General features: G+C 47.5%; 47 protein-coding genes and 3 pseudogenes (1 of these 50 running past the window's edge). 30 read left to right on the top strand and 20 right to left on the bottom strand.

Annotated elements, in window-relative coordinates; all coding sequences use genetic code 11:
* Window positions 1-179: 179 nt before the first annotated feature.
* Window positions 180-737, bottom strand: a complete 558-nt coding sequence (locus ACIDITHRIX25_RS92530; RefSeq protein ID WP_213333418.1) for a MarR family winged helix-turn-helix transcriptional regulator — start codon at window positions 735-737, stop codon at window positions 180-182.
* 182 nt (window positions 738-919) lie between these two features.
* On the opposite strand from ACIDITHRIX25_RS92530, the gene ACIDITHRIX25_RS92525 reads away from it, so the two are divergent.
* The 3 genes from ACIDITHRIX25_RS92525 (at window position 920) to ACIDITHRIX25_RS92515 (ending at window position 5,638) form a co-directional block, all read left to right on the top strand.
* On the top strand, window positions 920-2,302 hold the full coding sequence (locus tag ACIDITHRIX25_RS92525; RefSeq protein ID WP_201732859.1) for a glutamine synthetase family protein: 1,383 nt from the start codon (window positions 920-922) through the stop codon (window positions 2,300-2,302).
* 406 nt (window positions 2,303-2,708) lie between these two features.
* Complete coding sequence (locus ACIDITHRIX25_RS92520) at window positions 2,709-4,424, top strand: MFS transporter (RefSeq protein WP_201732858.1); 1,716 nt, start codon at window positions 2,709-2,711, stop codon at window positions 4,422-4,424.
* Between the two features lie 530 nt (window positions 4,425-4,954).
* The gene (locus ACIDITHRIX25_RS92515) at window positions 4,955-5,638 is read left to right on the top strand and encodes a methyl-accepting chemotaxis protein (RefSeq protein ID WP_249685656.1); all 684 of its coding nucleotides are present in this window, start codon (window positions 4,955-4,957) and stop codon (window positions 5,636-5,638) included.
* A gap of 327 nt (window positions 5,639-5,965) precedes the next feature.
* Here the strand turns inward: ACIDITHRIX25_RS92515 and ACIDITHRIX25_RS92510 are convergent, their stop codons facing one another.
* The 5 genes from ACIDITHRIX25_RS92510 to ACIDITHRIX25_RS92490 all read right to left on the bottom strand — a co-directional run bounded on the left by ACIDITHRIX25_RS92510 (window position 5,966) and on the right by ACIDITHRIX25_RS92490 (window position 10,318).
* Complete coding sequence (locus tag ACIDITHRIX25_RS92510; RefSeq protein WP_052606493.1) at window positions 5,966-6,640, bottom strand: LUD domain-containing protein; 675 nt, start codon at window positions 6,638-6,640, stop codon at window positions 5,966-5,968.
* Window positions 6,640-8,061 (bottom strand): lactate utilization protein B, encoded by a 1,422-nt coding sequence (locus tag ACIDITHRIX25_RS92505; protein WP_201732856.1) that lies wholly within the window; start codon window positions 8,059-8,061, stop codon window positions 6,640-6,642. The genes ACIDITHRIX25_RS92510 and ACIDITHRIX25_RS92505 overlap by 1 nt, the downstream gene beginning before the upstream one ends.
* A gap of 14 nt (window positions 8,062-8,075) precedes the next feature.
* Window positions 8,076-8,828 carry a (Fe-S)-binding protein gene (locus ACIDITHRIX25_RS92500; RefSeq protein ID WP_052606491.1) on the bottom strand — a complete coding sequence of 251 codons (753 nt, stop codon included), beginning with the start codon at window positions 8,826-8,828 and terminating at the stop codon, window positions 8,076-8,078.
* 105 nt (window positions 8,829-8,933) lie between these two features.
* Window positions 8,934-9,752 carry a cytochrome c biogenesis CcdA family protein gene (locus ACIDITHRIX25_RS92495; protein ID WP_052606490.1) on the bottom strand — a complete coding sequence of 273 codons (819 nt, stop codon included), beginning with the start codon at window positions 9,750-9,752 and terminating at the stop codon, window positions 8,934-8,936.
* A 98-nt stretch (window positions 9,753-9,850) separates the two neighbouring features.
* On the bottom strand, window positions 9,851-10,318 hold the full coding sequence (locus ACIDITHRIX25_RS92490; RefSeq protein ID WP_052606489.1) for a hypothetical protein: 468 nt from the start codon (window positions 10,316-10,318) through the stop codon (window positions 9,851-9,853).
* A gap of 321 nt (window positions 10,319-10,639) precedes the next feature.
* On the opposite strand from ACIDITHRIX25_RS92490, the gene ACIDITHRIX25_RS92485 reads away from it, so the two are divergent.
* The 11 genes from ACIDITHRIX25_RS92485 to gcvPB all read left to right on the top strand — a co-directional run bounded on the left by ACIDITHRIX25_RS92485 (window position 10,640) and on the right by gcvPB (window position 24,776).
* On the top strand, window positions 10,640-11,383 hold the full coding sequence (locus tag ACIDITHRIX25_RS92485) for an MBL fold metallo-hydrolase (protein WP_052606488.1): 744 nt from the start codon (window positions 10,640-10,642) through the stop codon (window positions 11,381-11,383).
* A 1,132-nt stretch (window positions 11,384-12,515) separates the two neighbouring features.
* A complete protein-coding gene (locus ACIDITHRIX25_RS92480) occupies window positions 12,516-13,157 on the top strand; it encodes a CDP-alcohol phosphatidyltransferase family protein (protein WP_201732855.1) in 642 nt (213 codons plus the stop codon).
* Window positions 13,158-13,286: 129 nt separating this feature from the next.
* Window positions 13,287-15,803 (top strand): sugar phosphate nucleotidyltransferase, encoded by a 2,517-nt coding sequence (locus tag ACIDITHRIX25_RS92475; RefSeq protein ID WP_201732854.1) that lies wholly within the window; start codon window positions 13,287-13,289, stop codon window positions 15,801-15,803.
* A gap of 628 nt (window positions 15,804-16,431) precedes the next feature.
* Window positions 16,432-16,809 (top strand): glycine cleavage system protein GcvH, encoded by a 378-nt coding sequence (gcvH, locus tag ACIDITHRIX25_RS92470; protein ID WP_052606497.1) that lies wholly within the window; start codon window positions 16,432-16,434, stop codon window positions 16,807-16,809.
* A 153-nt stretch (window positions 16,810-16,962) separates the two neighbouring features.
* Entirely contained in the window at window positions 16,963-17,364 is a 402-nt protein-coding gene (locus ACIDITHRIX25_RS92465; protein WP_052606484.1) for an FHA domain-containing protein, read from the top strand.
* Between the two features lies 1 nt (window position 17,365).
* Window positions 17,366-19,060, top strand: a complete 1,695-nt coding sequence (locus tag ACIDITHRIX25_RS92460; RefSeq protein ID WP_052606483.1) for a MerR family transcriptional regulator — start codon at window positions 17,366-17,368, stop codon at window positions 19,058-19,060.
* A gap of 84 nt (window positions 19,061-19,144) precedes the next feature.
* Complete coding sequence (locus tag ACIDITHRIX25_RS92455; RefSeq protein ID WP_201732853.1) at window positions 19,145-19,654, top strand: bifunctional nuclease family protein; 510 nt, start codon at window positions 19,145-19,147, stop codon at window positions 19,652-19,654.
* A 320-nt stretch (window positions 19,655-19,974) separates the two neighbouring features.
* Window positions 19,975-20,490, top strand: coding sequence for a MerR family transcriptional regulator (locus tag ACIDITHRIX25_RS92450; RefSeq protein ID WP_082058757.1), 516 nt, complete (start codon window positions 19,975-19,977; stop codon window positions 20,488-20,490).
* A 301-nt stretch (window positions 20,491-20,791) separates the two neighbouring features.
* Window positions 20,792-21,844, top strand: a complete 1,053-nt coding sequence (gene gcvT / locus ACIDITHRIX25_RS92445; protein ID WP_201732852.1) for a glycine cleavage system aminomethyltransferase GcvT — start codon at window positions 20,792-20,794, stop codon at window positions 21,842-21,844.
* Between the two features lie 62 nt (window positions 21,845-21,906).
* Window positions 21,907-23,253: an aminomethyl-transferring glycine dehydrogenase subunit GcvPA gene (gene gcvPA / locus ACIDITHRIX25_RS92440; RefSeq protein WP_201732851.1), complete on the top strand. Its 1,347-nt coding sequence runs from the start codon at window positions 21,907-21,909 to the stop codon at window positions 23,251-23,253.
* A 53-nt stretch (window positions 23,254-23,306) separates the two neighbouring features.
* Window positions 23,307-24,776, top strand: a complete 1,470-nt coding sequence (gene gcvPB / locus ACIDITHRIX25_RS92435) for an aminomethyl-transferring glycine dehydrogenase subunit GcvPB (RefSeq protein WP_502756214.1) — start codon at window positions 23,307-23,309, stop codon at window positions 24,774-24,776.
* 605 nt (window positions 24,777-25,381) lie between these two features.
* On the opposite strand, the gene ACIDITHRIX25_RS92430 is transcribed toward gcvPB, so the two are convergent.
* The 4 genes from ACIDITHRIX25_RS92430 to ACIDITHRIX25_RS92415 form a co-directional block, all read right to left on the bottom strand.
* Window positions 25,382-26,143 carry a class II aldolase/adducin family protein gene (locus ACIDITHRIX25_RS92430; protein ID WP_052606479.1) on the bottom strand — a complete coding sequence of 254 codons (762 nt, stop codon included), beginning with the start codon at window positions 26,141-26,143 and terminating at the stop codon, window positions 25,382-25,384.
* 169 nt (window positions 26,144-26,312) lie between these two features.
* Complete coding sequence (locus ACIDITHRIX25_RS92425; RefSeq protein ID WP_201732849.1) at window positions 26,313-26,810, bottom strand: phosphate-starvation-inducible PsiE family protein; 498 nt, start codon at window positions 26,808-26,810, stop codon at window positions 26,313-26,315.
* A 384-nt stretch (window positions 26,811-27,194) separates the two neighbouring features.
* Window positions 27,195-27,830, bottom strand: coding sequence for an RDD family protein (locus ACIDITHRIX25_RS92420; protein WP_201732848.1), 636 nt, complete (start codon window positions 27,828-27,830; stop codon window positions 27,195-27,197).
* 354 nt (window positions 27,831-28,184) lie between these two features.
* A complete protein-coding gene (locus ACIDITHRIX25_RS92415) occupies window positions 28,185-30,566 on the bottom strand; it encodes an ATP-binding cassette domain-containing protein (RefSeq protein WP_201732847.1) in 2,382 nt (793 codons plus the stop codon).
* Window positions 30,567-31,479: 913 nt separating this feature from the next.
* Between ACIDITHRIX25_RS92415 and ACIDITHRIX25_RS92410 the strand changes: the two genes are divergently transcribed.
* From ACIDITHRIX25_RS92410 to ACIDITHRIX25_RS92395, 4 genes are all read left to right on the top strand, one after another.
* Window positions 31,480-32,142 (top strand): hypothetical protein, encoded by a 663-nt coding sequence (locus ACIDITHRIX25_RS92410; RefSeq protein WP_201732846.1) that lies wholly within the window; start codon window positions 31,480-31,482, stop codon window positions 32,140-32,142.
* A gap of 295 nt (window positions 32,143-32,437) precedes the next feature.
* Complete coding sequence (gene zwf, locus ACIDITHRIX25_RS92405; protein WP_052606474.1) at window positions 32,438-33,835, top strand: glucose-6-phosphate dehydrogenase; 1,398 nt, start codon at window positions 32,438-32,440, stop codon at window positions 33,833-33,835.
* A 195-nt stretch (window positions 33,836-34,030) separates the two neighbouring features.
* Window positions 34,031-35,818: an SCO family protein gene (locus ACIDITHRIX25_RS92400; protein WP_201732845.1), complete on the top strand. Its 1,788-nt coding sequence runs from the start codon at window positions 34,031-34,033 to the stop codon at window positions 35,816-35,818.
* A 120-nt stretch (window positions 35,819-35,938) separates the two neighbouring features.
* Window positions 35,939-37,075 carry a hypothetical protein gene (locus tag ACIDITHRIX25_RS92395; protein ID WP_052606472.1) on the top strand — a complete coding sequence of 379 codons (1,137 nt, stop codon included), beginning with the start codon at window positions 35,939-35,941 and terminating at the stop codon, window positions 37,073-37,075.
* A gap of 714 nt (window positions 37,076-37,789) precedes the next feature.
* On the opposite strand, the pseudogene ACIDITHRIX25_RS92390 reads toward ACIDITHRIX25_RS92395, so the two are convergent.
* From ACIDITHRIX25_RS92390 to ACIDITHRIX25_RS92375, 4 genes and pseudogenes are all read right to left on the bottom strand, one after another.
* Window positions 37,790-38,703 (bottom strand): annotated as a pseudogene (locus tag ACIDITHRIX25_RS92390) (IS1595 family transposase).
* Window positions 38,704-38,789: 86 nt separating this feature from the next.
* The gene (locus ACIDITHRIX25_RS92385; RefSeq protein WP_283770404.1) at window positions 38,790-39,272 is read right to left on the bottom strand and encodes a transposase; all 483 of its coding nucleotides are present in this window, start codon (window positions 39,270-39,272) and stop codon (window positions 38,790-38,792) included.
* Between the two features lie 127 nt (window positions 39,273-39,399).
* Window positions 39,400-39,648, bottom strand: a complete 249-nt coding sequence (locus ACIDITHRIX25_RS92380) for a hypothetical protein (protein ID WP_201732843.1) — start codon at window positions 39,646-39,648, stop codon at window positions 39,400-39,402.
* 405 nt (window positions 39,649-40,053) lie between these two features.
* On the bottom strand, window positions 40,054-40,191 hold the full coding sequence (locus ACIDITHRIX25_RS92375) for a hypothetical protein (RefSeq protein ID WP_201732842.1): 138 nt from the start codon (window positions 40,189-40,191) through the stop codon (window positions 40,054-40,056).
* Window positions 40,192-40,206: 15 nt separating this feature from the next.
* Here ACIDITHRIX25_RS92375 and ACIDITHRIX25_RS92370 point away from each other — a divergent pair, with 15 nt between their 5' ends.
* A complete protein-coding gene (locus ACIDITHRIX25_RS92370; RefSeq protein ID WP_152626207.1) occupies window positions 40,207-40,548 on the top strand; it encodes a hypothetical protein in 342 nt (113 codons plus the stop codon).
* Window positions 40,549-40,931: 383 nt separating this feature from the next.
* Here the strand turns inward: ACIDITHRIX25_RS92370 and ACIDITHRIX25_RS92365 are convergent, their stop codons facing one another.
* On the bottom strand, window positions 40,932-41,444 hold the full coding sequence (locus ACIDITHRIX25_RS92365; protein ID WP_152626206.1) for a hypothetical protein: 513 nt from the start codon (window positions 41,442-41,444) through the stop codon (window positions 40,932-40,934).
* Window positions 41,445-42,106: 662 nt separating this feature from the next.
* Here ACIDITHRIX25_RS92365 and ACIDITHRIX25_RS92360 point away from each other — a divergent pair.
* On the top strand, window positions 42,107-43,414 hold the full coding sequence (locus ACIDITHRIX25_RS92360) for a phospholipase D family protein (RefSeq protein WP_201732841.1): 1,308 nt from the start codon (window positions 42,107-42,109) through the stop codon (window positions 43,412-43,414).
* A 54-nt stretch (window positions 43,415-43,468) separates the two neighbouring features.
* Here the strand turns inward: ACIDITHRIX25_RS92360 and ACIDITHRIX25_RS92355 are convergent, their stop codons facing one another.
* The gene (locus ACIDITHRIX25_RS92355; protein ID WP_268749171.1) at window positions 43,469-43,600 is read right to left on the bottom strand and encodes a hypothetical protein; all 132 of its coding nucleotides are present in this window, start codon (window positions 43,598-43,600) and stop codon (window positions 43,469-43,471) included.
* Window positions 43,601-43,700: 100 nt separating this feature from the next.
* Here ACIDITHRIX25_RS92355 and ACIDITHRIX25_RS92350 point away from each other — a divergent pair.
* The 4 genes and pseudogenes from ACIDITHRIX25_RS92350 to ACIDITHRIX25_RS92335 all read left to right on the top strand — a co-directional run bounded on the left by ACIDITHRIX25_RS92350 (window position 43,701) and on the right by ACIDITHRIX25_RS92335 (window position 45,173).
* A pseudogene (locus ACIDITHRIX25_RS92350) lies at window positions 43,701-44,266 on the top strand (IS607 family transposase).
* Window positions 44,263-44,433, top strand: coding sequence for a hypothetical protein (locus ACIDITHRIX25_RS92345; RefSeq protein WP_201732840.1), 171 nt, complete (start codon window positions 44,263-44,265; stop codon window positions 44,431-44,433). Before ACIDITHRIX25_RS92350 ends, ACIDITHRIX25_RS92345 begins: the two are co-directional and overlap by 4 nt.
* Before the next feature lie 30 nt (window positions 44,434-44,463).
* Window positions 44,464-44,934, top strand: a complete 471-nt coding sequence (locus ACIDITHRIX25_RS92340) for a hypothetical protein (protein ID WP_052607164.1) — start codon at window positions 44,464-44,466, stop codon at window positions 44,932-44,934.
* Complete coding sequence (locus ACIDITHRIX25_RS92335) at window positions 44,934-45,173, top strand: hypothetical protein (protein WP_052607163.1); 240 nt, start codon at window positions 44,934-44,936, stop codon at window positions 45,171-45,173. The genes ACIDITHRIX25_RS92340 and ACIDITHRIX25_RS92335 overlap by 1 nt, the downstream gene beginning before the upstream one ends.
* Window positions 45,174-45,189: 16 nt before the next feature.
* On the opposite strand, the gene ACIDITHRIX25_RS92330 is transcribed toward ACIDITHRIX25_RS92335, so the two are convergent.
* From ACIDITHRIX25_RS92330 to ACIDITHRIX25_RS92320, 3 genes and pseudogenes are all read right to left on the bottom strand, one after another.
* A complete protein-coding gene (locus tag ACIDITHRIX25_RS92330) occupies window positions 45,190-45,501 on the bottom strand; it encodes an ATP-binding protein (RefSeq protein ID WP_052607162.1) in 312 nt (103 codons plus the stop codon).
* Window positions 45,502-45,719: 218 nt separating this feature from the next.
* Complete coding sequence (locus ACIDITHRIX25_RS92325) at window positions 45,720-46,025, bottom strand: helix-turn-helix domain-containing protein (RefSeq protein WP_052607169.1); 306 nt, start codon at window positions 46,023-46,025, stop codon at window positions 45,720-45,722.
* Between the two features lie 48 nt (window positions 46,026-46,073).
* A pseudogene (locus ACIDITHRIX25_RS92320) lies at window positions 46,074-46,397 on the bottom strand (type II toxin-antitoxin system RelE/ParE family toxin); the annotation flags it as partial.
* 346 nt (window positions 46,398-46,743) lie between these two features.
* Between ACIDITHRIX25_RS92320 and ACIDITHRIX25_RS92315 the strand changes: the two are divergent.
* The 6 genes from ACIDITHRIX25_RS92315 to ACIDITHRIX25_RS92290 all read left to right on the top strand — a co-directional run bounded on the left by ACIDITHRIX25_RS92315 (window position 46,744) and on the right by ACIDITHRIX25_RS92290 (window position 57,205).
* Window positions 46,744-47,067, top strand: a complete 324-nt coding sequence (locus ACIDITHRIX25_RS92315) for a type II toxin-antitoxin system Phd/YefM family antitoxin (RefSeq protein WP_052607168.1) — start codon at window positions 46,744-46,746, stop codon at window positions 47,065-47,067.
* Window positions 47,064-47,678: a type II toxin-antitoxin system RelE/ParE family toxin gene (locus tag ACIDITHRIX25_RS92310; protein ID WP_052607161.1), complete on the top strand. Its 615-nt coding sequence runs from the start codon at window positions 47,064-47,066 to the stop codon at window positions 47,676-47,678. The genes ACIDITHRIX25_RS92315 and ACIDITHRIX25_RS92310 overlap by 4 nt, the downstream gene beginning before the upstream one ends.
* Before the next feature lie 2,028 nt (window positions 47,679-49,706).
* Window positions 49,707-50,348 carry a PadR family transcriptional regulator gene (locus ACIDITHRIX25_RS92305; protein WP_082058588.1) on the top strand — a complete coding sequence of 214 codons (642 nt, stop codon included), beginning with the start codon at window positions 49,707-49,709 and terminating at the stop codon, window positions 50,346-50,348.
* 418 nt (window positions 50,349-50,766) lie between these two features.
* A complete protein-coding gene (locus ACIDITHRIX25_RS92300) occupies window positions 50,767-53,640 on the top strand; it encodes an FAD-binding and (Fe-S)-binding domain-containing protein (protein ID WP_082058590.1) in 2,874 nt (957 codons plus the stop codon).
* Between the two features lie 578 nt (window positions 53,641-54,218).
* Entirely contained in the window at window positions 54,219-55,481 is a 1,263-nt protein-coding gene (ilvA, locus tag ACIDITHRIX25_RS92295) for a threonine ammonia-lyase IlvA (RefSeq protein WP_407071676.1), read from the top strand.
* Between the two features lie 743 nt (window positions 55,482-56,224).
* Window positions 56,225-57,205: an alpha/beta fold hydrolase gene (locus ACIDITHRIX25_RS92290; RefSeq protein WP_052605422.1), complete on the top strand. Its 981-nt coding sequence runs from the start codon at window positions 56,225-56,227 to the stop codon at window positions 57,203-57,205.
* A gap of 90 nt (window positions 57,206-57,295) precedes the next feature.
* Here ACIDITHRIX25_RS92290 and cysE read toward each other — a convergent pair whose 3' ends face one another.
* Window positions 57,296-57,671: the 3' portion of a serine O-acetyltransferase gene (cysE, locus tag ACIDITHRIX25_RS92285; protein ID WP_052605421.1), read on the bottom strand. Its footprint extends 320 nt past the window's final position; only the last 376 of its 696 coding nucleotides appear in the window; its start codon lies beyond the right edge, outside the window; the stop codon is at window positions 57,296-57,298.

Raw genomic sequence — 57,671 nt, 5'->3', positions numbered from 1 at the left:
ATGGAGCATCCTATCACACATTGTTTGGTAGTCAAATTGGAAAGTATGGGAGATGATAGGGTTGGCGAACTAGTATTGAAGGTTTTTGAGGTTTAAGGGGCCAGTTTAATTTCAAGCTTTTATGGCTAATTGCTATGGGTAGTTATCTAAAATAAATGGCTTGGTTTCTAGTTGTTAGCCTAAAGTTCTTCGCTGTGGTTGTAGACGTCGACGTCGACCATCTGTGCTTCTAGGTGCGAGATGATCTGCCTGAGATTTATTGCAAAGCTTTCAATACTTGAGCGTGAGAGACACGAGACTGCGAAGGTCTCTTGCTGGTTAAATTTGGGAAAGAGATCAGTCATCATCTCGGTGCCTGATTCGGTGACCTTGAGGTGAACGAGTCTACGGTCTGTCTGATCGGTAATTCGCTCAATGAACCCGCGTGCTTCCATCGTCTTTATAACGCCAGAAAGAGTAGATTTTGAAATGCCAGCTTCCTCGGCGGCATGGCGAACTTCGATGCCGTCCCAGATCCAAACTACCCAGAGTACGACGAAACCTGTCCACGAAAGTCCAATTGGTCGCAGAACCGTGTTTGTGAAATATTTCCGAGTTGAGTTAGCGGCACGATAGAGGTTTGCAATGGCACTTTGCGCTACAAAGTCAATCGGCAGGCCGCTCAATCGGGCTTCCATGGTCTTTTCTGTCTCTGCGAGCGTGTAATGGCCTGTCACACTTATATGGTAGTCGCACATAGTTAACTTCTCAGTTGGTATCACCCTCATTATTAACTTGATTTGGATCGATAAAGTCGGCCAATTGTTTCACAAGGCGCCCTGTATAGTTGGTGTTGTCGTTGGAGTAAGTCTTTACGTCCAACAAGGTATTACTCCTATGGTTTGTGTGTCTCTTTGATCTTTGTCTGGGCAAGAAAAATTTGGGGGTTTTCCCCGCCAAGGGCGACGTTGGAAGTGGAGGATATGTGGGTCAGATCGATCTTAGTGCACTCAGCGAGCTTGTGGTTCGCCTAAAAGATATTCGGATCGACGTGCTTAGATTGGCCTTTTGTGACTTGATGGGAGTTGAGAGAAGTCGGGACATACTTGTATCGTCCATGGTGAGCGTACTTTCAAATGGCGTACCATTTTCGTCTGAGATCTATCGAAGGACCGATGGGGCCGCAACGGGCCAAAGCCGGATCGAAGCTGTGAAAACGGCAGGCGACATCCTGGGCTATTTGGATATAGGTACATTGAAGGCTGTCCCCTGGGAGGCAGGTGTTGCCCATGGAATATTAGACCTACAGAATCTCGATGGGACAGCAGTTGCAGAAGATCCACGAGAGGTTTTGCGAAGGGTCCAAGGAAAATTAACTGCGATGGGGTTAGTGCCTCTTGTTGGCCCAGAGCTCGAATTTTATCTTCTAGAGCCCGATGGCAATTCTGGGTGGCAAAGATATGGGTTGGGCGGTGGGAATATTTATTCTTCGGGCCTAAAGGGAGATCCGGAGAATTTTCTATTGAATAGCCTTAGGATGCTAGAGGGGTTCGAGATAGGTGCTTTTGGTGCCAATCACGAGTTTTCATCGGGACAATTTGAGATAAATCTTTGGCATTGCATAGCTACCGAAGCGGCTGATCGTGCTTTTAGATTCAAATCTGCCATAAAGGAGATGGGCCGTCAAACTAACAAGCTGGCGACATTTATGGCTAAGCCATTCAACGGCGAGAGTGGATCTGGTTTTCATCTGCATTTTTCCATTTTGGATGACCTCGGACGTCCCCTTTTCGAGGATAAAGGGGGTCCCGATGGACTCTCGGATCTCGCAAGGAGTGCAATCGCTGGAGTTTTACGTCATGCCCGAGCCGTCACCGCCCTGTGCAGCCCGACTATTAATTCATATAAACGCTTTGCTCCAGGAACATTTGCTCCATGGTTGGTGGATTGGGGGTTGAACGACCGGGGTGCTATGATTCGAATTCCGTCACAGCGAGGGCTTTCGACAAGGATGGAGCTTCGCCTTGGCGATGCATCTGCAAATCCTTATTTGGCGATCGCAGGACTCCTTGCTGGGGCATATCTGGGAATCAAAGAGGAGCTAACGCTCCCAGAAGTAAGAACAGGAGATCCGAGGGACCTTATTGCTTTGCCTAGAACCTTAAGAGATGCAATTGAGGCACTTCGCGATGACGAAGAACTAGTCGAACTTCTAGGCGATGGGTTTGTTGATGCCTTTATCTGCCTAAAGCGCGATGAAATTGAGCGATTTAGTCGCTACGTAACCGACTGGGAATTCATTGAATACGCATATCACCTTTGAACCAAGGACTTTCGTAGATTTGCCCTAAATTCGCAGGCTTTTCTCTGTTGGCTTTCGGCCGTTGGAATCGCTGCGTTTCCCAGCAGGATTTCGGGTCAGTAGTTGCGCCTTTGCTCATGTGTCGTTGTAGCTTTTTGCAATGGCGTTATTTCGACCTATTCCGCCCTTGGTTTTGGTTGGTCGTCCTCTTTGATGTTTTCATTTGCTCTTAGCTATCTGTCATATTCTTCGGTTGCATCTTTTTAAAGGTGGATCTCTTGGGCTATGAAAGATTCGACTTGACTCAGGGGCTTTACTTTTTGCGAATTCGCAAGGGTCCAACTCATTGCTACGTCACAGATTAATTCGTTTAATGAATATTGCGACTAAATCAAAGATGCTAGTTTTGTCAATGGTAGTCAAGGTGATGACTGGAGTTGAGTTGGGAGTTGAAGTAGAAAAGGGGCCATTAGGGCGTACTTCTCTAGCAATTTTGCCGATTATTTTGGCGGCAACTTTTATGCAACTTTTGGATGTGAGCATCGTAAATGTTGCCATTCCTTCGATACAAAGTCACTTGCATGCTTCGTTTGGATCGGTTGAGGCGGTTGTAGCAGGATACCAACTTAGCTTTGCAGCGACTTTGATGACGGCTAGTCGTCTCGGGGATGTTTTTGGGAGGCGACGTCTCTTTTTGATTGGCATGGCTGGCTTTGCAATAGCCTCTGGCCTTTGTGGGGCAGCGCCATACGTTAGCGTTTTGGTCTTTGGTCGCGTGGTGCAAGGATTCTTTTCTGGATTGATGTTTCCCCAAGTATTATCGATTATCCAGGTGACTTTTCCGTCAAGTCAAAGAAGTAAGGTCTTTGGAATATACGGAGCCACGATAGGGCTTGCAACTATCGCAGGTCCTTTAATCGGTGGACTACTTATAAAGGCGAATATCGCCAATCTTGATTGGCGCCTAATCTTCTATGTGAACGTTCCAATTGGCGTGGCTGCGTTCGTCGGGGCTCTATTTTTGCTTGGTGAATCAAAATCCTCGACCTCCTCGAGCGTGGATTCCATGGGAGCATTTTTGATTACCACTGGCTTGGTGATGGCGCTTTATCCACTTATTGAGGGCAGGGCTTCTTCTTGGCCGAATTCGATGGTTGCGATGTTGATTGGATCGGTCTTTGTTATTGGGGGCTTTGGAGTCCATCAATATTTGCGATATCGCCATGGAAACGTTACGCTTGTGTCAATTGAGGCAATTCGTACCCGTTCCCTTGGGGTGGGGTTGATTTTATTCCTGATATTTTTCCTTGGTATTGCGCCTTTCTTTTTCGCATTTTCTATCTTTCTTCAAGAGGGGAATGGGTTCTCGCCTCTAGCAGCAGGGCTAACGACCGCTCCTTTTGCGATTGGGTCTGTTCTTTCTTCGTTCTTGACAACTCGGACTAGGTCGAAAGATGCGAGAATTTTGATGCTCGCGGGATCGCTGATTTTGGCTATTTCAATGTGGCTATTGATTCGTCTGTTGTATCATGTCGGTGCTCAACTTAGCGGATTTAAGTTGATCGTTCCTCTCTTTATAGCTGGAATTGGGGTGGGACTCTTCGTAGGGCCAGCCTCCTCTTTGGTGCTCGCTCGAGTCCCAGAGGAGGCAATTGGTAGTGCGTCTGGGAGTCTCTCTACGGTACAGCAGATCGGTGGGGCACTCGGGGTTGCGCTTATTGCAATTATATTTTTTGGATTTCTAGGTGCGAACGCCAATCAAGCTGCTCGAGCGCAATTACCGCCAATCACGGCAGAACTGACATCACTTGGACTTCCAGCTCCACTGGTAAAGGTCGGTACCAACCTCTTTGTGACATGCATTCACGACCGCGCAACGGAGAAGAATCCGAGTGCACTTCCACACAGTTGCATAGAAGTTGGCGGTGCAATCCAAATAGCACCGATTGCTCCTAAAGTGAAGAAACAGTTAGTTTCAATGTTTTTCAATGCGGCTCAAAATGCAGCACAAGGGGACTTTTTAGTTAGCTTGAGAGATACTTTGAGCTTTGAAATCGCTGTATTTGTACTTACGTTTTTATTGACCCTAGCACTGCCAGGTTGGCCCAAGGACAATTTGGACGAACGCGCGATTGTGATCTGAAATGGTCAGATGGCGATGAAAAGGTCTATGGCTCATTGGATTTTAGAAGAGCTCTTGGCAAATGATCTTTATCTATGTGATTGTAAAATCGTATGGTTTGCCAATTAGCTGCTCCATCTAGTTTCTACTTTTAGATCTGTTAGTTTTGTTATCTCTTTGGCGAAATAACTAATAACCGCTGGCTCTTGATCTCTTACCCACAAACTGACGTGGCCTTTATCTCCTTAGGGTTCGCCCTTATGTTGTCGATCGAGCCCAGGTCTTCTCGACTGCGTGAGCTTTTTGCCTTTGGATAGTCGCTCGCTAGAGGTGAGCATGATGAGTCAAGAACGGTTGTATCGGTTGAGATCTCGCGGAAGATGGAACCGATTTCTTAGCTCGAGAAAGGCAATATTTCGTTATTTGATAATTTTTGTACCAACGGTGGCCCGTCTAGGACTTTATTCAAGGCGACCACCGATTAGGTCGAAAATTAACCGACGGAAATATGTTTGATTGTTATGTTCGGGAATTCCCGACTGGAGGGGTTCATGGTTGTCCTAGATTCGCCAAGTTATCAGCTAGATGCACGGAATGAAGTCTCTGAGATAATAAATGCTACTGATCAGATGAGCATCGCAATTGATGAAGTGGCCAGAGGTGCCCAGGAGGCCGCAATGGGTGCGAAGGGGGCGGAGGACGCAGCTAAAGTAGGACTTGCCTCTGCAGAACGAGCTTCAACGGCCATGGGTGAAGTTTCGGAGATTATGGCGGATACGGAAGCTAGGATTATCGAACTGGCTAGTCGCGTGGAGAAAATCGATACCATCGTGGCAGCGATTAAGTCAATAGCAGGTCAAACCAATTTGCTTGCTCTAAATGCAGCTATTGAGGCAGCTAGAGCCGGAGATGCGGGTCTTGGATTTGCGGTTGTCGCAGATGAAGTTCGAAGTCTGGCAGAGCGATCTCGAACGGCAGCGACTGAAATTGCCGGGACGATTTCTGAGATTAGAAATGAAGCAGCTAATTTGGTGACGTTGGTCTCCCAAAGCCTCGAGCGAACCGGTGAGGGCGATGCTCTAATACAAAACACCTCTGCTGTGCTATTTGATATCGTGGGTAAGATCAGTGGAAACGCAGAGCGTATTGAACAAATCGCCGCTGCGACTGAACAACAGTCAGTTATGGCTAAAACGATTGCTCAAAATGTATCAATGCTTTCCAGCGGTTTTTGATAATTTATTGACTTTGTCCCAGTTGGTCTTTTGAAGTGCAACGAGGTATCTCGGGCTAAGTTCTACGAGGAGCCACTGAAGAGTTAAAAACTACTTCCCATGATAGAGTTCGAAATTGATATTCCATAGAAAAGGGCAATTTCTATGGAATAAGTTCATAATTTTAACTCGAAGTGATGGATCGAGATTAAAGTTTTTAGTTGTTCGACCGCGTGGAATGTGTAATCACACAATTCGTGCTGAGTTCGATTCGTTAAAGCTATTTAGTTTACTTCCCACGACTTTTCAAGAAGAACCTGGAGTGTAAATCTAATGCCTCAGCGTGATTTAGCGATCCTCCAAGACCAATATGCGTAATTTCCGAGGACCGTGGACGCCTTCAACCCTTGATAGTTCAATGTCTGAGGTTGCGGAGGGCCCAGAGACTACTGTAATTGGATATTTTAGATTTACCATTGCCATAGCTTCGGTAAAGCTTGACTTTATATAGCTGGCGCGCAAGAGGCAGTAGTGGTAGTCGACAACCAAGGAGATGATCCGTCGACCGTCGGTAACTGGGTTATTTAGAATTATCGACCCGGTTGTGGCGGCAGCAGCGGACGCTCCAGTGAGCGAGGCGTTGATTTGTGAGATTTGCGAGGCATTTAGTTTTGGATCATCCATAGTTAGATCGAAGTGCGTCCGCAAATCGTCCAAGATGTTTAGCTGTAGATCTTGAAGTAACGACTCGGGCATTATTAAAGATTTTTGGGAGTCTTTTTCGGTTAATTCATAAAGTAGTTTCGAGACGTTTTTGCTCGATACGACTTCTACTATGGCCTTGTAGTCGCGCGCCAACTCGACAAATGTTCCCAGTAAGTTATGTTCGACCTGATGGGTAGGGTTCGGAGTGCGACGATATTGCGATGGTACTTGCGCGAGCTTAGGGTTGCGGCGAATCGCCACCGAGATAGCGGATACGCCTTCTTCTAATGGATCTGGATTGTCGTGTGGTCCGCTCATTATTTTTCCTTCCCGGAGATTTTATTAATCCGTCGCGAACTAGGTATTCCTCGAGATTTGGTCCATTTATTCATCAATGGAATAGCGTCTATTAGCTTCTTTGGAATTTTGGCGGCAAGATCGTTGCCAAAACCTACCCCAGCATACGCCGTTCGAAGGAGTTTTGGATTCGACATCACGACTGAGGCGACGGCAAAGGCGCGACGCTGAGATTTAGAGGTATTGGCTTCGTTGGCTCGGCTCCTTAGGTAGGTCAGTATCCTTGGAATGTTAATCTTTACTGGGCAGACTTCATAGCAGGCGCCGCATAGTGTCGAAGCAAATGCTAGTGAGCCGGCTTGTTCGGGTCCAAGCAACTGTGGTACAAGGATTGCGCCAATTGGACCTTGATATACGGATCCATATGAAAATCCGCTAGCCCTTTCATAGACGGGACAGACATTCAGACAAGCCGAACAGCGGATGCATCGTAGCGTCTCAAACGAGACCGGATCTGAGAGGATCGAGGATCGATTATTGTCCAGTAGCACCAAATGGAATTCCTGGGGGCCATCGCCTGGTGTTACGCCATGGAAGATAGTTGTATAGGGGTTCATCCGTTCGCCAGTGGATGACCTAGCTAGGAGTTCCATAAAGAGCGGTACATCTTGAAATGATTTGATGACCTTTTCGATACCCATGACTGTAACTAGGACATCTGGAAGGGTGAGGCACATTCTACCGTTTCCTTCGGATTCAACTATTGCAATTGAACCTGAATCGGCCACAGCAAAGTTTGCCCCAGAGATTCCGAACGGTACACTTAGGAACTTCTCTCTTAGATAAACGCGAGCTGCCTCTGCGAGGATTGCGGGAGAGTTCTCAAGTTTTGTCTTAGAGATTGTGGACGAAAATAGTTCGGCTATCTCATCTCTGTTCTTATGAATAGCTGGCACCAGAATATGGCTAGGCATTTCCCCGGCAAGTTGCACTATCAGTTCGGCTAAATCCGTCTCTTGTGCTTTGATGCCCGCCTTTGCAAGAGCGTCGTTTACCCCAATTTCATCGGTAGTTATCGATTTGACCTTGATGGCCTCAGTGAAGTTATGGCTTTTGGCTATTCCAACGATAATCTCGTTAGCACTGCGAGCGTCATGAGCAAAGTGAACTTGACCACCACGCTCTTGGACTGATTGAATTAGAGTCTTTATCAGGTCGTCCAAATTAGCGAGTGAGTCATCTTTTATCATTGCGGCTCTGGTGCGCATTGTCTGCCAATTGCTGACCTCAGAAACTACCGAAGCCCTTTTGTTTCTAATCGTTCCGGTGGCGTTGGTTAGGTTGGCTCTTAGGGCTGGAATCTTTGTAAATTCGTGGGCTAATTTCGAGAATTTAATCTCGCCTGATTGCCCAAGTGCTGCTTTTCTTGGATATTGAGACATTATTTCCCGTTCACTTAAACTAGAGCTGACTCTTTAGTGCTAGCGAGTATTTCAGCTATGTGTAGCGTCTTTATCTGCGATCCCTTTTCTTTGAGCCCTCCGCCTATATGCATCAGGCAAGAGTTGTCGAGTGCGACTAAATATTGCGCATCTAGGGAAATTATGGAGTTGACTTTATCTTCTAGCATCGCTTCAGAGACGTCATTGTTTTTTACTGAAAACGTACCGCCAAAGCCACAACAGGTCGTTTGAGTGGGGTTTGTGATCAATTCAATCCCGTCTACCGAGCCTAGAATTCTAAGTGATGGCTCTAATAGACCCAACGATCGCACTGAGTGACATGTGGGATGTAATACTACTTTATGGGGGAAGTATGAGCTAGATACATCTTCTCGATGGTAGGTATCTATAAATTCAACGAGCTCGAATGAACGATTTAGAATCGATGCAAGTTTGTGAACATTGGTTGGGCTCATAAATCCTCCCGCAAGTTCGAGATAGTTTTCGCGCACCATTGCAGCACAGGAAGCTGATGGAAAGACGACGTAGTCATAGTCGATATTGGTTTTAACGAACGAACGAATCATCTCCGAGATCAGATCCGGATAGCCGGTATTGAAGTGCATTTGACCACAGCACACCTGTGTTTTTGGGAGATGCACCTGGTATCCGTACCTGGTTAAAACGTTGAAAGTGGCCTGGGTGGTTCGGCTAAATAGTGCGCCGTTTAGACAGGTTTCAAAGATTGCAATCTTTTGGGAATTCATAACGATAGATACCTTGCAGTAAATGTTTTTGAAATTCTACATAGATACATGATCAATTACAAACTGAGAAGCACTTCAAATTTAAATTTGCCTTTGAAGTGGAATTTAACCTAAATATACGAGTTTGGAGAGGCCAATTTTCGTGAAGAAGCCATTTAGGGCGATCGTAACAAGTGAAAATCTGTTCATCGCTAATAGCAATCCAAAGAATATTAAGGCGAATCCAGAGATGAGAGAGAGTTTGGAACTTTGACGTTTTAGCCAATCGAATGACGTCTTGATTCTGGTATAGGCGAGGCCCGTAATCATGAAAGGAACCCCTAGACCTAAACTGTAAAAGACGAGCAGGATTGCTCCTTGCGTCACACTTTTTTGGCTTGCTGCAACTCCCAGAATAGATGAGAGTATTGGCCCGATACACGGTGTCCATCCAAAGCCAAAGGCGACCCCGGCGATTGCTGGCCCAAATCGGCCAAGGCGTGCAATGTTAGGATGAAACCGCCTTTCCGACGCGAAGATGTTGAACCTTCCTAGACCACCGATTACTATAAAAACGCCCATCACCAGGACTAAGAGACCCGTAATTCGTCCTATCAAGATGTGGCTATGAAAGATCGAGCGTCCCAAGGCAGTCGCCGTCATGCCTAAGAGTACAAATACCGTTCCAAAACCTAAAATAAAATAGAGTGTCGCTTTGGCGACTTGGAACTGAGTAGAACTAATTGATTCGACTGTTTTGGATTGGGTTTTGACCTTAGTTGTGATTGTCGGTGAATCTTTTTTGTCTTCAATGCGCTTTTTATCTCGAATGTCTATGCCGGTAATAATTGAAAGATAGGCGGGCACAAGTGGCAATACGCATGGCGATGCGAATGAGATTATCCCACCGCCAAAGGCTACGATATAACCAAGACTTGTTGCCACGTGTCTCCTTTTTCCTGCTCGAGATTTAAATCTTGGACGCCAACACCCTAAAGCGGTTTCGTGCTAGTTAATCTAGTTTGGTTGAATTGCCTTGGGGCCTATGACGGAACGAGCTGGACTTTTACCTTCTCTTGTGATATTGGCTCAATGAAGGTCAGGTCAGAGCTCTGACTATCAACTTGGTATACGATTGATTTCGTATCGCTGCTCCAGGTTTGAAGGCGGCTTATATCGCTTTCTGCACAATTGTGCGTCCAAGCGACCCAAGTTCCCGTTACTGTTCCGTCCGCTCCGACAGTCTCACCTGGGGTCAATGAGCCATCCTTAGGAAAGTCCCTTTTGTAACCTATCAAAATGGTTGCATCGAAGTTGACGACTCCGGTGATCTCGGCGGATTGGGAAGTTGGAAAACTTTGAGCGATCAATCGCGCGCGCTCGCTCGAATGCAATCTTGCTCTTTTTAGGCGAGCCTCCTCAATCTTTCGTTTTTGTCGAGACCAGCCAACTGCCGGTGCAATTCCGAGAAACAAAATACCTATAATTGGTATCGAAAATGCAAAGAACACCTTAGACAACCTGCACCACCCGTAATAATTATCGCATCTCCGCACTCTTATCCGACAGTTATGATGAAGTATTTTTCGGAAATATTGCTCTCATTCAACCACGCGTCTTTTTCGATCAAGTTGAACCCACACTTTTGGTTGTCTATCTGTGATCATTTGGGTCCTCTAAAGCATCTTTGGCCCTTTTTTGTGAATACTTTTGTGAAGGTTAGGATGCTTATGAGCTGTAAACCCTATAGGGCTATGAAGCCATCTTCGTTGGTGGGCGGCCATGAGTGATATGCTCTAATAACGCACATTAGCTAAAGATACGGGAATCCAATGAAGCTTACTATTTGTGGTTCAGCAGGCTCCTATGGGGCACCCTTGAGGGCCTGTTCCAGTTATTTGGTGACATCGGAGAGGTCGAATCTACTGATGGATCTTGGCAATGGTTCATTTTCTAACTTTTTGGCCGTGAGCGAGACCTCACTGCTCTCCGGAGTATTTATTTCTCATCGTCACCACGATCATTTGGCCGATCTGGTCTCACTCTTTCATTTTATGAAGTTTGTGCCCGGTGCGAAGGTGGATAAATTACCATTACTTGCTACCGCGGTCACCTATGAGGCTCTGTGTAATCTTACGGGTCTAGCGTTGGCGGAAGTCTTTGACTTTCGAAAGATTGACGTTAATTCTAAGATTTTGTTGGGTGATCTTGAGCTAACCTTTTGCGAAACTGATCATGTCGATGGGACTTTGGGTATAAAAATTACAGAGTCGGACGGTCGCACGATCGTCTATAGCGCAGACAGTGCCTACTGCGATTCTCTGGTTGCCCTTGCTCAAAATGCTGACATCCTATTGGCGGAGTCAACCTGGATTGAGAGGCCTAGATGGTCTTCTCGCGGAATTCATATGGATGCTCTTGAAGTAGGTGAGCTTGGCGAAGCCGCAGGCGTTGCTCGTTTGGTAATTACTCACGTAGCCTATCCAAATGACCCGAATCAGGCTCGCCAAGTTGCATCGACGAAGTATTCAGGGGAGATTTTAATTGCTAACGATTTCGATGTAATTGAGGTCTGAACTAGAGGTCTGAACTAGAGGATTGAGCCTTGGTTTTGCTGGTTTTCGCTTATTGTGAAGATCGATTCCGTGATGTATTGATCGGTAGTTCTATTTACGGTAGTTCGGTTTTAGATACTTTTAGATTCCATCGTAAAGTCTTAGATCGAAGGACTCCTCGGGTTTCCTGGCTCTTCCTGGCTCACGAATCGTTTAGTAGATTTGAGGCTAAAACCACCAACTAGGCCCATGCTGTCTAATTGGCAATAAGCCCAGCGCTAGGGTGAGATAGTGCACTATACCCCATTTAGAGACCCTTGGCATTTTAGCGAGATGGCAACCGAATCACTATTAGTTGCCTTTCTAGAATCCCAGCTCAATCGACTTTTGAATTCTTTGAGTTGCTGGACGAGCAAATTAGCGGTTTTGGGACTCTTTTAGGCCCTATGTGCTCATTGGGGTAATTATTTTGGTCGGCCGGATAGGTAAATATAATGACCGCTGTTCCAGCTAAGTCATTTTTTCCGAAAGATTGTTGGCTACCAATGACTGTAGCTAGGTTGTTTAGTGCTGGTGCATCCATATGATTTGGCATCCATTAGCCACGTAATGGCCAAGAGTTCTTTGTCAAGAGGCATCCTGGCGTTAGTTTCATCTCTCTTTTGATGAAACTGGGCAAGTGATCGAGGTCCCTTTTTGCGGATTCCCTTTTGCGCGGTGGTCTCGTGTTTTTAGGACAAGTTTCTGGGACACATGTTGTAACGGGTTGAATTTGGCAATCATTATTTTCCCTTCATCAACCTAACTTCTTGTGCGGTCCAAAGGTTTCACAAATACTAAATGAAGGTCAAGTGGAGATCTTTTTATCAGGGCGGCCGACACACCCATGTGATGTGAACAAAACTAATTGCAATCGGATTCGTATAAATGGGTCAATGCCTCCAGCGACTCTCTCTAGGGTCGCTGTTGCTATCTCTATGACTTTTACCTTCGGGTTGGCGAGATCCTCTTTTAGATACCATCGGGTTAGAATTAGGATAGATAGTTGTATTTAGAAGCTAAGTTGAAAAACGTTCTTCGAGGTATCTAGCATAAGCACTAAGGTCGAGATCTATTTGGGTAGATGTGTAAGAGCGTGGAGAAAGGTCCATTATTGACGGAATCTACAGAACCAAATGGTGTATCACCAAAAGACATAGATCAGTATAGATTCGATTCAAATTCACGCGTGTTGACTGTACCTAACCTAATTACGGTGGCGCGACTATGTCTTTTGCCGGTTGCGATATACGAGGCAGTAGGACGTGGACAATTTGTTTTAGCTACGGCCATCTTAGTCTTTATTGGTCTTACAGATTTTTTAGATGGTTATGTTGCTCGGCACTTTAATCAAGTCTCTGAACTGGGAAAGATTATTGATCCATCGGCAGATCGAATAGTGATCATCGCTGTTGGGATAACTGCAATAATACAGGGATGGATTCCGCTTTGGCTTGGAATTGTGATCATGGTTCGAGAGGTCTTTATCTCACTTCTGTCGAGTTATCTCTATAAGACCAGGAGCTATCGCCTAGACGTAATATGGCTAGGTAAGGCAGGTACATTTGCACTTTTGTGTGCGTTGCCTACTTTGGTGGCGGGGGAGTCTAAGTCGCCGAATCTTTCATTTTTGCACCTTATTGGCCTCGGACTAGCAATAATCGGGATAGTAACCCTTTATTTGGCGGCCTTTAATTACGTGACTAAAGTCTTGATACCGGTTTTGAAAGGCAATGTTTTGCCGCCTTCGCGTTGAGCGAGGAACTATGAATTTTGTAGATAATTGCCTAGATGGCTGTAAATATTACCAAAATGTTGATAAATGGGTGGCTATCCTGCTAGTTTCACACCAAGAGACTAGTTCGTAGCGCTGGAAGGGGATTATGTGAAAGCTGTAATAATGGCTGGCGGTGAGGGGACCCGTTTGCGGCCGTTAACGGCAACCGCTCCAAAGCCGATGTTGCCAATCGGAAATGCCCCGATGTTGGAGCACATAATAACGCTTCTGAAAAAACATGGCTTTGATGAGGTGATTATCACAGTTGCCTTCATGGCAAACGCGATTCGAACCTACTTTGGGGATGGCTCGGAGTTTGGAATTCGGATTAGTTACTCTAATGAGGATTCACCCCTTGGTACTGCTGGGTCAGTTGGGAATTGTCGTGAACTTTTAGAGTCGACTTTTATGGTTATCTCTGGCGACGTTCTAACCGATATTGATTTGGGTGCATTGCTTGAGTTCCATCAGTCCAACAAAGCTACAGCTACCATCGGCCTCAAATCAATGGAGAATCCGCTGGAGTTCGGTATCGTTACGACAAATGACGATGGTACTGTAGGTCGCTTTCTCGAAAAGCCAACCTGGGGACAGGTCTTTTCCGACACTATCAACACAGGCATATATGTTCTGGAGCCGGAGATATTTTCCTATATGCCAGTTGGTAAAGCCCTAGACTTCTCTCAGGATGTTTTTCCGCGTCTACTGGAGGATTCGATTCCGATCCACGCCATGGTTTGCGAAGGTTATTGGGAAGACGTAGGGACCTTGGAAGCATACCTGAATGCGCATAAGGATATTTTGGATCATCGTGTAGATCTTGAAATTCTTGGTTTTATGGTAGACAAGGGTGTCTACTTTGGTGATGGGACCGAGGTACATCCCACTGCTTTGCTTGAAGGTCCAATTATTATTGGAGACAACTGTAGAATCGGTCCGGAAGCCAAGATAAGGCCCTATAGCGTAATCGGCTCTAATTCACGTATCTCTAAACACGCAGAGGTTGACCGCTCTGTTATTCATGAGAATGTCTACATCGGTGAAGGTAGCATTATCCGCGGTACTATCGTTGGAAAATCTTGTGACTTGCGGAGAAGCGTGCACACCGAAGACGGAGTTGTCCTGGGCTCGGACTGCTATGTAGGCGATGGTGCGCAGCTCTTTTCCAAGGTGAAGATCTATCCTTCAAAGACGGTTCAATCCGGTGCTACTGTTTTGACATCGATCGTTTGGGAGTCCAAAGGGACAAGAAGTGTCTTTTCATCCAATGGCGTATCGGGTATCGCTAATGTTGATATCGGCCCTGAGCTTGCTCTTAGACTCGCGATGGCATTTGGTTCAAATTTGAAGCCTGGTGCTAGAATATCGACCGCCAGAGACTCCTCTAGGGCGGCACGAATGTTAAAGCGTGCACTCATGGTGGGATTGAATGCAGTTGGAATTGACGTAGCGGACCTCGAGGTGGCACCGATTCCAGCTTTGCGCTTTCACGTGCGAAATACATCGAGCAAGGGGGGGCTAGCGGTCGTTCTGGATCCTGATGATCCGGAGTCGGTCGTCATTCGATTCATCGATGAGAATGGAATTGACCTCGACGAGGCCTCGCAGCGCAAAATTGAACGTGGCTTAGCTCGAGAAGATTTTCGAAATGTTTTGGCTTCTGAACTTGGCGAATTGGACTTTCCCGCCCGTAATACCGAATTTTACGCCCAGAGCTTGCTTGAGCAAGCCGAGATAGGTCGGATTCGAGATCGTAACTTTAAGTTCGTAGTTGACTATGGCTTTGGTGTTTCGTCTCATATCTTTCCTAGTGTCTTGTCGAAACTCGGCGGTGATGTCTTGGGGATAAACCCCTTCTCATCCACGAAACGAATTGTCGAGTCGGATCAGTCTGCTAACATGAGCCGCCTTTCTGAGTTAGTGGTTACATCACGTTCGGAATTTGGAATTGGAATCGACTCTGTTGGGGAGAAGATTATCCTCGTGGACAATACGGGCCGAATTTTGAGTGGCTTCGAATCTCAGGTGATATTCTGTCGGTTAATCGCTGAGGCCAATCCATCGGCTCAGATTTCGGTACCTATTGGATCTCCAAAGGCTCTTCGAAATGCAGTTACGCGTTTTGGCGGCACCTTGCATTTTACAAAGCGATCCACAAGTGGCCTTATGGAGGCGGCCTCGCCTGCTACCCGTGGCCGTGATTTGGTAGCTGGGGTTGAAGGAAACTTTATCTTTCCCAACTTTCTTCCTGGATATGATGGTTGCGCGGCGTTGGTCCAGCTTCTCTCGCTTTTGGCTGTTACCAATAGAACCCTTGCCGAGGTCGTTGGGGAGATTGAGCCAATTCGAGTAATTCACGACTCCGTTATTACTCCTTGGGAGTCCAAGGGAATTGTGATGAGGATCCTTTTGGATGGTATCGGCGATCAAGAGACCACGCTCATCGATGGAATATATGCAGAGACCAATTCATCGTGGTATTTGGTAGCTCCAGATCCCGTCGAGCCAATTACGCATATATGGGTGGAGAGTGACTCTGAAATTGAAGGAGTAAGTATTTTGAGTTCTCTGAGGGAGAGAATCGCGGTAATAGTGAACGACTCATCTGGACTTCGCCTTCGTTAACTTCGTCTTCGTTAATAGATCAATAGGGGTCGGCCTTTAAAAAGGTGGACCCCTATAATTTTTTCTTACTTATGACTTTAATTTAGTAGCGATCTTTGATTTGATTGTTTTTGAATAAAAGACAGCACTCTCCTTGCTTCTATCTCAGCAAACAAGGCTGCCGTTGAAGGTGTGATTGCAGTAGCATCGCAGTTGCGGACTCTTACTCCTTAGTGAACCTCCCCGCCCTTAAGGACGGGGCTTCTGGCTCCGCCGTTTTGGTTGGGGAGGTTCACTAAGGTAGATAATGAGGTAAATGAATGTCTTCATTTGCGACTTTTCGTCTTTTATCAATCATGATATTGACTGTTGGATCTGCGGTGGATCTTTTATGATTGGCAAAATTTGGTCAGTGAGATCAAAATCTTTTCGGATTGATCGGAAAATCAAAATAGTTCTGTGTGTATCTGGGATTAGCTTGTTGATAAAAAGATAGATCTCTTGTTTGGCTAACCTGGGGACGGGAGTTCGCCTCAAGCATCTATGCGAGGGTGAGCTTTTGTGGCTTCAAGAACTTTCAATTGATTCTAAGATGAATTGTCCGATTTTTAGGAGTGTTTCGGCCTTTTTGAAAGCTAAGTTGTCTCATATGATCAATCCCAATGATAGAAGCTATACCAAAGATCACGAGTGGGCACTCGTAGATGGTAATCGAGTCAAGATTGGTATTACCGATTTTGCACAGGACGCCTTAGGTGACGTCGTCTTTGTGAAACTCCCAGAGGTGGGAGTTGCTGTGACCAAGGGAGATTCATTTTCGGAGGTAGAGTCGACCAAATCGGTCTCTGATATCTACTCGCCTCTGAGCGGAAATATCGTTCAAGTAAATGAGTCACTCGTTAGCTCACCGGAACTGGTAAACTCATCCCCCTACGAAGATGGCTGGATTGCCATTATTGAATTTGGCGATGAGAGCGATCTCGAGACAATGAGTTCAACTGACTATGATGAGCTAACGGCACATTAGAGCTTGTGCGCGAATCTGACGGCGTAAGAGTGGGTGTCGGTCTTTGAGTATCGGCGATAAAAGTTCAAGAGGTTTGACGGTTTGTCTATTTGTCGTAGTTGTGGCCATTTGAATCAAGCGGGAGCTAATTATTGCTCTTCTTGTGGTGATGCAATGCATCACAGCGACGAGGTGACTGGCACCCTTGCTTCGGTCGAGCCGGTTTACGAATTGGGCGATGATCTGATTGCCAGTCTTATTGAAGGTGCCAAAAATGGAAGCGCTTTGACTATCGTGCAGGGCGGTCCAAGTGCTGGTACTTCGTTTAATTTAGAAAAAGACCGAACTTCTCTTGGAAGGCATCCCGCTAGTGATATCTTTTTGGATGACGTAACTGTATCTCGGCGCCATGCGGAAATAGTGAGAGAAGGCGACGAGTATACGATTAGCGACGTGGGCTCTCTAAATGGGACCTATGTTAATCATAAGCGTTCGGACTTTGAAGTATTAAAGAGCGGCGATGAAGTCCAGATTGGAAAATACAAGTTGCTCTTTCTAATTGTCACAAAGGATTAGAGTGGGGGCAGAGGATCCGGAACTACCGCTATCGATAGGCGAAACGCTAACTCTTTTACAAAAAGAATTTCCAGATATATCAATGTCAAAGATTCGATTTCTCGAGTCGCAGGGGTTGATTGCACCTGAGCGGACGACATCAGGTTTTCGGAAGTTTGTAGCAAAAGATATTGAGCGTTTGGCTTCAATCTTGCGTCTCCAACGAGACCAGTACCTTCCGCTGCGCGTAATCCGTGAACAATTTGGATTAGATCAGCTGGAACGAAGTGTCGGTGGACGAAGAACCAAGGCGGACCGTGCGACCCGCAACGACCAACCGTTGTTGGGTCTGGAAAACGAAAAAGCATTTGAGATTGAAGGTATAAGCCCAGCTACTGAGGGTTCTACTTCAACTCGCTCTGAGGACCTTGAGGTTGAAAATCCCGCAGTTGGACGAGTCGTAGCATATAGGAGTGGCTCTAGACCCCATACAAAGCGCTCGGAGTTACTAGAGTTGCCCTGCGACAAAGAGGATTCCACGTTAGATGCGGAATTTCTGCGAGACATTAATAAATTAACTCGCAGCGACATTCCATCCAAACTGAATTTGTCAGATCTGGTGCCACTTGATAGCCCTAGCTCTCCAACTCCTTCCTCTTTGACACCCGGTGTTGAGCCATTGGTCGGCGACTCTGTGGCTAAGGGCGGCGAGTTGAAAAAGCCGCTTCGGAAGCGATCGAGGCAAATCGATGATTCGCCAAAGCCATCCTTCAAAGCAGAAGATTTTCCTGAGCCCTTCGAGATTGATCTATCTGTTGCAACTTCGAGTGATTTTGTAGTAGACAAAGCACAAAAAGAGCCAAATGGTCCTATTGAATCGGTTGGAGCGGATGAATCACCCGAGTCCGATGGAGAGATCGCCGCTGTCGCAAATGATCCACAACTTAGCCAATCGCCCAATTTGATAGGTGATGGTTCGCTAGAGGCTACCTCTGTTGAACCAGTTATGCCTAGTGCTATTTTGGCTTCTGGCGATTCTCATGTCTCTTCGACCAAAAGGCGCAGAACTCCTCGTCCGGTCGGTCCCAGGGAGGCAACGACTAACTTTTCGAATCCTTCGAGGGAGGTAGTCGAGTCGAACCCAGATCTTAGCCAGCAGGCAGAGCCTAAGGTTCCAGATATTCAAATTGGCAGGCCCCTGGCAAAGGTTCAAGACAACGCTCTACAGGGTGAGCCAATTGGTAAAACTCCTCGACATAGAGTCCCTCGGACCAATTCCGCTAAGGCGATAGTCGGAGCGCTGAATCCAGCAGCGCAGGACGTTCCTGAAGGATTTTTGACACTCAAAGGGTTGACACGTGAGGCAGGGGTGACAGAGGTCTTTCTGACAGAGTTAGATGCATTTGGAATTGTAAAAGGTCGTCGTCACCAGGGATCGCTGATATATCCAAGACGCAGTGTCGAGCTAGTCAAATTGTGCAAGAGTCTTTCCCAGCTGGGCTTTGGACCACGTCATCTGAAGTCGATTCGGGTCTCGGTTGAAAAAGAATATGGAATGTTTGAACAGATTATTGCAACTGCGCTAGGTGGCAGCAACGCTCGCTCCAAGCGCCGTGCTAAGGAGACCGCAAAGATCCTTGAAGAGAATGTGGACCGATTTCGATCCATTCTCCTAGGTGACCTCATAGCTCAACTTTTAGGTGATCAGCAACGTTGAGCTATGAGGGCTAATTTGTAGCCAAAGAGTTAATTTTTCAATTTGGAAATTTATTTGACCGACGGTGGGTCTAGGCTGTGTGTCATGATAGAAGTCGAGTTATCTTCTGTGCGGGTCGACCTTAGATCTAATACTCCTTTGATACTTCTTCGTGAGGTTCAGGAGCCACATCGTAGCCTACCGATTTTTATTGGTGGCCCTGAGGCGACGGCTATTGCAATGGCTCAACGTGGTTATGAGGCCCCTAGGCCTCTAACGCATGATCTTGCTGTGGATATGGTTCGTGCTCTAGGTGCGTCGATTGATCGTGTAGTAGTCGTTGATCTGCGCGATTCGACTTACTACGCCGATATTCATCTCACTTCAGGTAGTGGTAACTTCGTTGTCTCTGCCCGACCATCTGATGCGGTCGCTCTCGCGATAAGGGTCAGCGCTCCTCTCTTTGTAAATGATGAGTTGATCGCCAAAGAGGGTGTAGTGGTTCAAGATGAGGAGGTCTATGACGAAATCGTCGAGACTCCAAATGAAGACCCCGCTGTTTTGGATGAGTTTCGTGAATTTCTCGACAATATCAATCCAGATGATTTTGCCTAGGCTCTAGGCAACTGGCTGTCTCATAGATTTGGTTAGCCTAAGAATCCGGGATCTGATCTCTTGTTGATTTCATCACCAAGTGCCCGGCGATTTAAGTCTTTATATCGAAAGATTTTAACTCGCCTCTCAAGTTAGATACTGAACGAATATGACTTTAGGAATCTTTAGTTTGGGATATTTATTCGGTTAGAGAACTGAGATTGTCGTTCATGTCGACCATAAAGTTGGGTTCGAAAGATGTTAAGGTTATCTCGATAGATTACGATGATAAAGTAGGCTGATACGAGTTCAGTCAATAACAAAGGTCGATCTAGTTGTCCATGACTACACCACTAAAAAGTTACAGTGGCCATTTGGCTTCAAAGATCGTAGGGATTAGTTACCGCCAACTTGACTATTGGGCGCGAACGGACTTAATTAGACCTTCGATAGCTGATGCCCACGGCAGTGGCAGCCAACGACTGTATTCCTATGACGATCTTTTAAAGTTGAAGATGATCAAGAAATTGATCGATAACGGTCTTTCGCTTCAAGGCGTTCGAAACGCTCTAGCGTCGCTGGAGTCGATCTCGGACCTTTCCGGCGCAAGTGCCCCTGTTCTCGTTGTCAGTGGTTCCAAATCAGTCTTTGCTCAAGACGGTGAGAATTTGGTCGACTTGCTGCGTGGAAATCAGATGGTCTTTGGAATGGTAATGGCCTTTGGTGATATACGTAACGAGGTTGACGCGGATATAGTCTCGATAGATCCTCGTCCATCGTTGAGTGACGAACTTCCAGACCTAGACGACACCACGGTACCTGTGGGTGCGATGATGGATCTAAAGGATGTTCGTTAATCTCTTTTTTGGCGATTCCCTAAGAATAGCTTCACTTATGATAGGCCTTATTTCCTGATTTAGACGGGTTCGCAGTGATGGCGGCCATATCGCGACGATCCATGGAACTATGGTCAGCAACCTTAGAAGAGAGACCTGGGATCTATTGGGTAGGTCGTGCTTTCGTTTAGGATACCCTTTGTCTGAAAACGGTGTCATTTGGCGTATTTAACAACCTTGAAACCTCCGGTTGTAGCTTATTCTTGCTCGCCCGTATCGTTAGCAACCATAAAGAAGTGTCGAATGAGCTAAGGTTCATAAGGTGGATTTTAAAACTACATTTCTAAACAATAGGCATCGGGAACTAGGCGCCAAGATGGTACCATTTGGTGGTTGGGAGATGCCGCTCTCCTATAAAACTGGTACTGTCGCAGAACATCTTGCGTGTCGGCGCGGTGCTGTTGTCTTTGACGTTTCGCATCTCGGCACGGTTCGCTTGGCAGGTAAGGATAGCTTAGAGATTCTTCAGCGTTCCTTTACAAACGATCTAGCCAAGATAAATCCTGGGCGGGCTCAATACACACATCATCTCGATGTCGAAGGGTCTGTTGTAGACGACATTATAGTCTGGTGGGTGAGCGAGCATAGGTTTGACGTGATGCCTAATGCCTCTAATACAAGCTCGGTTATAAATTCCATCGGCGGGCAAGACGTGACCGCCGACCGAAGCGTATTAGCAGTTCAAGGACCAAAAGCAAGGATTTTTCTCGGGCGTTTTTTTCCTGAGGGTGCTCGTGTGCCGCGTTTTAGGGTAGAGGAACTCTCCTATAAGGGCTATGACGTATTAGTAGCTGGAACTGGATATACCGGCGAAGACGGTATTGAACTAGCGGTCCCAAACGAGATCGCTCTTGAGATCTTTGATGAGTTGCTAGAGGTCGGTGTTGTGCCGGCTGGTCTTGGGGCTAGAGACACTCTTAGGTTAGAGGCGGGCCTACCGCTTCACGGCCATGAACTGGGGAGAGGTATTACTCCATTTCAAGCTAATCTCGGTTGGGCAGTCTCTTTGACTAAGGGCGATTTTATAGGGCGTGACGCCTTGGTGGCCGAGTCGCAGCGAGGCATTCATCGTAAATTAGTTGGAGTAAAGGGCAAAAGTCGCCAACCAATGCGCGATGGAATGGATCTGATCTTCAAGGGCGAAGTAGTTGGGAAGTCAACTTCGGGAAATTATTCTCCGATTTTAGAGGTCGGAATCGCAATGTGTTTTGCACCAGTGAATCAAAGTCTCGGTGATGCGGTCGAGCTTCACTCTGGTGATCGAGTGATTCAAGGCGAGATATGCCCGCTTCCATTTGTAGCCAAGGTCAAATAGATAAGGCCTTGTCGCGCAATTAGACGATTCAAAGATATTATTTTTCCAAAGAAAGGCATTCCTTGTCGAGTTTCACTCCTCATACTCAAGCTGAGATTGATTCAATGCTCACCTTTTTGGGCCTAGACTCATTTGACCAGTTATATGCATCTATTCCAGATGCAGTAGCACTTAGGCGGGATTTGCAATTGCCGAAAGCTCTGTCGGAGTTTGAGGTAATAGATGTCATGGCCGATTACGCGGCGATGAATCATCCATCCAACCGAGACCTGGTCTGCTTTGCTGGAGGCGGTTCTTATGATCACGATATAGCCTCAGTTACCTCCTCTATTGGCTCAAGGAGTGAATTCGTAACTGCTTATACACCGTATCAGCCAGAGGTGGCACAGGGTGTTTTGCAGGGATTGTTTGAGTTCCAGAGCATGGTAAGTCGGATCTCAGGTCTTGGAATTTCGAACGCTTCACTTTACGATGGAGCTTCCGCCTTGGTTGAAGCGATCAACCTGGGTTGCGTTAAGACCAAACGTTCGAGAGTGGTTATCTCAGGGGGCATTAATCCCAATTGGCGCGAAGTTGCAGAGACCTTTGCTAAAGGTCCTGGCCACGAGATTGAGATCGCCCCTATTGGCCCCGATGGCGCTACTATTTGGCCCACCAACCTTGACGGAGTCGCTCTTTTAGTAGTTGGTTACCCCAATTTTCTGGGTTTTGTAGAGGACCTTGAGGCGGTACGTGGCCTTGCTAGCTCAGCGGGAGCTCTAATGGTTGTGGCTTATGATCCGATTGCGATCTCACTTCTTAGGTCGCCTGGAAGCTATGGCGCAGATATCGCAATTGCAGAAGGGCAACCGCTTGGCATCCCTCTCTCCTTTGGCGGACCCTACCTTGGATTATTTTCCGTCTCCAACGAGCTTGTACGATTTTTGCCGGGGCGCCTTGTAGGTGAGACTCTCGATATGAATGGCAAGCGAGCCTACGTTACAACACTGCGCGCTCGCGAGCAGGATATTCGACGAGAGAAGGCTTCGTCGAATGTTTGCACCAATCAGACTTTGATGGCGATATGGGCGGCAATCCAACTTACATGGTTGGGTAAATCGGGATTCTTAGACGTAGGAAGGAGCTGCTTGAGTTCGCGTGTCTATCTCGAGCGGCGCCTTGTTAGCGAGGGTCTCACCACCATTGAGACAAGGCTCCCAAGCTTTAGAGAGTTCCCAGTGAGACTCAAAAAGCGCGCATCAACAGTAATAGACGAGATGCATCCATTGGGATTTTTGGCCGGTGTGGCACTTGAAGGATCTTTGGCAATCGATAATTTTGAGGGCGACCTTTTGATCGCTCTGACGGAGAAGCGGACTCGGACCGAGATAGATCGCTATGTTGGAGCACTAGTAGAGGTGATTAGATGACAAAGGAAGTTTATGGAGCTGCCAGCGGAGGTCGAGCATCTTCGATTCCGTTAATGGGTGGAGATAGCGAACCTACCATCTTTGAGATATCTGTTTCGGGTCGCCGATGTGGTGCAATAAGAGATAGCGGTATAGAATCTGTGGACGCTAGCGACCACCTTCCGCTCGCCTATCTTAGGAGTGAACCTGTAGCTCTGCCCGAGGTATCTGAGCGAGATCTAGTGGGTCATTTTACTCGATTGACGCATCGACAGTACTCTGTTGACCTAGGTGCATACCCATTGGGTTCTTGTACTATGAAGTACAACCCGAAGCTCGCAGATACAGTTGCTGGAATGTCGGGTATTTCAGGGGTGCACCCCCACCTTCCTTCTTCTTATTCTCAGGGGTGGCTCGAAATTGCGCTTGAGATAGAAAGCTACCTCAAAGAGATAACTGGAATGGCTGGAGCAACTTTGTCACCTGCTGCGGGTGCACAAGGCGAGCTTACTGGCCTTTTGATGATGAAGGCGTATCATTTAGATCGAGGAAATCATAAGACTAAGATATTGATCCCTGACTCTGCGCACGGGACTAATCCGGCATCGGTCTCGTTGGCGGGTTATTCAGTGGTGACAGTTCCCTCAAATGAAAAGGGATTAGTCGATTTAGAGCTATTGAAGAGCTTGGTCGGCGATGATGTCGCAGGTATCATGCTGACCAATCCCAATACTGTTGGTCTTTTTGAAGAAGATATCGCAGAGATCGCAAAGGCGATCCACGACGTGGACGGCCTTCTCTATTACGATGGAGCCAATCTCAATGCGATTGTAGGAATCGCACGCCCTGGCGATATGGGCTTTGATATAGTCCACTCCAACTTGCACAAGACCTTTGCTACACCACATGGTGGTGGTGGTCCGGGTTCTGGCCCTGTAGCGGTGGCCGAGAAGTTGCTTGACTTTCTACCGGGTCCATATCCTGTCCGTGGTCATGACGGTATAAAGTGGACCACTCCGAGTAAATCCATTGGGCGGGTTCACTCTTTCTATGGAAATGCCGTAGTTTACGCTCGTGCTTTAGCCTTCATGAAGGCTTTAGGCGGCGAGGGACTTCGACAGATGTCTCAGATAGCAGTTTTGAACGCTAACTACCTAAAGGCCATGATCTCCAGCTATTATCCCCCGGCTTACGAGGCTACTTGTATGCACGAGTTTGTTGTATCGACTGCGGCTCTAAAAAAGAGCTTTGGAATTCGAGCACTTGACATAGCTAAGGGCCTTCTGGACAAGGGGTTTCATGCTCCGACTGTCTATTTTCCACTCATTGTAGATGAAGCTTTGATGATTGAACCAACCGAGACGGAGTCGAGACAGACTCTTGATGCGATGGCTGAGGCATTGATCGAGCTTGCCAAAGATGCACTCGATGAAGATGCAGCATCAAAAATGGCAGGAGCCCCTAGGCGAACCCCGGTGACCCGAGTTGACGAGGCCCGCGCTGCGCGTACCTTGATAACAACTGTAGATGCCCATTCAAAATGAAGATAAAAGCCCTTGCGCACCTTGATTTGTCTTGGCCGTTGGGGCTTTATTTAGTGGGATCTGGAATCTATGGTTTTCTCTAAAGACTTTTTCAATTTGAGAGTCATCAAGTTACTTTCGTGCGATTTATATCTTCGGAGTCAATGACTTACCCAAGGAGCGAACTACGACCAAGCAGTGCCATTGGAGAGAACTGGTCATTGATCTCTTGAATCTCCTCGGGTCTTCGATCTTTGCGGCGAGTACGTCACTAGTTGGCTAAATGAATTGACGTAAATTTTTTGCTAGGCAGGTTCTTCGACTAGGCAGTTTGTCTGGTTTGTGATATCAACGATGCATTGAAAATCGCCCTGTGCCACTTTGACCTGGCTATTTGCGGTTCCTATTTTTAAGATGGTAGGGAGTCCGATTGGTTGGGCCACCACTTCCACCTTTTTGTTGTTCGATGTGATCTTGTGGTTAGATCACCTTTTTGTTGGTAGGTCGAATCAAGGACAGAATTGGGCCAAGGGTATCGCAGTAACTATCGGAAGATCATGGGTTTGAGCACCCAAGTGCAAAGATTCTTTGGTTGATTATCGACTTCGGATCGGGTCGATGATGATCTATTCGAGGAGGTCGGGCTGTTCGCGAACTATTCGTTCGTAGAGCGGTTGAAAGCTAAACCACCCAGCGACATTGGTACCTACTTGGGTTGATGTGAGCTTCGCCATCTCGTGGTCGATAAGTATAGGGGTTCCACTTGCTTGTGCAAGTAATTGGGTTTGGGCAGATCGATCCATGGTGATAAACCAAAAGACAGCCTCGTCAACACTTTGTCCAACTGTAAGGAGGCCGTGATTCCTAAGGATTACAGCCTTTGACGACCCAAGAGTAGATGCGATTCTGCGCCCCTCTTCAGCTTCTAAGACAACGCCGCAATAGTCATCGAAGAGACTATGGTCGCCGTAGAAGGCACAGGCATCCTGTGTGATTGGGTCTAAGAGAGTGCCAAGGGTTGAAAATGCTTTGCCATGAATGGAGTGGGCGTGAGCGGCTGCCACAACGTCTGGCCGTGCTTTGTGGACCTGTGAGTGAATTGCAAAGGCGGCTGCATTGACTGGCCATGTACCTTCTACGACTTCTCCTTCGTCGTTGACCAGAATTAGATCCGAGACTCGGACCATAGAGAAGTCCATACCAAATGGATTTACCCAAAAGCAGTCTTTTCGTTCAGGGTCTCTCGCTGTTATATGGCCAGCGACGCCCTCATCAAAGCCCATCTTGGCAAACAATCTAAAGCCAGCGGCGAGTCGTTGTTTTCGATAGAGGCGTTCGTCCTCGAATGAATCAAAACGTGGTCTTGATGGAAAGGTGAGATTAGCCATGTGTTCCCCAAATCAACGAAATAGCATTCTTGTTTCAATGATAGATCATTCTCAGCTAATGTTTTTGGAGATTGGCTATTTTGTTGGTTGTGATTTCATTGTTGCTCGCCACGCATAACATTGTCAGCGCTCGATGAAGCAAGCAAGATTAATTGAGCTTTAATTTGTACTAGTGGACAGCGTCAGATTTTTTCTCTTTGTCGGTTGAATACTTTCGATTGATGGCGAGTGCAACAGAAAGAAGGAGAACTACGCCCGCGTCGACTCCAAGCTCAATGATTCCACGATTAAAGGATGAATTAGTAATTGTGGAGGTAGTGGATAATTGTGCTCCTATAACGAGAACCCGTCGTACCGATGAAATTATCCCAATTACCAAAAATGCCTTTAGCTGAAATCCTCCCCGGAAAAGGTGTGAAACCACAGTTGAGAGTAGCTCAAGGATGATAATGGTAAAGAGGGCATCGTTTAGGAGTTTTGCGATCTGTGAGTTTACAAAACTTGAAAACGTCAATTTTGAGAGATCGGCTGCTGATTGCACGAAGACGGCCAAAGCCATTATCACAAGTAGTGTACCTACCAGAAGATACAATACTTTTTCAACCTGTTCAATTATTTTTTTGACATATCCGGTCTCTTTTAAAAGGGGCATGACGACACGATACACGTCGAGTTACCCTGTATCGTTCGTGGTCCTCTTCAAATTCCCTTGGAATGGCAATTAATGACACGAAGGGGTGAGTTTCTCCTCAACCATTTGAGCGATCTTTTTGGACATAGCATTTCGTTTATCAAATATCGCCAGAATACGCAGTCCGTAAGGGCGGGGAGGATGTTACCTCACGTATGGGTATGCAATGGGGGAGTGAACGAGTGAATTCCAAAGAATGGATTGTAGACGCCGTAATGCTAGGGCTTTCTCGATTAGCGTTTAAAGGGGATAAAGATGAAAGACGCATCTATGCGAATTTACCTCCCCGCTAATACTTTTTCGTTGGCATACTTGTTATTAGAAGGTGAGTTAATCGATGTTTGGCCAAACAGTTTCTAATTATTGAGCGCGTCGAGGGGCTGGGTCGACAATAACATAAGTACCAGCGATTTTGTCGTGTATTGTCTGTCGGTTCTTGTCAGATAGCATCCAAAGATCGTCGACAAATGTAATAACGAGTCCGAAGGTTGAAAGTGACAGTGCTGCTAAAAGTTGCACCACTAGGGTGACTGCCAAGCGCTTTGTTGCGGCTACGTAACCAGGTATTTGCATATCTTGGTTTACGATGCGGGTACGGGTAACGACGTCACCGAGTGTTCGACCAAATTTGCCGATTAAAAAGATCTGATAAATCGTTGTAAAAATAAGGTTTAACGCTACGGCAGAAAAGGTGAGCTGTGCCACGGACGCGTTAGAGTTGGTCGAAATTATGTTAAAGGAGATGTAATATCCAACTCCTGCGACTATGCCGGCCAAAAGTGAATCTACCAAGGTGGCGCCTAAACGACGAAAGAAGCTCGCGGGTTCAACTGATCCGGCTATATAAGGATTGAAGCCTCCGTACGCATTGTTGGTTTCTGCGGAGAAAGAGCTCCTTCGGCCTCTCCTCGTCGATCGGTCGTTTGGGTCATTTGAATAGTTATTGATTTGATTGGATCGAGGTGTCGTTCGAAAGAAATCCTCATTCTCTAGCACGACTAAATCCTTCCCGTTTTTTGATACCGCAAAAACACAGCCTTTTCCTCTATCTTATCCGAGGTTCGAACTTGATCGATAAGGGATTTTGTAATGCTTTTCATTAGGGTCAGTTTTCTTATCCATAATGTCAGCGTTCTCGTTGTGATTAGCAATCATTGTGAGGAAAAGGACCCCTTTGGAAACCAGTTTTGCATCACGGTGAAGTTAGCGAGAAGCTCAATTGAATTATGATAGAGTCGTTAAAACCAATGTTGGAGAGTCCTAGAAGCCAACCATGGCTAGGTTCCTGCTGGGGTATATTGAAGCTAATTTGCCTCTGGAAGTGTCAAGGTTATGCATCGTTGAAGTTACTTAGTCTTTTTTTTCGAGATATTTTGCTAGGTATTTTCCCGTCAGAGTGGATTTTTCTTCAACCAACTGCGAGGGCGGTCCGTTGAAGACCACCTCGCCGCCGTTGTGTCCCGCACCGGGACCTAGATCGATTATCCAATCGGCATGAGCCATTACTGCTTGGTGGTGTTCTATGACAATAACACTCTTACCGCCGTCGACCAGGCGGTCAAGAAGATGGAGCAATTTTTCGATGTCAGCTAGGTGAAGGCCCGTAGTTGGTTCGTCGAGTATGTAGATATCGCCTTCCTCTGCCATTTGCGTTGCGAGCTTTAGTCGTTGACGCTCACCACCAGAGAGACTTGTCAAAGGCTGACCAATTCGAATGTAGCCAAGTCCTACCTCTATCAATCTTGTGACAGTTTGCTCTGCGAGCGGGATCTTTGTTTGCAGGCTTCCAAAATAGTCGCGAACTTCATTTGCGGACATCGATAAGACCTCTGAAATATCCTTGCCCCCGAGCTTGTATTCAAGAACTGATTGCAAAAATCTTTTTCCATCGCACTCGTCACAAACAACGGATGCTCCAGCCATGATCGCCAAATCACTATATATGACTCCAGCTCCATTGCAATTGGGGCAAGCCCCCTCTGAGTTGGAACTAAAGAGCGCGGGCTTTAGGCCATTTGCCTTTGCGAACGCTTTTCTTATTGGTTCGAGAAGGCCGGTGTAGGTTGCGGGATTGCTGCGGCGGGATCCTTTGATCGGGCTTTGGTCAATATAGACAACTTGATCCATTTTTGCTACTGACCCAGCGAGTAGCGAGCTCTTGCCTGAACCAGCTACTCCGGTTACGACCACCAAAATACCAAGCGGAATATCGACGTCAACGCTCTTGAGATTGTGGCTATTGGCACCACGAATTTCCAGCTTTTGGATGAAGCTGCGGATATGTGGCTTTAGGCAAGCGCGGTAGCCAAAGTGCTTGGCTGTAAGAGTGTCACTTAGAATTAGGTCGTTGACGCTTCCGCTGAAGCAAACGCGGCCACCTTCACTACCTGCGCCTGGACCTAAGTCGATGACATGATCCGCGATCTCTATCATTTCGGGTTTGTGTTCGACGACCAAGACGGTATTTCCCTTATCCCTAAGTCGCAGAAGCAGTTGGTTCACCCTCTCGATGTCGTGGGGGTGAAGTCCAATAGTTGGTTCATCGAAGATGTAAGTTACATCGGTCAGTGAAGAACCTAAATGGCCGATCATCTTGGTTCGTTGGGCTTCGCCGCCAGAGAGTGAGCTAGTGGGGCGATTTAATGTCAGGTATCCGAGGCCAATTTCTACAAATGCGGCAAAGGTTTTGCTTAGGGAATCGCAAAGGGGGGCAGCTGAAGGTTCATCGATTCCTTTGATCCATGAATTGAGATCGCTGACTTGCATTGCACATACATCCGCAATCGAAAGGCCGTTAATTTTTGACGATCGAGCTCCTTCGTTGAGTCGCGTACCATCGCATTCGTTGCAGATAGAAAATGTCGCAACTCTCTCTATAAATGTTTTGATATGAGGTTGCAGCCCCTCTTGATCCTTGGAGAGCATTGATTTTTGGATCTTTGGGATCAGTCCCTCGTAAGTGACATTGACATTGTTTACCTTTATTCGAACTGGTTCGTGATATAAAAAGTCGTGCAGTTCTTTTTTGGAATATTGATTTATTGCTTTGTCAGGGTCTAAAAAGCCGGAGTCGGTAAATGGTTTGAGCGTCCAAAAGCTGTCAGGTCCATAGCCAGGTACTTTGATAGCACCTTGGTTTAGTGATTTATTTTCATCGTATAGTTCACTCAGATCTAGGTCAGAGACGGTTCCTCTCCCCTCGCACTTTGAACACATTCCGCCCAGTCTTTGAAAGGTGGTCTTAACGGCTCTTGCGTTACCCTTCTCTACGGTAATAGATCCGCTGGCCCTTACTGATGGAACGTTAAACGAAAAGGCGTTAGGGGAGCCATAGTAGGGTTTGCCAAACCTTGAAAAGAGAATCCGAAGCAATGCGTTTGAATCGGTTTGCGTTCCAACGGTAGACCTAGGATCTCCCCCGAGCCGTTGTTGATCCACTATGATGGCGGTCGTCAATCCTTCAAGGAGATCGACATCAGGTCGAGTCATCGTGGGCATGAATCCCTGTACAAATGCGCTATAGGTTTCGTTTATCAGACGCTGGGATTCGGCGGCTATTGTGGAAAAGACCAATGAGCTTTTCCCGGAGCCGGATACTCCAGTAAAGACAGTGAGACGCCGTTTTGGGATTGTTACGTCAATTCCTTTCAAGTTGTTTTCGTGTGCGCCGATCACCGTGATGAAGTCATGGCTATCTGAAAGAGCAACCTGGTGAGAAGTTTCGTTCGTCATATTTGAATACTATCGCTTGGCTAGCTTGGTTCGGGTTGTGCGCAGAAAGCTAAATAATGAAATTCAAATGACTTTTGCTGTTATGTAAATTGTTTGAGTCGTAGTTGTCTTTGAAATTTGCGCAGTTTTGAATGAGCACCAAGGCAGGCTTTCGTCCGTAGGGTAAATCCAATATTTTGGCCTTGCTATCTGCACATTCATTTCGAGAGTACTCATATTAAGTGATTGGCAGGTCTCCATCTAATGACCCAAAACAGGATCGGAGACATAGATGCGAACAATCAAGTAATAGTTGGAGCTGTTGGTTGTCTCATGGGAGAAACCACAGCACGTGGCAAGGCTCGGACATCTAGCTAGTGATTTGGATGTCAATGAATAATGACTCAAAACAGTGGAGGAGGCACTTCGGGCGGACGGATACGATTTGGACTCTGGCACCGTTTAGGTCTCTGACCACTATCGGTCAAGGAATTGGCAGCCTTTAACTGCGTCGTGGGGCGCGCGAGCACAGGTGATCTGAATTGTCGGCCTATCGCCGATGTAAGCTCGGGCTTTTGCAACTCAAAAGGGCACTTATAGGTCGAAACTGCTGGCGTTGGCTTTTTGGCGGCTTGAGGCCTCCGGAATTGGCCATCGCGACCTCTATTTCTTTGTGCGTATCGACTATGGTTGTTTAGTCGTGATGGGCGCTAATGATCAAACCTTACTATCTATATCCAACTTTGATCAAGTAGCCTTAAGGGTTGTAGGTGTTACTAGGAATTAGGCAATCGTCCATACCCTGTGTCGGAAGATTCGCAACATCGCCCTATCGGTTTAGACTTTTGATTGCGTACCATGGTAATTGTCGGTCGAGAGGTAATTCTGTCTCGGATCGATCAGAAGTGTTCTTGCACGAGGATTTCGAGATTATATGAAGATTGGTTTGATTGGTCAAGGTTTGTTGCATGATCAACTAAGTGGCAGACTTTGCCACTTGGGGAATGAAGTTCTGACCCATCGTGGTTCAGTGGGCGGTGACGGAGGTGAAAGTCTCCATGATTTCGTCGAACAATTGCCGGTGCCCAGAATCATTTTTGTAACAGATCCGGAATGCGAACTTCCTGGTGACTTTATCCATGGAATGCTCGCCATATTAGCAGCTGGTGACCTAGTCTTGGATGCGACCCAATCGGATCACCAGCAGTCAAAGAGAAACGCCAACTCTTTTTATGATTTGCTAGTCGGCTATATGGACTTTTGGATAGATGGTGATTTATCCGAGAGAAGTTCGCAAATTTTTGTATCTGGATTTGACGACTATTTTGAGATGGTTTTTCCCTTGCTTGACGCTATTTCGAATGAGGGCAATGTCGTTCATCTCTCTACAAAGGCTGGTGCGGGTCACTACGCCAGAGATACTTTAGAGGCTATGAATGCGGAGATATTGAAGCTTTACCAAGGCGCAGCCTATGAATTATCCAATAGTGACTTTGAAATGGATCCGTCACTGGTTAAGTCTCTTTTTCGAAACGTCGATTCAAAGCCGAGATTTGGTCGAGATTTGATGGCCGGTGGTTCTAGTGTCGAGGCTTGATTTACCTTTTCGGTCAAAGGATTTGATTGAAATCGGCTTCTTTTTGAGCTCCATGACCGTAAAGGAAGTGGCCACCTCGAATGATTTTGGTGCTAATGAAGTCCATTCTGAAGCGCGATCACTATAGATAATGGCTAAGGAGCCGAACGATGCGGAATTAGTGCGGAAATAGGAGGAGCGGCAGTAGGGTGCCCCTTTGTATATCCATTGTTTGAGCAAGCGTCGTTATGGGATCCTGATAATAAATTTAAGTTACGAGCCGTAGGAATTGCGGGTTAGGTGGTTTGTTGAAGAGATGATGAGTAAGAAAAAGCGAGCCAAATCAGACGCCTTAGTGCTTTTTGGAGCTTCGGGTGATCTCGCCCAAAAGAAACTACTACCAGCTTGTTATCGACTTGCTCGAAATGGGCTTCTTCCAGCTCAAGTTATCGGCGTTGCAGCAACCGAGTGGACCGATGGTGAATTTAGAGATTATGCGATATCTTCGATAAAGCTCGCGGGCGAAGATATCGAGATGGATGTGCTAGATGAGATGTGCTCAACTCTTTCTTATGTATCTGGAAACTATTTAGATCCATCGATCTATCAAAAGTTAGAGCAAAAGCTGGGTCGAAATCACCGTCCAATCTTTTATCTGGCGGTACCTCCTGATATGTTTGAGATCGTGGTCGACGGTCTTGCAGCCCAAGGCATAACTCGATCTGCTCGATTAGTAATCGAAAAGCCATTCGGACGCGATACCGAGTCAGCGATTGATCTAAATACCCATCTGCATCGCCACTTTAGTGAGGACTCGATCTATCGAATTGATCACTTTCTTGGCAAGGAACCAGTTCAAAACTTATTGGTCTTCCGTTTTGCGAACTCGATTTTAGAGCCAATTTGGAACCGAAACTTTATCTCCAGTGTGCAGATTACGATGGCTGAGGACTTTGGCATAGAAAATCGCGGGAGTTTTTACGATCGCATCGGTGCAACTCGCGACGTGGTTCAAAACCACCTTCTGCAATTGGTCGCACTGTTGGCGCTAGAGCCACCGGCATCATCGGATCCAGACGCTCTGCGTGATGAGAAGCTGAAGGTCCTCAAGGCGATGAGGGTTCCATCTCGCGATGACTTTGTTAGAGGCCAATACGAAGGATATCGTAATGAGGTTGGCGTTGACCCAATGTCTCATACTGAGACCTTTGTTGCAATGCGAACTGTGATCGACAACTGGCGCTGGGCTGGGGTTCCGTTTTTGATTCGAACCGGTAAATATCTAAATACCACTACTACAGAGGCGGTAGTTCGTTTCAAAGAACCACCTTCGCGCCTTTTTGGTGAGCTCTCCTCCAAGTCGATGTTGCCGAATGAGTTGCGCTTTGAGCTCAAGCCAAGTGAAAGAATCACGCTTCGGCTCCATGTGAAGCAGCCTGGGTCGGACCTGATCCCAATGCCAGTTGATCTCGAAGTAGCCGATCCAGAGGCGTCGGCCGGAAACTCTGAAGCCTATGAAATACTTTTGCACGACGCAATAAGGGGTGATCTCTCCCGCTTCGCGCGCCAGGATGCAGTTATTGAGGCGTGGCGAATCGTTGAGCCTATAATCACCGATCCACCTGAGTGTCAGATCTATTATCGAGGATCCAACGGCCCAGAGAGTTCATTCAGGCTTGTTGAAAATCTAGGCGGATGGTCAATGTGGGGATGATTTAGATCATTCGACAATGACTCAACGTCCTAATTACTATTTATTTATCGGCGACTAGTATATGCTGGTCGCCGATGTTTTTTTGCAGTAAAGCATAAAGTAGCGTTTATCATCTTTTGAAGTGAAATTTATCGATCGCAGAAGTTGGAGCGGTCGAGTTGTGGGACGTCTTTTGTAGTTGGGGAGTATTTGACTATGAATTTGCCGGGTGAGGCACTTTCTGCCAATACTTCTAGTGCGGTAATTCAACGGCTCGCGGTATTTGGCGGGATAATCGTAATCGTTGCCCTAATTTGCTATCTTTTGATCTATCTCGCCTCCTCTAATAGGACTCTTATGGCGGGAAGACCCTTTGGTCGCATAATGACTACTTTGCGTCGAGTCCTCCTTTTGGAACCCTCCGGCGGAGATGGTGAGATCGAATCTAAAGGCGTGGCCTTTATCAGAGTATCATTCGGAATCTTATGGATTGTCGATGCGATCATGTCAAATAGAGCGAACGCTCCAGCCAATATGATAAGTGACTACATCTCACCGGCGCTGGTGAATCAACCTTCGCCAATTTCGTGGGTGATGAGAGCGGGACTTTATCTTTGGCGTTTTGATCCAGTGGGAGCTAGCGTTGCCAAGTTTTGGCTAGAGGCATCGATTGGGATTTTGATGCTCTTTGCATCCAGAGGCCCCCTTCGTAAAGTGGTCGGATGGCTTGCTATATCAATGGGAGCCATAACCTGGATCTTTGTTGAAGGATTCGGAATGCTGGCAACCAACGGAGCCTCATTTTTTTCAGGCGCGCCAGGCGGCGGTCTTCTGTATCTTTTGGGCGGAGTTCTCCTGCTTGTGCCCTCTTCACGGTTTCGCGATGGAACCGTTCAACGCTGGGCTCGGTTGACTTTTGGCCTTTTTTGGTTCTTGATGGCACTGCTCCAAGCGCTCCCATCTGAAGGCTTTTGGAGCGCATCGGGCCTTTCAGGGATCTTTCGGGTGGATGCCAATTTAGCACTACCAAGCTTCATAAGTGGCCCAATGGCTTTCATGGCGACTGCGACCAGTTCATCTGCCTCGCTTTGGAATTTGATTTTTATCGTTTCTATGGTCTTGGTCGGCCTTGGTATTGCCTTTGCCAAGGAGAACAAGGGTTTTGCCTTCGGATCGATTGCAATAACCTTGGTTGCGTGGTGGGTCGGAATGGCCTTTGGAATCTTTGTGCCATATGCGGTGGATCCAAATTCTCCCTTGCCACTAATCGTTTTGACTATTGGGTTGATAGTGATCAGTGGTGATGCTCTAGTCCCCTCAAGGCGAGTGGTCGTGATCGAGGAGGAGTATCGGCGAGATCCAAGAGGATTTGGAATCACTGCCGGACTAATAGGTGCATTGGTCGCCATAGTACCCATTATGGCTCTTTTGCCCTCGGCTGCCGCAAGCGCGAGTTATTACGGAGCGGTGGCAGATGGAGGGGGCCTCGTAGCGACCAATAAAAGCGCGCCTAACTTTTCACTGGTGGATCAAAATGGTTCTCAAGTTACAATGGGAACTTTTGCCAACAAGGTAGTGGTTGCTTCGTTTGTGGATCCGGTTGCTTGGAACGTCTCTGCGACGATGGTTAAGGAGATGCTCAATAGTCTTTCATCTCTAGGATCGGCGGGTAAAAATGTCGCGATTCTTTTGATCGATATCAACCCCTCGTTCACCTCGGCTGCTTCGATAGATCAATTTTTGAACGAGAATGGTCTTGGCTCGGTTAGAAATCTCTACTTCGTGACGGGGCCTCTTTCTGATCTCTATGCCCTCTGGAAGCAATATTCGGCATCACCCGCACAAGCTCCGATAGGGCGAGTTGCCAATCCCCAATTGATTTACTTTATCGATGGTAACGGTAGAGAGGTTGGTTTTATGGAAGATAGTGGAAGTTCACAAGCATCTCTAGTCAAATCCTATGAGAACTTTATCTCAGCGACTCTTGGAGTATTGCATCCGTGATGATTTTTGCACCGATTTCGCCCTTTCCATATCCTCGAGACCGATTATCTAGTTTGGCAATCTTCCAATACGAAGGACTACCCCATACCACCCTTAAAAACCAGGGAAAGGTCATTCCGAGTGCGGTTTTTTAGCATTAAGCATTTCCTAAAAGCGGTAACTCCCTTAGCCCTTGGGGCGGTGCTGCTTAGCTCTTGCGCTCCTTCTCCATACACCGTCACGAGCGTAACTTCCACGACCACACTCCCAACCTTTGGTTATCTAAACCTGTGGAACCTTTCGGGTGGGGCGAACTCCTGGATGGCGACGACCTATACTTCCCCCTATTGGTCCAGCTTTTTCTCGAATAATTTAGGGAAGTTGTGGACTTTGAAGATACCAACGAATATCTCACCACGCCACGGCATTGCCTATGCGCAGTCTTCCTCAGGAGACAGTGCGTGGGCTTTTTTCCCCTATCAAGACCAGAAGAATTCAGTAGTCTTTGAGGTTCAAAGAGGTGGATTGTTGCCTCCTATATTTTCTTCTAGGCCGATTCTGAGCGTTCGACAGCCGATGGCTTTTTCTGTCCATAATCTATTTGTGCTAGTGGGAGGCGGCAAATCGAGTCAGATAGTGCGCTATTTGGGGGGAAAGAACCAGGTGGTTGCTCAGAGTCCAACACGCTCTAGCGAAGAGTCGGCCTCGGCGATCGGCTTTGACGTCAATAATCCATCAAAGGGAGTCGCGCTAATCGATCCCCAGGTAACGAATAAAGGGATTATGGGGATCTGGCAGACTTCCAATTCCGGTGCAAGCTGGACTGAGATCTCAACCTTTTCAAGCAACCTTGGTCGTATCGTCGCCTCATATGTTCCCATGGGCTTTGGCGGCAATGGCTTTGAGGTGGCAGTTACTTTCGAGAAAGCCAATATCTATCAAACTGTAGTAGTTTCAAGCTCTGGAGTCTCAAAGGCGATAGAGAGCCAGGGCCTTCCAATCGTTGGGGGTAACCCTTCTGGTGATATCTATTTAATGGACTCGATTTTAGGCGGCGCCTCGCTATTGCATATCTATGGTGCGGCTAAAGGTGCATGGCTCTCGCCCGTATTCACAAAGGGCGTAGGTGGAGCGATCGAAGCGGTATCGTTTTCAAGTATTAAAAGTGGCGTCATTTTAGCCAGCGTCGGCGGTAATGTCGTTTCATTTTTAACGAGCGATGGCGGATCTAGTTGGAAGTCGGGAGGTTCTCTGACTCTCGTGGCGAATCCAGGCTAGATCTGTTTTATTGGGTTCGATCCTTGTTGGGGAATTAGATTCCTTTGAGGCTGAGGTGCAACATTGCGAGGTACGGCCTTAGATTCGTTCTATAGTTGCTTCTATGTCGCTGCTAGAGACCTATTTTGCCAGGACTTCGGATTTAAGGGTGAAAAGTTAGCTTCTAATTCAGATTGGGCCTTTGGCTTTGGACAATACAGGTAGGCGGCGACCTATCTAAAGACTCCTGGGGTGACAATCAATAACTAACTTGAGATCTCAATAATACCCACTATAGTATCTATCCCACTAACGGATCTATGACTATCTGGGAATTGGAATAACGTCGCCCTTCGTGTGAGTCAGGGCAATGCTGGGAACTAGGGTAAATGATCCATATGAACCAAGACTCGTCTCGCACCAAGTCTCCATGTGTAACGATAAGTTGCGATAGATAAGATCGCAATTGCCCCTGGATCCTTAAATAAAATTGGGCTCTCCTAACATAGATGTGGATCAAGCAACCCTTTCGTAGGGGAGCTTGAGATCAATCGGACCGCATGAAAGCATCACCAAGCCAAGTGTTGATTTTGCAGAGTGAAGACCATAGCATCTAGCAATGGCGGATCTAATATATTGTTTAGACCCTCAAGCCTTCCATTGGAGACACCCTTTTCAAGCTAGGGGGCTCAATAGCAGCCATAATTCCAGCTTTATGGATTCGAATCATACTTATCAAGTTTCGTAAGCAAGAGCCATTTTGGAATCAGATTCGCGGAGTAGCGGATGTGGAGACGCAAACACACATGTATTGAGAAGTCGCTCTACCAAGGACATTTCAAAGTGCCTTCGGTTGAATCGGTATGCGAATTCCTCGAGGTAAAGTTGCTTATGTTCCTCACGTCCGTGGTATGTTCCGTCGATAAATTTCTTGCAGTTCCCTATCAGGATGTTGAGCCATTTGAATGTTACATGTGCTTGTTCGTCTTTGGATAGAGTGATCGAATGCGCTAGTCCAAGGTCTTTCAGCACATACCCCGTAACTTGGGTTACCATCACTTATCAGCTTGGTATCGGAATCTAAACGTCTCACAAAAACATCTTTGAATGATTTAGCAGTGGTATCTTTGATTACTTCCATGAAGCAATGAGTAGGAGCACCATTGCTAATCGACACTCCAATTAGGACATTGGTTTGTTTTGTTCCCTTTCCTCTTTAGCCTTTGCCATGGCTCTCACCACCTAAAAAGAACTCATCTACCTGGACGTTTCCTCCAAGTTTATATAAACCATTTCGGTCAGCCATTACGCTCAGCTATTACGCTCAGCCATTGCCTTAGGTAGCTTATTTAGCATCAACCAGCCAGTCGAATAAGATACTTGAACGAACTTAGCAATGGTAGTAGCCGAAAGACCACGCTTGTCGTTGGACAATAGATAGATAGCGGAGAACCACTTGGATAAAGAGATATGGCTTCGATGGAAGATGGTTCCGGAGGTAACGCTAGTTTGACGGTGACAAGATTTACATTGAAAAAGTGGAGCTCGAGACGCTGCATTTCTTGAAATGATTTGGCCTTACTAAAGTAAATTGATCGAAGTTACACTTTGAGCATCTAAATCCCTCATAGCAATAGCAATTTGATCAAATGATCTTCACATGCTTACTTTGAAGCGAAGCGTACCATAAAGCCTGAGATATCCACCATGCCTCCTTTATCGAACATCTGTTCTACTAAAGATTAGCTCCAATCTGGTCTCGGTGGAGGCGAAACTTACGAAACTTGATAAGTATGATTCGAATTGTCTTTGATAATCTGACAAAGCTAGGTATCTGTGATCGTGAAGCACGAGCACACCAGGAATCCAAGAACTCAGCTACTTCGTCATTGGATAATCCAGTACCGAATATCCCTCTTAGGGATTCTTTCATCTCTAAGGGCTTTAGAAGTATTGCAGCGGTTGACTTTATTTGACGTAGAGTCTCATTTTGGCGTTGAGTCAAATCACCAGGATTCTTTAGTAATGCCCATCTTGCACTCACAAACCTACGGGCGTAATCTGGAGTAGGAAGTTTTCTCAGTTGGCGCCATAGGTCGCATCTTACCTCCTCCAGGGCCTCAGTGCCCAATTTAACGACATGAAAAGGATCGAGTGCGATTTGAGTATCTGGTGTGCGATCAGCGAAAGCTTTAGCAAAAGCTGGTCCCATGTCCATTGTTGCTACTTGTGTGAGAGCTTGGAACGTTGCGAACCAAGCTCACATAAGAACCCATCTAGACTCTTAGCGCTTTTTCCTTCTGCTCCATAGACGATCTTTCCAGTTTCATGATCTGTTACGGGCTCTAAATAACTTGGGTTATGTACTTATGGTGTTTACGATAGGCAATCTCATCTACCCCTATTATTGAGAGCTTCTCTAGTCGCTTTGGATCGATCTCTTTGGCTACTACTCTCTCACAGATCGTACCAACTGTTTTCTGAGCAATCCGGGTGAGCTTCGTAACTGTTGTTTTATCCATCTTTGCGGTTGAGCCGGCAACTAGATGTTCAAAGTCTCTCGTGAAGCGAAATTTGCGATACCGGTCACCCAAATGGCACTGACTCAGTGATTACTCCATGATTGGGGCATTTCGGTCTCCGTAGGGCACAAGAGATCCAAGTACGACGTATTCCCATGTCAAGATGTCTCCAGCGAGAGTTGATAAGTTCTGATGTCGTAGCGGTATTTTGTTTTGAATTTACGGCTTATTCAACAACACGGTGGACATGCGAGTTTGGATCGTGCAAGTTTGACATCTACAACAATTTCATCTTTTGAGATAAAAATATCGTTGACAATGACACCTTTAACGTCAAGCAACTGCTTGACTAGAGAGTTAGCGTGCACGGTTAGATCTCCTAAATCTGTGTGTTAGTAACTTCAAATTTAGAGGTCACAAACCGTGCACGTTTCATTCAATGCTTTTAAAGACCCAAAAGTTCTTATCGTACAGGCGTTACTTATCGGTTATGGGGTCTTGGTGACCCACATGAGGGTTAGGAGAGCCTCCTAAACCAACAAGAATGTCAACCCTGAGCTCTGGGGTGAGGTCCAACTGTGCTGGGACCGAGATCACCCGCGGTTCAGCCTGCATATCCCTTATGAGACGGTGCGCGAAAGTTCCCATGGAGACGCCGTCACCGCTATTGATGAGGGGATCATTAACCCTATGGCATTAGCCACTTGGGTAGATGCCAAGACCATAGATGTGACAATCATCAATGGGAGAGAAGGCCGAGCTATCAAGCGTCAAAGAAACAAGGCTTTCGGTCAACTTCAGCACAAGATCAGTAAGTGCAAGAATGGATCAAAGAAGTACAGAAGGCTGGTAGCTGCGAAGAAGATCAACTCCAAAGCAAAGCTATCACTTTGTGACTTTGATCATCAGGTGTCCAAAAAGGCGGCTGATCACGTCATTTTTTGTCGGTTTATCACTGTTAACATGAACTGAATAATATCCTCAAAGATTCAACTCCTGTTGCGAGGGAATGGGGTACAAGACCCCCTCGTACCCGGTCCATTTCGCTTGAGAACCGCACGCCACTATAGCTTCTCATTGATGGGAGTTCGAGCGGTAAGTGGGGCACTTGGCTCGGCTCGTTCAGTTATTAACAACGCCTAGTGGTTTGCTATCGAGGGGAATGTTTCCTTTGCCATCTCCGATCCGCGACGAAGATGCACAGCCCAGCAAAAGACATAGGGATTACCAACAACACTAGCAATCTCTCGAACGAGTCCCCCTTGGCGGAGGCCGTGGCCAGTACGCTCACATTTATTGTGAATGCGACTGCCAGACCCGTGAAATTTCGCCTCTGTCGTACCCCCCACGACGAGCTACCAGACAACGGTTGTTCCTGCATAACTAGAAGTGGTATCGTCCCACCATACGTAAATATAGGGGAACTGTCCACGTTGGATCAGCGTGATGACGGTATAGCCCGCCGCCCCGATAGCCCCGACGCATGCGGTTGCTCCTATCCCTGACCACCATAGGGTGCATCCAAGGGTAATCATGGCTCCGATTCCGGTCGCTCCTGCAGCCAAAATCGTTTCCTCTTCAGATGGCGTGATCTCGATAATTGAATACGTGTCAGCACTTCCGCCTCCACCCACAAGGAGATTAGGCGAGATGGCCAGACCCGGCGTCGCGACAGTACTTCGATATTGGTAATAATAATTCTCACTCATAGGTGTGGGTTTTATGGAAATTACACTCTTTCCGGAGACCGCCGAAATATTCGCGCTTTGTGCAGATGCAGTGGTTGCACTAACGCCAATGGCTGGCGCACTAACAGCCAATGCCCCCAATCCAACTGCGATCTTTCCTGTTATTCTTCTAGTATCCACCGTGAACATCCCCTCTTACTTATTGGATATCACTCTGACAGCGTTCGTCAATATGGATCGTTAAACGAGTTCGCCTATCGTGGATAAGACCTTGATTTATTGATTCTGCCATAAAGCATTTTCATGGCCATCACCACATTCGAAGCCAACCTCCATAGTCACAGAACACTGGTTTTAACGTTAACGATTTATAGTGCACACGATGGTCTTGGTATTACGGTTTCATATTGGCGCGACGAGGATCGTGCACAAAGGTGGAAGCCTGTGATGGAGCATCAGGCGGTGTAACAGATTGCGCGGTCGGCAGCTTTGGTGCGTTGCAGCGATGATTGGACGTCTCGATACTTAATATAGTACGTTTGGTCATGATACGTTACGATGACTGGTTTCTGAACTCAATAGAGCGGGGCAACCCAATGACCCAGATCGACTTGCATCGGTCCACGGGAGTCGCGTGGACCGAAGGTAATCACGTTTCGTTCCATATTGATGGGTTCTCGTATTTCACCAGACTGGAAGAAGTCTTCTCGAGCCTGGAGCTTCATGATGAAGTCCGTTTCACCGATTGGCGAGGAGACGCGGACGAACGCGTCTCCGGTGACGGGACGTCTATCGCGACCCTATTGGCTGACTTATGTCGACAAGGAGTCGACATTCGAGGGTTGCTCTGGCGTTCGCACAGTGACCGTTTCGGGTTTAGCTCTAAGAGGAATCGACGCCTGGCAATCGACGTGACCGAGGCGGGTGGCGAAGTTCTGCTTGACGAGCGAGTGCGCCGAGGCGGATCGCACCACCAAAAGTTGGTCATTCTTCGACATCCCACTTGTCCTGCGCATGACGTTGCATTCATCGGCGGAATCGACCTGAGCCATGGTCGTCGAGATGACACCGACCACCTTGGAGATCATCAAGTCATCAAATTAGACCCTCGTTTCGGTCGCCGTCCTCCCTGGCACGATGTCCAACTAGAAATCCGTGGACCAGCCATTTCTGAACTCGACGGCACGTTCCGGGAACGATGGGAAGATCAGACCGCACTCAATCACGCGGGTCGACTGAGGGCGTTGTTCTCACAAGTCATGTCGCGCGATCGTGTCGCTCGTCCCCTCCCCGCGCGTCTCGACGATCCACCGACACAGGGCGGTCACGCCGTGCAAGTGCTTCGGACCTATCCTTCGAAACGTCCCAAGTATCCTTTCGCGCCTGAAGGCGAACGAAGCGTAGCGCGAGCGTTTGCCAAGGCGATTGAGAGAGCACGGTCGTTGATCTACATCGAGGACCAATATTTTTGGTCTATCGAAATTGCACGACTACTCGCCGAAGCATTATGTCGACAGCCGGGGCTGCAAGTCATCGGTGTCGTCCCACGTTACCCGGATAAGGACGGAAAGTTGTCGGGGCCACCAAGCAGGCTCGCTCAGGCGAGGGCCATTGATATCATCAAGAAAGCCGGCGGCGAGCGGGTAGGGATCTACGACGTCGAGAACGAATCGGGAACCCCCATCTACGTTCACGCCAAGGTCTGTGTTATTGACGACGTATGGGCCACTGTCGGTTCGGACAATCTGAATCGCCGCTCGTGGACCCATGATTCGGAACTTTCCTGCGCGGTGATTGATAGCGCACTCGACGACCGGATTCCTGTGGATCCGGGTGGACTCGGTGACGGAAGCCGCAAGTTTGCGCGCGAGTTGCGGCTGGCGCTTTGGGCTGAACACCTCGGACGCTCGCCCGCCGATTTGGAGCTTTTGGATTTGGCTCACGGTTCCGATCTCTGGAAGAAGACGGCCCGCGAACTCGAAGACTGGCGGCCGAGTCTCGGAGAAGGGAACCGTCCGCTGAGTCGAGTCCGTTCGCACGTCATTGATTCCGTCCCAACTAGTAGTCGACGTTGGGCCGGAATTGCGTACCGGTTAATTTTCGATCCCGACGGTCGCCCCCTCAAACTTCGGCTCCGTCGTCGTTTCTGATGGATTATGGCCGTGCCACATTGGGTTTTCCCCAACATAAGTTGACCCTGCTGGTTACTCGAGCGCACGACATATGCCCTTGACATATCGAGTCGCAAGTTCTGGAATGTTCCTTCCGGAATCTATAACTCGATGAGCAGCTTCAGTCTTGAACTCAAGGGTAAATTTACGCCTTGTTGCTCCCATGGTGACATCCTTTCTACCAACAATCTACGTTGGCTTAACAGGTGTCCACTAAATATGGGGTTGTAACAGTTGGCACAAAGATGTTCTATAACGATATGTAATGAACTTACGTGAGTGGGCACTGTCCCAAGGTATACATCCTCAAACGGCATATAAGTGGTATCGTGCCGGTACTCTGCCTGTCCCTGCGCTAAAGTAGGGCAACCCATATTGGTGGGAGATCTAGAGTCTCAACCGTCCGTATCTAAGTCTGCCGTCATATATGCACGAGTGTCTTCTGTAGATCAAAAATCAGACCTAGATCGCCAGGTTGCCAGAGTTCTCACTTGGGCTACAGAGCACGGGTACTCAATAGATCGCGTAGTAACCGAAGTTGGTTCGGCCCTTAACGGACATAGGCGAAAGTTTCTGTCGTTACTTAAAGACCCAACAGTAGACACGATTCTGGTAGAACACAGATACCGCTTCTGCCGGTTTGGAGCTGAATATATAGAGGCTGCACTTGAGGCTCAGTCCAGGAAATTGGTTGTGGTAGATCCAGCCGAGGTAGACGATGACTTAGTGCGTGATGTCACGGAACTGCTCACGTCTCTCTGTGTCCGCCTCTACGGTCGCAGTTCGGCTACTAACAAAGCTCAGCGTGCTATTGATGCGGTGTGCTCATGATCGCGATAATGCGGACAAAAGCACAGGCTCAGAAAGTGTCCGAACTAACTGGGTGTAAAGTTCTTCTTGACGAAGGTAACCCAACAAGGAAAGTATCGCTCACCGGAGATTTCGAGCAATACCGAGATGCACTAGAGTCAGTCAGCGTACTATTTGCAGCTATGTGACGATACCGGCGAGAAGGTTCAGAGCTGGTTTTGACTGAGAAACCAAAAGTAAAAGAAGCAGCTGAGACTCTCTATGGTGCATATGTGATTGAGACCAATAGGAACGATCTAGAACCAGAAGTGATCTGGAAGCTCTATATGACCCTAACAAAGGTAGAGGATGCATTCAAAGCCCTAAAGAGCAATCTAGGGATGAGACCGATCTATCACCAACTAGCTAGTCGTACCGCTGCTCATCTATTTATCTCAGTAGTTGCTTATCACCTCTATGGAGCAATTGCACTTAGCTTATCTCAAGCCGGTGACAAAAGAAGTGTTCACAGCATTCTTGCTCAAGTGTCTACCCATAGCCGCTTGAACGTAACGATGTTAGATGATAACAAACGTCTACATAACCTTCGTATCTCCTCTACTCCAAACTCTACCCAAAAAGAGATCTACTCTATTCTTGGAGTAGTAGATACCCTAGCTCGAACCAAGAAGGTGATTGCTCAACTGTAGTGCCCAAATCCAGACACCAATATGGTCATGACCTGGGCTTTCATGGGGTGGTTGCCGAAAGTAGGGCCAGGCCATTTGGTACAGGCGGCAGTTGCGATGATGGGTTGACTCATCATCGCAAGAGAGAACATAAGACCGCTAGCAATACTGGCGGTGCTCAAAGAGGCAAGAACGACCCTCGGGCGAGTGAGAATGAAGCCCGAGGGATGAACCTTGAAAAAGGTGCATCTAGTGAGTAGACTCACCATTTATCACTCAGATGCAACGGAACCTCACATCTACGGTTACCCGAATAATTTGACGTGGATTCACTCCTTGGTCAAGAAGCGCTTGGACTGTGCGTTTTACCAATACAGACTTACCAACTCGTCGAGGACCGTAGAGCATGTAGAGACCGCCAATGCGGATATCGTCTAGAGCTGAGGGATAGTAGCTAAGTTGTGACGCGTCTGATTCGCGCAAATCTCTATCAATTACCGCCCAGTTTGGGTCTCGCCACCAAGGAGTATCTCGGCCAACCGCTTCAGCAACCTGACTTTTGTTTACACCACGCCGATATTCTGGCAAAAACCCTAGGGTTTTTGTATATAAGTATCCTTTTGTAAATATTTGATATGCAAATGTCGTGCATTAATAAATTCTCAGCCGACCGACCGACCGAAGTGTTGCGATCTGCCATTCGTCAGCAATTGTGGCTATGTCCTTGCCATGTTGCCACCACCGTTTTGCGAAGTTACCACGTCATCTAGCTCAGTTTGATCCGGCCTGAGTGATTGATACAGCGGTTATGCGATCAGAAAACGTTCGTCGCCAATCTCCACTTCAACTCTCAATTCACCGCCGAATGCCTCGACATACTTGCGTAGAGTGTCGAGTTGTGTGCGTTCGATGTCGCCATGTTCGATACGTGAAACGCGATTCTGACTGACGTTCAGGCGACTAGCGAGTTCTACCTGGGTGACGTCAGAAGCTTCGCGCAGTTCACGAAGGCGGTAAGACCGAACTTCGGTAAGCATTCGCTTTTTGTGCTCCTCCACAACCTCGCGGTTGACCGGACGTCCGGCCAGCATATGCTCCAAATTCTTTGTCATCAAATTCCTCCTTTTTTGTTTCCCAATGTGCTCATCTAAGAGGTTGTCGGCAACTGGGATGTTCACTTCATACCACTTCTTCCAACTTCTCGATTTGTCTTCCGCCACTAGAAGAACTGCGTTTCGTTCTAGATCGAAGGCAAAGAGAATCCTCAACTCAGAACGCCCTCTAGATCCTTGACGCAACTCCTTCATGTTCTTGTGACGTGATGCCTTCACGGTATCGACCAACGGACGTCCAAGTTGTGGGCCTCGGTCGATGAGCAACTCTAAAGCAGCAATAACCTGTTCGTAAGAGTTCTGATCAAGGTCATAGAGCCAGGACTCGATGAATTCGAGATTCACTTCCCACAAAAGGACAGTATACAACATATAGGGTGTATAACTCAAGAGTTGTGAGACTTTGCCAAGCAAAGTGTCGCTTCCACCGAGTATTCCCTCGTGACCGGCATAGACGCGACGTCTGTCCCTCAGGCTAAGCCGGTTTCGACCTTGAGAGCGAACGGAAAAGAGGTAGGAGATCTGCCAGGCAGAATGTTGTGATAAGCACGACGAATGGACCTTGGGTCACACAATAAGAACCGGAATCTAACCTTTACCGGCTGAGGACCAGCATCTTTGGATGTTTTGGCGTCCAAGTAGCCTGACCGACTGGCCTCTTCGAATGGCTTGCGTATCTGACGACAGAATCTGCACAGATTCATGTATACTTTTCTTTGTGACCCGCACACCCAACTACATCATCTCCGTTAGTGACGCCGCCAAACGCGGCATCGCCGGACTAGCTCGTGACGCCGAATCCGGTTCGTCAATTACGGTCGAGCGCAACCACCGTCCTGTCGCGGCGATTATCGGAGTGAGCGAACTCCATCGCTACCAAGAGGCCGAACGGGACTTACGCGATCTTGCGGTCGTTCTTATCCGTACCGCCACCGACAACGGTGAACGAACTTCACTCGACAACGTCTTCTCTCGATTCGGATTTGATCGAGCCGTTCTCGAACGAGAAGTTGCTGAGGACCTGGCCGCTGGTCGAGAGTGACTCCGTCCAAAGGTAGTCAAAGAGACGAACCGTCATCTCGGAGAACCGATCGTCACCCCAGTGCGCATCATACGGAGCTTCGCTTCACCGAAGGCGCGATTGACGACCTGGTTGCGCTGCAAAAGAAGAATCGCCCTGCGCTCGAATGGGCGATGAAGAAGTTTTTGCTCATCGAGAGGAACCCCGAAGCGGGCGCCCCTCTCGGCGGCGGACTACACGGCTATCGCAAGTTGACCGTGGGTGATCGGGACTGGCGCATTGTGTGGCGAGTGACTTTTGACGATACCGGAAAGCTAATCGTCGACATTGGTGAAATCTGGGCCGTTGGCGCTCGAAAGGATAGCGAGGTCTACACCGAGATGCGTCGACGGGTAGCTACACTGCCCGAAGGTCCTCAAACCAAAACATTCGAAGAGGTGTTGGCCCTTCTCGAAGCCAGTCTTACGAAGAAGCGCCGTACCGCGCCGTCGCATCCCACAACCGACGACACACTCGCGCCTGCATGGTTGCTCGATGATCTGGTCAACCTCGCGGGCTACGTACGAAGCGACGTCGAGGCACTCACTGAGCGCCAAGCCATGTCAGCGTGGGTGGCTTATCGTTCGCGCTGATTTACTCCTCTCGAGATAAACGTGTCCTTTGGCTCTAAGTTCTAATAAGTTCATTAATGATCCACCCTTCAGCAATTGAATCCTCCTCTGTGGTTTTTGTAGCTCCACAGAGAGTCTTGTTGGGGGGGGTGGGTCAATTAAATACCGTTTAAGGTGGGTCAATTAAACGCCGCTGGCAACACCGCGATGAACGTCGACGCATCGAAGCTAGCGAAATCACAAGCAAATAGCCTCTGAGTACTGCTGAACGCCAATAGCTCATACGACTTCACCGTGAGCCCTAGGTGTCAAGGGAGGTGGCAGAATTGCAGAAGGACAAGACCTTCTTTTAGAAAAACAGCCGCGTACAACGCATGAGAATCCACCAAGCAAGAGAGATTTGCATCAACGGAAGCGTAAGTGAGCGAACTTTACAAATATCTACAGATGGACAGACTACTTGAGGTCTCTCGGGCTGGCTATTACAAGTGGAGGCAAGTCAAAGATAGACAATGTTCCACTGAGTTGGCCACAAAGACTCTGAAGATTAAAATTCTTGAAATCCACTAACAAGAGTCAATAGGTATCTACGGAGCACCAAGGATAACGGCGCAATTGTAATTACAAGGTGAGCCAACTAGCCATAACACTGTCGCAGAAAAGATGCGTGAGCTTTCAATATCCTAAGTTAGCCCAAAGCTACTAAAAAGTAGTGACCACTATTTGTGACTCTAAGGCCACATATCCAAGAGACTTTTCTTGATAGGAATTTTGACAAGGGACCTTTAGATAGCGTTTGACCCTCCGACATCACCTGCATGAAGATAGGTGATAGATCTGCATATCTGTGTGTAGGTTAGAGACGAGCACTTATGTTGGAGTAAACGAGGAAGAGTGCTTGGCCATAGCGTCTTATGAAAATATGAGGCTCGAGATAGTGCTAGAAGCTCTAGGTCAGGCAATTAATACCAGAGGTAGCAATTGCCGAGGAGCGGTGTTCCGTAGCGATCGAGAAAGCCAATTCTTAGATCGTCGCACAGAATCCCCTCTCTGTAAAGAAAATGGAATCATTCGCTCCATGGCGCAAATGGGATCCTGTTACAATCACGCCAGTGCTGAATCCTTCTGGTCGGTCTTCAAGCATGAATACTTCTTGAGACATGTCTTCAAAGACATCTCTGAATTAAGAGCTGGAATAAAGTGGTAAAAGAATTTTTACAACAGCAAACGGCGACATTCGAAGACCTAAGAACATCTCACCAGTCAATTATGAGTTAGCCTTAGAAGTAAGAGCAAAAACTGCTTAAGTCAGTGTCTACTCTTAGTGGGTAACCCCAGTTGCTGGCAACACAGTCGAATGGACTGCAGCGAACTAGCCAACTCAGCAATGAGGATGAGCCAACACAGAGCAGTAGCGAGCAGGAAGGCGGATGAATCGAGAGATTCACTTCCGGTTTGACTGGAGCGGTAGAGGGAAGATCGCTCCAGTCACCCTAGACCGAGTAGTCGCCAACCCCCTAAATCAGACCGATTCAGAGGTGGTTTTCTATTTGGACCAATAAATGATGAGTGGTCTTCTAGCTCTCTGGATTTTAGAGACGGGCTAGAGCAGTTGGTTGACATTAGTTTTAGTGAACTATGGTCCCATATAGCCTTCTAACGCCCCTATTGATAGCCATATGAATGGATAGGCCGAGTATCAAAATTTCTTCGATTGCTCTATCTCTAATTGGATAACCAAAATCCAAAGAACAGGCTTTAACGTGCCATGAACCTGACGGGGATTGGGTGTTTGTGTTGGAAGGGATCTTTTTGACCTGGCTACCCAATGAATTGCTGAAATTGTAGTCAAATTTCAATCCGACGCACGGTTTGTGGAGTTAGATCTACGACAAGGTGAATTTGCTGCGCAGTAGCAATTTTTCCCATTGGTGATAATCCTTCTATACGATGGGAACTTTTAGATTTAAAGATTGCTTTAAGTATGAGTTGCGATATATCGTGATAATATTGATTACAAGATAAAGATTAGAGAAAAGGAAATTTGATATGCATAATTGTGAAGGTAGAGGATGCGGGTGCGGTAGGTCAGATCATCGTCATGATCATCGTGGAGAAGGATTTGGCCACCGAGGTCACGGCGGTCCCGGAGGGTTTGGACGTGGATTCGGTGGCGGTTTTGGCCCAGGTTTTGGGCCAGGCTTTGGCCCCGGTTTTGGACCAGGACGGGGTCCAAAGGTTGGTAGAGGTGATGTGCGATTTGGTATTTTGACCCTGATAGCAGAGGCGCCACGCCATGGATATGAGATTATTCAGGAGCTATCGGCCAGAAGCAATGGAGTTTGGCAACCCAGCCCAGGTTCTGTTTACCCCACGCTTCAGGCATTAGAAGATGAGGGTTTGATTACCCTTTCGGTTGTGGATGGAAAGAAGATCTACAGTCTTAGCGAAGCAGGACAACAATATCTTGCGGAGAATCCACGAAGCGCGCCTCCATGGGAGGAGATGGCCAACGGCCCAGAGACGATATTTTTCGATATCAGGCGTGAAGGTGCCGCATTTGCTTCAGCCTTGATGCAGGTCTTTCAGGCAGGAACTAAGGATCAACAAAAGCGAGCTCTCGAAGTTTTAATCGCAGCTCGCAAGGCGATATATAAGATTCTTGCCGGAGACGATGGTTCTGGGGAATAGAGCCTCGACCCCGCGGGCAATGATCGTTCGAGTGAGGTGACTTTTGATTACACACTCGGACTAGGGCTAAGGTCTCGGTTGGCCATGGCCTTATGGTTCAGTTAGACCTTAGTTTTCTACCCTTGGCGTGTCACTTTCTGCTTCGGCAGGTGTGGCACGCCTTTTTATCTCTACGAGGAGAATAAGACAGGGTTAGCGCTTTTCTCCATCTTGGATCTCAAGGTGCAGCCAGGATCTTTCAGAAGTATATTTCGCCGTTTCTTTTAGAGATAGGATTTCTAGACTCACCAAGGGTAGAGTTTTTGGCTCTAGGCTCATATGAATTCAGAGACGGAATGTGGTGAGTAGATTGCGCGACGGTTCAAAGCCACTCGAGCGAAAAAGTTCCAGTAACGGCTTCCAGCAAACCTTGGTGGAGATGCTTTTCTCAAATGGAGTCAAAGACGTCGACATCTCAAAGAGACGTCGGGCCGAGTACTCTAGCGATGCCTCTAACTATCGAATAGTTCCGAGTGCGGTTGTCTACCCAGGATCGGGTGATGAAGTCTTAGGTGCCATTGACGTCGCAAACGAGACGGGTCTATCGATTACTATGCGTGGAGGTGGAACATCTGTCGCTGGTAATTCAATTGGTTCAGGAATCGTATTGGATACGACGAGATATATGAACAAGGTTATAGATATCGATCCAGAGGCCAAGACCGCGACGGTGCAACCCGGTTTGATCTTAGATGAATTGGCGAGTTTCCTAAGTCCAATTGGTCTTTTGTTTGGTCCAGATCCCTCAACTCATTCGCGTGCCTCGATTGGTGGAATGATCGGCAATAACTCCTGTGGGGCACATTCCATTGCTTATGGAAAGACCCAAGACAATGTGGCTAGCCTCAAGGTGGTCGATGGTCGAGGCCGTGTGTTTCAAGCTAAAGATGATTTAGAGGTTGTCCCAGGATTGTCCAAGTTGATAGCTGACCACGAAGGATTGATCAGCGCTCAATTAGGGCGCTTTCCACGTCAAGTATCTGGTTATTCGCTGCAGGATCTTCTTTCAGGCCATCCGGGGCGGCTAGCTCGATCTTTGGTTGGTAGCGAGGGTACTACCGTAGGGGTAATTGAATCAACCTTGAAATTGATAGAAGCGCCAAAGGTAGTTGTCCTAGCGATCCTTGGCTATAGCGATATGATCACTGCGGCCTATGCCGCGCCGGCAATTGCGGCTATGGCTCCTCAAACCATAGAAGGCTTTGACTCGCGGCTGCTCGAGCGGTTGCGCAGTGGCCCAAAGCGAGTAGGTGTCTCGGCAACTTTGCCTAAGGGCAAAGGTTGGCTTTTTGTTGAATGCGCAGGAGAAACTTTATCGGAGGCTCTCGCTAGCGCTAAAGCAGTCACCCTAACCAGCGGCGTCATAGACTCTATTGTGGTTCGTGACACGACCGCGATGAGGATGCTTTGGCGACTTCGAGACGACGGTGCAGGCTTGGCCGGACGGACAATAGCTGGTAAAGCGGCATGGCCAGGATTCGAAGATGCAGCAGTTCCTCCTTTTAGACTGGGAGATTATCTCGTCGACTTCCAGGATCTGCTTGGTGAATTTGGTTTTGACGGCCTGATCTATGGCCATTTTGGAGAGGGATGCATCCATTCGCGGATCGACTTTGACCTAGAGTCTGATCCGCAACGCTTTAGGGCATTTATGGAGAGTGCTAGTGATTTAGTGGTCTCCTATGATGGCTCGCTTTCGGGAGAGCATGGCGATGGTCGCGCTCGGAGTCAGCTTCTGACAAAGATGTATTCTCCGCAGATGATCTCCTTATTTGCGGAGTTTAAGGGCTTATTTGATCCCAATCATGTGATGAATAAGGGCGTACTGGTCGAACCTGCCGCCTTTGATGATTCGCTTCGGCTAGAGGGAGTGCGAGAATTTCCACGAAGGAAAGGATTTGGTTTTTCTCTCGATGGCGGTGACTTTGGAGCCGGAGTTCATCGATGCGTTGGCGTGGGTAAGTGTCGTTTAGCCCAAGGGGCTAACGATAGCGTTATGTGTCCATCCTACGTCGCAACATTGGATGAAAAAGATTCGACTCGTGGTCGTGCCCGAGTTCTTCAAGAGATGTTAAATGGAACGTTTGTGAAAGGTGGATGGCGGTCCAAGGAGGTACATGAAGCCTTAGATCTCTGCCTATCCTGCAAGGCATGTTCCAGGGACTGTCCTGCTGGCGTCGACATGGCCCGTTACAAGGCAGAGGTTTTGTTCAACGCTTACAATCATCGCATGAGGCCGATGAATCATTATCTGTTAGGTCGCCTCTCCTTTTGGGCGGAGCTAGGAGGAGCTTTCCCAAATTTGGCGAACAAGGTACTGACAAATGACTTTGCTAAGTTGGCAATGGAGAAGGTTGCGGGTATCGATCGACGACGAACGCTGCCACCTTTTGCTAAAAGGTCGTTTGTCAGTACCCTCAAAGGTAACTCCGTTTCGGGATCTGCTTTAGGTCGTGGGGTCCCCCAAGAAGGAGGATTAGACGATGAGAGATTGGGACCAAAGAGTCTTTCTGGTGCCTCCTCGAAGGGGTCAATGTCGCGAGTAGTTTTGATGGTGGATCCGTTCAATAACCACTTTTCTCCATGGGTTCTCGAAGATTGTTTGGAACTGTTGAGAACACTGGAGATAGAGGTAGTGGTGGCGCCAAAGGAGCTCTCTATGGCTATTACTGAGATCTCTACTGGCCAACTTGAGATAGCTCGAAGAAAGCTTCGACGCCTTGTTGAATGGCTATTTCCACTAACTTCCTCTGGTTATTTGGTGTTGGTACTCGAGCCGTCATGCGCAGGTGTTCTCCGAAGCGACCTGGTGGAACTCCATAAAGGCGAAGGTGCGAAGTCGGTCTGTGACGCTACGGTGACTTTGGCGGAGCTTCTGATGAGAGTTGCCAATAGTCCCAGATCTTCATGGCAACCTCCCAATCTAAGAGGTGAAACCTTGATTTGGCAGCCTCATTGCCATCAATATGCAGACATAGGAGTCCACGATGACCTTCAGTTGCTTAAAGCAACTGGTGCTAATCTTTTGACAGTGACTGGATGCTGTGGGATGGCTGGAAACTTTGGGATGGAACTCTCTCACTACGATCTATCAGTCAGAGTCGCACAAAGATCTATTATCTCTCAGATCAATGAGGCACCTAGCGATGCGGTTGTAGTGGCAGATGGTTTTTCATGTCGGTCGCAGGTTAGCGACCTTACTGACAAGGTTCCACTTCATCTAGGTTCGATCATGTTGAGGGGTCTAAAGTAAAGCCGACAAGGATCATTGGGTGGTAGCTTGGTGAATTTCATCTTTCGCGGTTATCCTCTTGGATAAAACCTTGATTAGATGGAACCAGAAGTTATCTAACTGTTGACCAAAGATGGACTAGACAAGCGCTCTATTTGGCTAGCTTAGGCCCAATCTTCCAAGGTATCCGCGCGATGGCGACATCACAATTGTGATCCACAACGAGCTAATCCCAAGTGGGAGTGCTGTGTTAGTGGAGGTTTGTGGAATATTCATTGTGGGCTCCTCTGGCGAATTAGAGGGCTCATAAGAGATTTTAAGTCGACAGTCACCTCAAGCAACTTGCTAGCTTTGAGCAACAGTCACTAGATGCTTTCTCTTTTGCTCTGGTGGTTCCGCTACGTAGCGCTCTTTTGGACTGTATAGGTAATAAAGGACCCCATCTCTATTTGATTAGGCCACGATTGCTTGGGATACGTGATATCCCAAGGATGCTTGGGACCTCGCTTTACTTGAAAGCAAAGTTATTCACATGCGGGATGGAGCATCTGACATAGAATCAACTGAGGGAAAACTCCTAGATTTAGCCAATTGGTGGGATGAGAACGATGTCGGAAATTCTAGATGTAAATTCGATCAAGCGGGCGGCTCAGCTCTTATCAGACGTCGTGAAGAGAACGTCGCTAGATCACAGCAGTCGATTAACTAACAAGTTTGGCGTTGACGTCCTGCTCAAGCGCGAAGATGTTCAATTGGCTCGCTCCTATAAGATACGGGGAGCTTACAACTTCATCTCTAGCCTAAGTGACCAAGAGCGAGCAATGGGCGTCGTCTGTGCTAGTGCGGGTAACCACGCTCAAGGCGTAGCCTATAGCTGCAATAAGCTCGGCATCAAAGGTAAGATCTTTCTTCCGGCAACTACTCCTCGGCAAAAGAGACAGAAAATTATGGAATTTGGGGGTCTCTGGGTCGAGATAGTTATCGGCGGCCATAGCTACGACGATGCAAGTCTTGCTGCTCGCCGTGATGAGATTCGCAGCGGCTCGGTCTTTGTCCATGCATTTGACGATCCTCGCACTATTGCTGGTCAGGCGACTGTAGGGGTTGAACTCTTAGAGCAACTTCCCACTCCTAATGTGTCTACTGTGGTCGTGCCGGTTGGCGGGGGAGGGCTGATAGCTGGAATTGCTCTGTGGTTGCGCAGCCAAAGGCCCGATATCACAATTATTGGGGCGGAACCAACGGGGGCACCTTCCATGACAAAGGCGCTTGCCAATAATGGTCCAATCGCGCTAGAGCAAATGGATTCGTTCGTAGATGGTGCGGCTGTTGGCAGGGTTGGGGATCTCACATTTCCGATAGTGCGTGATCTCGTAGACGAGATCGTCTTGGTTCCAGAGGGTGCTATCTGTACTGAGATGTTAGAGCTCTACCAAAACGAGGGAATCATCACAGAGCCCGCAGGCGCTCTAGCCACTGCAGCACTCTCTCGAATTGCGATCGATAGGTCAAAGGGAGCTGTCGTTGCGATTTTGTCCGGAGGAAATAATGACGTAAGTCGTTATTCAGAGATTCTGGAGCGTTCCCTGGTGCACGAAGGGTTACGCCACTACTTTTTGGTAACCTTTCCCCAAGAACCTGGCTCACTTCGAAGATTTCTAGAGGAGGTTCTTTCTGACGGAGAAGATATTGTTGTCTTTGAGTACGTCAAAAAAAGTAACCGAGAGACTGGCCCTGCGCTTGTTGGAATCGACTTAGAGAGTCCAGATTCACTGAGTGGTCTTCTTTGGAGAATGCAAAATAGCCCGCTGGAGATAGAGCAGGTTCCTCCCGGATCTCCGCTTTTCACATTTTTACTGTAACGATTTACCGTGATGATTTACCGTGATGATTTACCGTGATGATTTACCGTGATGATTTACCGTGATGATTTACCGTGATGATTTACCGTGACGATTTACCGTGACGATTTACCGTGATGATTTACCGTGATGATTTACCGTGACGATTTACCGTGACGATTTACCGTGATGATTTACCGTGACGATTTACCGTGACGATTTACCGTGACGATTTACCGTGATGATTTACCGTGATGATTTACCGTGATGATTTACCGTGATGATTTACCGTGATGATTTACCGTGATGATTTACCGTGATGATTTACCGTGATGATTTACCGTGATGATTTACCGTGATAAATTCGCCATGTCCGCTACCACAATTTAGATGCAAGGTTCTGGCGGGATGTTGTAAATCTTTCGGTAGGTAATCGAGTTATTGGCTCAAATTTATGCCGAACGACAACAGATCAAGGATCTCGCTCCACAATGCTCAATCTAAGTGACCGAAAATAGCGCTTTGGACGATCTGGTGAATTATCAGTTGGTTCGGTCGCAAGGCGGCCAATGTCATTGGTTGATGTGGCTCTGTTTGGATCATAGGTTGTTGCGCCTTTTTTAATTTCAAGTCACCAGGCGGGTCAAATCGTAGATTTACCGACAAAGTACCGTGGTTGGAGGTATTCTATTGGCGTCTTGTTTGATCGTAGGGATTTGACTTCGTTACTTTGTTTTGACCAACTCTGCTGAAAGGTAATGGAGATGAATTTTAATATTTCACATAATAGGGCAACCATCAACGGCCAGAGTATCCATTACGTTGAAGCTGGGGAGGGGTATCCTATCATTTTTCTCCATGGATTTCCTGAGAGTTGGTATTCATGGCGCTACCAGCTTGAGTTTCTGAGCGAGCGTGGATTTCGCGTTATTGCACTTGACCAACGTGGATATGGGGGCTCTAGCGCTCCCAAAGATATAGATGCATATAATATCTTGCATCTTGTTGGAGATGTAATTGCGCTCATGGATCTCCGTTCCCTGGAGAAAGCCGTAGTAGTGGGTCACGATTGGGGTGCTCCTGTGGCTTGGTCTACGGCACTATTTCGACCTGATCGAATCGCTGGAGTCGTTGGATTGAGCGTTCCGTATCGACCAAGAGGAAGCTTTCAGCCGACTGTGCGAATGAGAGAACTCTCTGGTGAGGACTTTTATCAATTGTATTTTCAGTTGGAGGGTAGGGCCGAGGCAGACTTTGAAGGTGACTTATCCACCTCTATCTTCTCGATGTTCTACGGTAACTCAGCTGATTCGTTCGCGGTAAATGGTCCTTGGAAGATGCACTCGCCGGCTGATCGGGGTTTCTTTGCTGAGGCACCACCCTTGCCCAAAGAGCCCCCAAAATGGTTGAGCGAGAAAGACTTAGCGATATACGTGGAGGCTTTTCGTGGGAATGGATTTAGAGGGCCATTGAACTGGTATCGAAATCTCGATCGAAATTGGGAGCTTACCGAACCATGGAGTCGAGCACGGATCACACTGCCGTCGATGTACCTAGCTGGCAAGGTGGATCCGGTAGTCCATTTCCCCGGAGCCGATGCCATGATTGCTAAGATGGATGGCGTCCTGCCTGGCCTTTTTCGGGCAAAACTGATCGATGACTGTGGTCATTGGACGCAACAAGAGGCGCCCGAGATCGTGAACCAGTCACTCCTGGACTTTATGAATCACATCATGGCGCTTTAAACTATTAATAGCTGTGCGAAAAAACATCCTTGGATCACCCAGCCTGGTGTTAGTGATCCAAGGTGAAGTCTTTATTACTTAGATTGACACTTAGATTGAAAAGTCCTCATAGCTCCACATGCCATCTCTTCGGGGCCGAATATCTTTTTTACTTGGCTGGCCAACCGTAGCTGCAATCTCGTCGACTCTATCGATTAGTGATTTTAGGCCATCACCAATGGCGTCTGGCATCTCTAGGTTCGACAGAGGGGTGCCTTCAAAGCGTGAAGCTCTGGAGATGACTTGACCTGGAACACCAACTACAACCGATCCGGGCGGCACGTCTCGAACTACGACCGCGTTGGCCCCTATTCTGCTGTCATGGCCTACTCGGATGGGTCCGAGGACTTTGGCGCCTGCGCCAAGTACGACGCGATCTTCGATATCTGGATGTCTTTTTCCGGTCTGATCGCCACGGCCGCCTAAA

The sequence above is a fragment of the Acidithrix sp. C25 genome, assembly GCF_904848545.2.
Note: the sequence above shows the minus strand (reverse complement) of the source record. Positions and strands in the feature narration are given on the sequence as shown.

What these genes read in the sequence shown, in the direction of transcription:
- ACIDITHRIX25_RS92455 (WP_201732853.1), top strand. Translation starts at nt 19,145, where the DNA reads ATGATAGAAGTCGAGTTATCTTCTGTGCGGGTCGACCTTAGATCTAAT.
- ACIDITHRIX25_RS92300 (WP_082058590.1), top strand. Translation starts at nt 50,767, where the DNA reads ATGCTTTTCTCAAATGGAGTCAAAGACGTCGACATCTCAAAGAGACGT.
- ACIDITHRIX25_RS92400 (WP_201732845.1), top strand. Translation starts at nt 34,031, where the DNA reads ATGAATTTGCCGGGTGAGGCACTTTCTGCCAATACTTCTAGTGCGGTA.
- ACIDITHRIX25_RS92520 (WP_201732858.1), top strand. Translation starts at nt 2,709, where the DNA reads ATGACTGGAGTTGAGTTGGGAGTTGAAGTAGAAAAGGGGCCATTAGGG.
- ACIDITHRIX25_RS92505 (WP_201732856.1), bottom strand. Translation starts at nt 8,061, where the DNA reads ATGTCTCAATATCCAAGAAAAGCAGCACTTGGGCAATCAGGCGAGATT.
- gcvPB (WP_502756214.1), top strand. Translation starts at nt 23,307, where the DNA reads ATGGGTGGAGATAGCGAACCTACCATCTTTGAGATATCTGTTTCGGGT.
- ACIDITHRIX25_RS92465 (WP_052606484.1), top strand. Translation starts at nt 16,963, where the DNA reads ATGCATCACAGCGACGAGGTGACTGGCACCCTTGCTTCGGTCGAGCCG.
- ACIDITHRIX25_RS92450 (WP_082058757.1), top strand. Translation starts at nt 19,975, where the DNA reads ATGACTACACCACTAAAAAGTTACAGTGGCCATTTGGCTTCAAAGATC.
- ACIDITHRIX25_RS92345 (WP_201732840.1), top strand. Translation starts at nt 44,263, where the DNA reads ATGATCGCGATAATGCGGACAAAAGCACAGGCTCAGAAAGTGTCCGAA.
- ACIDITHRIX25_RS92510 (WP_052606493.1), bottom strand. Translation starts at nt 6,640, where the DNA reads ATGAGCGGACCACACGACAATCCAGATCCATTAGAAGAAGGCGTATCC.
- ACIDITHRIX25_RS92325 (WP_052607169.1), bottom strand. Translation starts at nt 46,025, where the DNA reads ATGACAAAGAATTTGGAGCATATGCTGGCCGGACGTCCGGTCAACCGC.
- ACIDITHRIX25_RS92385 (WP_283770404.1), bottom strand. Translation starts at nt 39,272, where the DNA reads ATGGACATGGGACCAGCTTTTGCTAAAGCTTTCGCTGATCGCACACCA.
- ACIDITHRIX25_RS92515 (WP_249685656.1), top strand. Translation starts at nt 4,955, where the DNA reads ATGGTTGTCCTAGATTCGCCAAGTTATCAGCTAGATGCACGGAATGAA.
- zwf (WP_052606474.1), top strand. Translation starts at nt 32,438, where the DNA reads ATGATGAGTAAGAAAAAGCGAGCCAAATCAGACGCCTTAGTGCTTTTT.
- ACIDITHRIX25_RS92305 (WP_082058588.1), top strand. Translation starts at nt 49,707, where the DNA reads ATGCATAATTGTGAAGGTAGAGGATGCGGGTGCGGTAGGTCAGATCAT.
- ACIDITHRIX25_RS92500 (WP_052606491.1), bottom strand. Translation starts at nt 8,828, where the DNA reads ATGAATTCCCAAAAGATTGCAATCTTTGAAACCTGTCTAAACGGCGCA.
- ACIDITHRIX25_RS92415 (WP_201732847.1), bottom strand. Translation starts at nt 30,566, where the DNA reads ATGACGAACGAAACTTCTCACCAGGTTGCTCTTTCAGATAGCCATGAC.
- ACIDITHRIX25_RS92355 (WP_268749171.1), bottom strand. Translation starts at nt 43,600, where the DNA reads ATGGGAGCAACAAGGCGTAAATTTACCCTTGAGTTCAAGACTGAAGCT.
- ACIDITHRIX25_RS92485 (WP_052606488.1), top strand. Translation starts at nt 10,640, where the DNA reads ATGAAGCTTACTATTTGTGGTTCAGCAGGCTCCTATGGGGCACCCTTG.
- ACIDITHRIX25_RS92290 (WP_052605422.1), top strand. Translation starts at nt 56,225, where the DNA reads ATGAATTTTAATATTTCACATAATAGGGCAACCATCAACGGCCAGAGT.
- ACIDITHRIX25_RS92375 (WP_201732842.1), bottom strand. Translation starts at nt 40,191, where the DNA reads ATGCAGGCTGAACCGCGGGTGATCTCGGTCCCAGCACAGTTGGACCTC.
- ACIDITHRIX25_RS92530 (WP_213333418.1), bottom strand. Translation starts at nt 737, where the DNA reads ATGTGCGACTACCATATAAGTGTGACAGGCCATTACACGCTCGCAGAG.
- ACIDITHRIX25_RS92430 (WP_052606479.1), bottom strand. Translation starts at nt 26,143, where the DNA reads ATGGCTAATCTCACCTTTCCATCAAGACCACGTTTTGATTCATTCGAG.
- gcvH (WP_052606497.1), top strand. Translation starts at nt 16,432, where the DNA reads ATGATCAATCCCAATGATAGAAGCTATACCAAAGATCACGAGTGGGCA.
- ilvA (WP_407071676.1), top strand. Translation starts at nt 54,219, where the DNA reads ATGAGAACGATGTCGGAAATTCTAGATGTAAATTCGATCAAGCGGGCG.
- ACIDITHRIX25_RS92410 (WP_201732846.1), top strand. Translation starts at nt 31,480, where the DNA reads ATGAAGATTGGTTTGATTGGTCAAGGTTTGTTGCATGATCAACTAAGT.